Source organism: Bdellovibrio bacteriovorus, from assembly GCF_041888015.1.
Classification (GTDB): Bacteria; Bdellovibrionota; Bdellovibrionia; order Bdellovibrionales; family Bdellovibrionaceae; genus Bdellovibrio.
In genome coordinates, this window is record NZ_CP168968.1 from 113428 (window position 1) to 171098 (window position 57671).

The 57671-nt window shown below is 48.8% G+C and carries 54 protein-coding genes and 1 other RNA gene (2 of these 55 only partly in view); 33 read left to right on the top strand and 22 right to left on the bottom strand.

Annotated features, from left to right (window positions below; genetic code table 11):
* The 4 genes in view from ACES2G_RS00605 to mltG are tightly spaced (at most 2 nt apart) and all read left to right on the top strand, a layout consistent with a single transcriptional unit that may run on beyond the window.
* On the top strand, positions 1-1090 hold the 3' portion of the coding sequence (locus ACES2G_RS00605; protein WP_374001003.1) for a M20 family metallopeptidase. 257 nt of this gene lie to the left of the window's left edge; 1090 of the gene's 1347 nt are visible here — the last part of the coding sequence; its start codon lies off the left edge, out of view; it ends in the stop codon at positions 1088-1090.
* On the top strand, positions 1087-2115 hold the full coding sequence (locus ACES2G_RS00610) for an arginine N-succinyltransferase (protein WP_347357837.1): 1029 nt from the start codon (positions 1087-1089) through the stop codon (positions 2113-2115). Before ACES2G_RS00605 ends, ACES2G_RS00610 begins: the two co-directional genes overlap by 4 nt.
* Before the next feature lie 2 nt (positions 2116-2117).
* A complete protein-coding gene (locus ACES2G_RS00615; protein ID WP_347357836.1) occupies positions 2118-3635 on the top strand; it encodes a succinylglutamate-semialdehyde dehydrogenase in 1518 nt (505 codons plus the stop codon).
* A complete protein-coding gene (mltG, locus tag ACES2G_RS00620; protein WP_347357835.1) occupies positions 3635-4717 on the top strand; it encodes an endolytic transglycosylase MltG in 1083 nt (360 codons plus the stop codon). The genes ACES2G_RS00615 and mltG overlap by 1 nt, the downstream gene beginning before the upstream one ends.
* Here the strand turns inward: mltG and ACES2G_RS00625 are convergent.
* Positions 4714-5211: a hypothetical protein gene (locus ACES2G_RS00625; RefSeq protein ID WP_347357834.1), complete on the bottom strand. Its 498-nt coding sequence runs from the start codon at positions 5209-5211 to the stop codon at positions 4714-4716. The genes mltG and ACES2G_RS00625 overlap by 4 nt on opposite strands.
* 84 nt (positions 5212-5295) lie before the next feature.
* Between ACES2G_RS00625 and lysC the strand changes: the two genes are divergently transcribed.
* From lysC to ACES2G_RS00660, 7 genes are all read left to right on the top strand, one after another.
* Complete coding sequence (lysC, locus tag ACES2G_RS00630) at positions 5296-6678, top strand: lysine-sensitive aspartokinase 3 (protein ID WP_347357833.1); 1383 nt, start codon at positions 5296-5298, stop codon at positions 6676-6678.
* A 5-nt stretch (positions 6679-6683) separates the two neighbouring features.
* Positions 6684-6974 (top strand): nitroreductase family protein, encoded by a 291-nt coding sequence (locus tag ACES2G_RS00635; RefSeq protein ID WP_374001004.1) that lies wholly within the window; start codon positions 6684-6686, stop codon positions 6972-6974.
* Between the two features lie 7 nt (positions 6975-6981).
* Positions 6982-7287 (top strand): nitroreductase family protein, encoded by a 306-nt coding sequence (locus ACES2G_RS00640; RefSeq protein WP_374001005.1) that lies wholly within the window; start codon positions 6982-6984, stop codon positions 7285-7287.
* Between the two features lie 163 nt (positions 7288-7450).
* Positions 7451-8464 (top strand): tRNA dihydrouridine synthase DusB, encoded by a 1014-nt coding sequence (gene dusB, locus ACES2G_RS00645; protein WP_374001006.1) that lies wholly within the window; start codon positions 7451-7453, stop codon positions 8462-8464.
* A 56-nt stretch (positions 8465-8520) separates the two neighbouring features.
* Positions 8521-10335, top strand: coding sequence for a translational GTPase TypA (gene typA / locus ACES2G_RS00650; RefSeq protein ID WP_374001007.1), 1815 nt, complete (start codon positions 8521-8523; stop codon positions 10333-10335).
* Positions 10335-11261 (top strand): ABC transporter ATP-binding protein, encoded by a 927-nt coding sequence (locus tag ACES2G_RS00655; RefSeq protein WP_347357829.1) that lies wholly within the window; start codon positions 10335-10337, stop codon positions 11259-11261. Before typA ends, ACES2G_RS00655 begins: the two co-directional genes overlap by 1 nt.
* Positions 11261-12049: an ABC transporter permease gene (locus ACES2G_RS00660; RefSeq protein WP_347357828.1), complete on the top strand. Its 789-nt coding sequence runs from the start codon at positions 11261-11263 to the stop codon at positions 12047-12049. Before ACES2G_RS00655 ends, ACES2G_RS00660 begins: the two co-directional genes overlap by 1 nt.
* Before the next feature lie 2 nt (positions 12050-12051).
* Here ACES2G_RS00660 and ACES2G_RS00665 read toward each other — a convergent pair whose 3' ends face one another.
* From ACES2G_RS00665 to ACES2G_RS00680, 4 genes are read right to left on the bottom strand one after another with little or no spacing between them, the layout of a single operon-like run.
* Positions 12052-12459, bottom strand: a complete 408-nt coding sequence (locus ACES2G_RS00665; protein ID WP_347357827.1) for a DUF523 domain-containing protein — start codon at positions 12457-12459, stop codon at positions 12052-12054.
* Positions 12456-13289 (bottom strand): monofunctional biosynthetic peptidoglycan transglycosylase, encoded by an 834-nt coding sequence (gene mtgA, locus ACES2G_RS00670; protein WP_347357826.1) that lies wholly within the window; start codon positions 13287-13289, stop codon positions 12456-12458. Before mtgA ends, ACES2G_RS00665 begins: the two co-directional genes overlap by 4 nt.
* Positions 13290-13296: 7 nt before the next feature.
* Positions 13297-14289, bottom strand: a complete 993-nt coding sequence (locus ACES2G_RS00675; RefSeq protein ID WP_374001009.1) for an SDR family oxidoreductase — start codon at positions 14287-14289, stop codon at positions 13297-13299.
* On the bottom strand, positions 14286-14867 hold the full coding sequence (locus ACES2G_RS00680; RefSeq protein WP_374001010.1) for a phosphatase PAP2 family protein: 582 nt from the start codon (positions 14865-14867) through the stop codon (positions 14286-14288). Before ACES2G_RS00680 ends, ACES2G_RS00675 begins: the two co-directional genes overlap by 4 nt.
* Positions 14868-14926: 59 nt before the next feature.
* On the opposite strand from ACES2G_RS00680, the gene ACES2G_RS00685 reads away from it, so the two are divergent.
* Both ACES2G_RS00685 and ACES2G_RS00690 read left to right on the top strand, forming a co-directional pair.
* Positions 14927-15715, top strand: a complete 789-nt coding sequence (locus ACES2G_RS00685; protein WP_347357823.1) for a flagellar motor protein — start codon at positions 14927-14929, stop codon at positions 15713-15715.
* Positions 15716-15727: 12 nt separating this feature from the next.
* Positions 15728-16480: a flagellar motor protein MotB gene (locus ACES2G_RS00690; RefSeq protein WP_347357822.1), complete on the top strand. Its 753-nt coding sequence runs from the start codon at positions 15728-15730 to the stop codon at positions 16478-16480.
* Positions 16481-16541: 61 nt separating this feature from the next.
* On the opposite strand, the gene ACES2G_RS00695 is transcribed toward ACES2G_RS00690, so the two are convergent.
* The 4 genes from ACES2G_RS00695 to ACES2G_RS00710 all read right to left on the bottom strand — a co-directional run bounded on the left by ACES2G_RS00695 (position 16542) and on the right by ACES2G_RS00710 (position 22509).
* Positions 16542-17240 (bottom strand): hypothetical protein, encoded by a 699-nt coding sequence (locus tag ACES2G_RS00695; RefSeq protein ID WP_347357821.1) that lies wholly within the window; start codon positions 17238-17240, stop codon positions 16542-16544.
* 120 nt (positions 17241-17360) lie between these two features.
* A complete protein-coding gene (locus tag ACES2G_RS00700) occupies positions 17361-20117 on the bottom strand; it encodes a hypothetical protein (RefSeq protein ID WP_347357820.1) in 2757 nt (918 codons plus the stop codon).
* A gap of 125 nt (positions 20118-20242) precedes the next feature.
* A complete protein-coding gene (locus ACES2G_RS00705; RefSeq protein ID WP_374001011.1) occupies positions 20243-22045 on the bottom strand; it encodes a DUF4105 domain-containing protein in 1803 nt (600 codons plus the stop codon).
* On the bottom strand, positions 22030-22509 hold the full coding sequence (locus ACES2G_RS00710) for a DUF3015 family protein (protein ID WP_374001013.1): 480 nt from the start codon (positions 22507-22509) through the stop codon (positions 22030-22032). The genes ACES2G_RS00705 and ACES2G_RS00710 overlap by 16 nt, the downstream gene beginning before the upstream one ends.
* 106 nt (positions 22510-22615) lie before the next feature.
* On the opposite strand from ACES2G_RS00710, the gene ACES2G_RS00715 reads away from it, so the two are divergent.
* Both ACES2G_RS00715 and ACES2G_RS00720 read left to right on the top strand, forming a co-directional pair.
* Positions 22616-22966 (top strand): thioredoxin family protein, encoded by a 351-nt coding sequence (locus tag ACES2G_RS00715; protein ID WP_374001014.1) that lies wholly within the window; start codon positions 22616-22618, stop codon positions 22964-22966.
* Between the two features lie 58 nt (positions 22967-23024).
* Positions 23025-23483: a DUF4430 domain-containing protein gene (locus tag ACES2G_RS00720; RefSeq protein WP_374001015.1), complete on the top strand. Its 459-nt coding sequence runs from the start codon at positions 23025-23027 to the stop codon at positions 23481-23483.
* Positions 23484-23570: 87 nt separating this feature from the next.
* Here the strand turns inward: ACES2G_RS00720 and ACES2G_RS00725 are convergent, their stop codons facing one another.
* From ACES2G_RS00725 to ACES2G_RS00755, 7 genes are all read right to left on the bottom strand, one after another.
* On the bottom strand, positions 23571-24206 hold the full coding sequence (locus ACES2G_RS00725; protein ID WP_262554869.1) for a peptidylprolyl isomerase: 636 nt from the start codon (positions 24204-24206) through the stop codon (positions 23571-23573).
* A gap of 34 nt (positions 24207-24240) precedes the next feature.
* Complete coding sequence (locus ACES2G_RS00730) at positions 24241-26541, bottom strand: glutamine-synthetase adenylyltransferase (protein ID WP_374001016.1); 2301 nt, start codon at positions 26539-26541, stop codon at positions 24241-24243.
* Positions 26534-27916 carry a translocation protein TolB gene (locus ACES2G_RS00735; protein WP_374001018.1) on the bottom strand — a complete coding sequence of 461 codons (1383 nt, stop codon included), beginning with the start codon at positions 27914-27916 and terminating at the stop codon, positions 26534-26536. The genes ACES2G_RS00730 and ACES2G_RS00735 overlap by 8 nt, the downstream gene beginning before the upstream one ends.
* Before the next feature lie 13 nt (positions 27917-27929).
* Positions 27930-28781, bottom strand: coding sequence for a TonB family protein (locus tag ACES2G_RS00740; protein ID WP_374001020.1), 852 nt, complete (start codon positions 28779-28781; stop codon positions 27930-27932).
* On the bottom strand, positions 28778-29194 hold the full coding sequence (locus ACES2G_RS00745) for a biopolymer transporter ExbD (RefSeq protein ID WP_262554838.1): 417 nt from the start codon (positions 29192-29194) through the stop codon (positions 28778-28780). Before ACES2G_RS00745 ends, ACES2G_RS00740 begins: the two co-directional genes overlap by 4 nt.
* Before the next feature lie 3 nt (positions 29195-29197).
* Complete coding sequence (gene tolQ / locus ACES2G_RS00750) at positions 29198-29938, bottom strand: protein TolQ (protein WP_347359293.1); 741 nt, start codon at positions 29936-29938, stop codon at positions 29198-29200.
* 69 nt (positions 29939-30007) lie between these two features.
* Positions 30008-30874, bottom strand: a complete 867-nt coding sequence (locus tag ACES2G_RS00755; RefSeq protein WP_347359292.1) for a hypothetical protein — start codon at positions 30872-30874, stop codon at positions 30008-30010.
* Between the two features lie 173 nt (positions 30875-31047).
* On the opposite strand from ACES2G_RS00755, the gene ACES2G_RS00760 reads away from it, so the two are divergent.
* From ACES2G_RS00760 to ACES2G_RS00785, 6 genes are all read left to right on the top strand, one after another.
* A complete protein-coding gene (locus ACES2G_RS00760; RefSeq protein ID WP_347359291.1) occupies positions 31048-31503 on the top strand; it encodes an Rrf2 family transcriptional regulator in 456 nt (151 codons plus the stop codon).
* Entirely contained in the window at positions 31496-32953 is a 1458-nt protein-coding gene (sufB, locus tag ACES2G_RS00765; RefSeq protein WP_347359290.1) for a Fe-S cluster assembly protein SufB, read from the top strand. The genes ACES2G_RS00760 and sufB overlap by 8 nt, the downstream gene beginning before the upstream one ends.
* A 69-nt stretch (positions 32954-33022) precedes the next feature.
* Positions 33023-33775 (top strand): Fe-S cluster assembly ATPase SufC, encoded by a 753-nt coding sequence (gene sufC / locus ACES2G_RS00770; protein ID WP_347359289.1) that lies wholly within the window; start codon positions 33023-33025, stop codon positions 33773-33775.
* 21 nt (positions 33776-33796) lie between these two features.
* Complete coding sequence (sufD, locus tag ACES2G_RS00775; RefSeq protein ID WP_347359288.1) at positions 33797-35053, top strand: Fe-S cluster assembly protein SufD; 1257 nt, start codon at positions 33797-33799, stop codon at positions 35051-35053.
* Positions 35054-35058: 5 nt separating this feature from the next.
* A complete protein-coding gene (locus ACES2G_RS00780) occupies positions 35059-36288 on the top strand; it encodes an aminotransferase class V-fold PLP-dependent enzyme (protein WP_374001021.1) in 1230 nt (409 codons plus the stop codon).
* Positions 36285-36845 carry a NifU family protein gene (locus ACES2G_RS00785; RefSeq protein WP_374001022.1) on the top strand — a complete coding sequence of 187 codons (561 nt, stop codon included), beginning with the start codon at positions 36285-36287 and terminating at the stop codon, positions 36843-36845. The genes ACES2G_RS00780 and ACES2G_RS00785 overlap by 4 nt, the downstream gene beginning before the upstream one ends.
* A gap of 28 nt (positions 36846-36873) precedes the next feature.
* Here the strand turns inward: ACES2G_RS00785 and ACES2G_RS00790 are convergent, their stop codons facing one another.
* The 3 genes from ACES2G_RS00790 to ssrS all read right to left on the bottom strand — a co-directional run bounded on the left by ACES2G_RS00790 (position 36874) and on the right by ssrS (position 39683).
* Positions 36874-37434, bottom strand: coding sequence for a hypothetical protein (locus ACES2G_RS00790; protein WP_374001023.1), 561 nt, complete (start codon positions 37432-37434; stop codon positions 36874-36876).
* A complete protein-coding gene (locus ACES2G_RS00795; protein WP_374001024.1) occupies positions 37416-39386 on the bottom strand; it encodes a hypothetical protein in 1971 nt (656 codons plus the stop codon). Before ACES2G_RS00795 ends, ACES2G_RS00790 begins: the two co-directional genes overlap by 19 nt.
* A gap of 118 nt (positions 39387-39504) precedes the next feature.
* Positions 39505-39683, bottom strand: a non-coding RNA gene (gene ssrS, locus ACES2G_RS00800) — 6S RNA.
* Positions 39684-39824: 141 nt separating this feature from the next.
* On the opposite strand from ssrS, the gene ACES2G_RS00805 reads away from it, so the two are divergent.
* The 7 genes from ACES2G_RS00805 to ACES2G_RS00835 all read left to right on the top strand — a co-directional run bounded on the left by ACES2G_RS00805 (position 39825) and on the right by ACES2G_RS00835 (position 45665).
* Positions 39825-39983: a hypothetical protein gene (locus ACES2G_RS00805; protein WP_347358010.1), complete on the top strand. Its 159-nt coding sequence runs from the start codon at positions 39825-39827 to the stop codon at positions 39981-39983.
* Positions 39984-40057: 74 nt separating this feature from the next.
* The gene (gene xseA / locus ACES2G_RS00810; RefSeq protein WP_347358011.1) at positions 40058-41464 is read left to right on the top strand and encodes an exodeoxyribonuclease VII large subunit; all 1407 of its coding nucleotides are present in this window, start codon (positions 40058-40060) and stop codon (positions 41462-41464) included.
* The gene (locus tag ACES2G_RS00815; protein WP_262554824.1) at positions 41465-41689 is read left to right on the top strand and encodes an exodeoxyribonuclease VII small subunit; all 225 of its coding nucleotides are present in this window, start codon (positions 41465-41467) and stop codon (positions 41687-41689) included.
* Between the two features lie 2 nt (positions 41690-41691).
* Positions 41692-42561 carry a polyprenyl synthetase family protein gene (locus tag ACES2G_RS00820; protein ID WP_347358012.1) on the top strand — a complete coding sequence of 290 codons (870 nt, stop codon included), beginning with the start codon at positions 41692-41694 and terminating at the stop codon, positions 42559-42561.
* Between the two features lie 4 nt (positions 42562-42565).
* Entirely contained in the window at positions 42566-43342 is a 777-nt protein-coding gene (locus ACES2G_RS00825) for a TlyA family RNA methyltransferase (RefSeq protein ID WP_347358013.1), read from the top strand.
* The gene (locus ACES2G_RS00830) at positions 43326-44333 is read left to right on the top strand and encodes a patatin-like phospholipase family protein (RefSeq protein WP_374001025.1); all 1008 of its coding nucleotides are present in this window, start codon (positions 43326-43328) and stop codon (positions 44331-44333) included. Before ACES2G_RS00825 ends, ACES2G_RS00830 begins: the two co-directional genes overlap by 17 nt.
* 9 nt (positions 44334-44342) lie before the next feature.
* Positions 44343-45665 carry an aminopeptidase P family protein gene (locus ACES2G_RS00835; RefSeq protein ID WP_347358015.1) on the top strand — a complete coding sequence of 441 codons (1323 nt, stop codon included), beginning with the start codon at positions 44343-44345 and terminating at the stop codon, positions 45663-45665.
* A 34-nt stretch (positions 45666-45699) separates the two neighbouring features.
* Here the strand turns inward: ACES2G_RS00835 and ACES2G_RS00840 are convergent, their stop codons facing one another.
* Both ACES2G_RS00840 and ACES2G_RS00845 read right to left on the bottom strand, forming a co-directional pair.
* On the bottom strand, positions 45700-47052 hold the full coding sequence (locus tag ACES2G_RS00840; RefSeq protein ID WP_374001026.1) for a PAS domain-containing protein: 1353 nt from the start codon (positions 47050-47052) through the stop codon (positions 45700-45702).
* Positions 47053-47157: 105 nt separating this feature from the next.
* Positions 47158-47901, bottom strand: a complete 744-nt coding sequence (locus ACES2G_RS00845) for an HAD-IB family phosphatase (protein WP_347358017.1) — start codon at positions 47899-47901, stop codon at positions 47158-47160.
* Positions 47902-47952: 51 nt separating this feature from the next.
* Between ACES2G_RS00845 and ACES2G_RS00850 the strand changes: the two genes are divergently transcribed.
* Both ACES2G_RS00850 and ACES2G_RS00855 read left to right on the top strand, forming a co-directional pair.
* Positions 47953-48408, top strand: coding sequence for a hypothetical protein (locus ACES2G_RS00850; protein ID WP_347358018.1), 456 nt, complete (start codon positions 47953-47955; stop codon positions 48406-48408).
* Between the two features lie 4 nt (positions 48409-48412).
* Entirely contained in the window at positions 48413-50047 is a 1635-nt protein-coding gene (locus tag ACES2G_RS00855) for a glycerol-3-phosphate dehydrogenase/oxidase (RefSeq protein ID WP_347358019.1), read from the top strand.
* A 3-nt stretch (positions 50048-50050) separates the two neighbouring features.
* On the opposite strand, the gene ACES2G_RS00860 is transcribed toward ACES2G_RS00855, so the two are convergent.
* Entirely contained in the window at positions 50051-54910 is a 4860-nt protein-coding gene (locus tag ACES2G_RS00860; protein ID WP_374001028.1) for a hemagglutinin, read from the bottom strand.
* 192 nt (positions 54911-55102) lie between these two features.
* Here ACES2G_RS00860 and ACES2G_RS00865 point away from each other — a divergent pair, with 192 nt between their 5' ends.
* From ACES2G_RS00865 to ACES2G_RS00875, 3 genes are all read left to right on the top strand, one after another.
* Positions 55103-56143: a hypothetical protein gene (locus tag ACES2G_RS00865; RefSeq protein WP_347358021.1), complete on the top strand. Its 1041-nt coding sequence runs from the start codon at positions 55103-55105 to the stop codon at positions 56141-56143.
* Positions 56144-56244: 101 nt separating this feature from the next.
* On the top strand, positions 56245-57288 hold the full coding sequence (locus ACES2G_RS00870) for a rod shape-determining protein (RefSeq protein WP_015089392.1): 1044 nt from the start codon (positions 56245-56247) through the stop codon (positions 57286-57288).
* Between the two features lie 98 nt (positions 57289-57386).
* Positions 57387-57671, top strand: the 5' portion of a protein-coding gene (locus ACES2G_RS00875; RefSeq protein WP_374001029.1) for a hypothetical protein. It continues 195 nt past the right edge of the window; 285 of the gene's 480 nt are visible here — the first part of the coding sequence; the start codon lies at positions 57387-57389; its stop codon lies beyond the right edge, outside the window.

Consider the following 57671-nt stretch of genomic DNA (forward strand, 5'->3'; position numbering starts at 1 on the left):
TACGGGGGCAAATCCATTTGATGCTCATATCATTGATGGAAAAATCTATGGTTTGGGCGCTGCCGATGTGAAGCTGGATTTTCTGTGCAAGCTAGAGGCTTTGGCTTCATTTGGCAGAAATCGTACTTGGCGCCTGCCGCCGGTTCTGGTCGGAACTTTTGGTGAAGAATCCGGAATGCAGGGTGCGCTGAAGTTGATTCGCAAAAACAAGATATCTGCGAAGATGGCCTTGATTGGTGAGCCCAGCGATCTGCGGGTGATCAACGCGGCCAAGGGTTTTGCCAGTGTGGAAATCCATGTGCCTTTCTCGGATGAAGAAATGCGCTATCGCGAGGAACACAACTTGCGCGAAAGTACTTCGACGCAGTCAAAAATTTTCCGTGGTAAGGCGGCTCACTCTTCGATGCCTCATCTGGGGGAAAGTGCCATTGCCAAGATGTTTGAATATCTGATGATGTTGCCGGATTCGGTGAATGTCATGGAAATGGACGGGGGAATCAACTTCAACACGGTTCCAAGTCATGCCTTCCTGGAAATAGACATGGTGACGCCGATCTTGGAGCCCATTTCGCGCAAGATTGCCAACATCTACCGGGCCGTCAAGGCGCTGGAGCTGGAGTTTTTGGACTACAAGGATGATGATTTCTATCCAAGTACTCCGACTTTGAACATCGGTCTGATTCGCACCAACGAAACGGACATTCAGATTTCTGGAACATGCCGTATTCCACCGGTGATTACGCACGAAATCTATGAAGGCTGGATGAATCGCCTGCGTGAGGTGTGTGAAGCCAACGGGGCGACCTTCCGTGTGAATGATTATAAAAAGCCTTTCCGTACTGAAGTGAACTCCATCTTGGCAAAAGGCTGCCTGGATGAGCTGCGCGACATGGGGCTGGATGACAAACCTATCACTCAGGCTTCGACGAATGAAGCCAGCATCTTTACTCGAGTGGGGATTGAGTGCATCTGTTTTGGTCCGGGCCGACGGGAAGGAAATGTGCACACACCTCAAGAGCATGTCGCGATTGAGGATCTGCATAAGGCTATTGAATTTTACAAACGAGTCATCGAAAGGTTCTGTCTATGAGTTTTATAGTGCGACCGGTACGACACGATGATTTGAGTCAACTGGTGGACCTGGCAAAGCAGTTCAATCTTTTGAACCTGCCGGGTGATAAGAAAGTAATTGGTGAAAAGATTGATCGCAGCGAGCAGTCTTTCGCCGGCAAGTTGACCAAAACACAGTCCGAGTATCTGTTTGTTCTGGAAGACGTGGAAGAAAAGCTGGTTGTTGGAAGCTCTTTGGTTCTGGCAAAGCACGGGAACGACGAAGTTCCTCATAGCTATTTCAAAATTTTTAAACGTGATCATTTTTCCCAGGATTTGGGAGTGGGCTTTATTCATCAAGTTTTGCGCTTTCAGCTGGATTTCGACGGTCCAACAGAAATCGGAGGACTTCTTGTTGATAAGACCTATCGCCGTCGTCCGGAAAAGCTGGGTAAACAAATCAGCCTGGCGCGTTTCCTGTACATGGGACTTTATCCGGAACGTTTTGAGGATCGAGTTCTCTGCGAGCTGACGCCACCTCTGACAGATGAAGGGCGCAGTGAATTCTGGGAGGCTTTGGGTCGCCGATTCACCGGCCTTCCTTACCAGGAAGCAGACCTTTTGAGTCAGTCGCACAAAGAGTTTATCGAAAGCCTGTTCCCACAGGATGATATTTATCTGTGCCTTTTGGATGCCAAAGCCCGTCTGGTGTTGGGCCGCGTGGGTGAAGCCACGAAACCGGCTCAGCATCTTTTGGAAAGCATCGGCTTTAGCTATCTTGATGAGGTGGATCCTTTTGATGGCGGTCCTCACTATGGCGCAAATGTGTCGCAGATATTGCCGATCACGCAAGGTCGTCGTCTGAAGGTCGCAGAATTTAAAGATGCGGCTTATAAAGAGCAGGGCTTGGTTGCAACAACCAGCGAAGACTTCCGCGCTTCGTTGGCATCAGCGGATATTCGTGGCCACGAAGTGGCTTTGGCTCCGAAAGTACGTCAGCTTCTGAGTGTGGAGCTGGGTGAAGAAGTTTATATGTCTCCGTTTAATTACAATAGAGGAAAATAGAAATGAGCACCACCATCTTTCCAATCAATTACAAAGGTGACTTTATCAACGGACGCTTTGTTCCGGTAACCAAGGGCGATGGGGAATTCAAAGACATCAGTCCGGCGGATTTGAATGACACTGTAATGACAGTGCAGTTTAAGCACGATCATGTCGACGAGGCCTGTGTGGCTGCGAAGAAAGCTTACATGCCTTGGTCCCTGTTGACGGTGGACGAGCGTCGCAGCTATCTGCTTCGTCTTAAAGAAATGTATGACACCCATGCCGAACAGATGGCACAAATCATTTCCCGCGACACAGGAAAGCCCACTTGGGAGGCTTTGACTGAAGCCAAGGCGTTGGGTGCTAAAATCGACATTACGCTGAATCAGTCCCTGAACCTGGTGGCCGAAGAGCGCATTCCCAATGCTCTTCCGCAGGTAGAAGGTGTGATTCGTTATCGTTCTCGCGGTGTGATGGCGGTTGTAGGTCCTTTCAACTTCCCGGCGCACTTGCCAAATGGTCATATCATCCCGGCGCTGATTGCGGGGAATACGATTGTGTTCAAGCCATCTGAACAAACCCCGGCCGTGGGTCAGTTCATGGCCGAAATGTTTGAAAAAGCTCAGTTCCCACCAGGTGTTTTCAATCTGGTTCAGGGTGATGGCGCTGCGGGCGGCCGTTTGGTGGCAAGTGAGCATGTGGATGGTGTTCTATTCACCGGTTCTTATGAAGTGGGTTTGAAAATCAAACAAGAGACTTTGACTCACTACTGGAAAATTCTGGCTTTGGAAATGGGTGGTAAGAACGCCACTGTCGTTTGGGATGATGCGGATATGGATAAGGCGATCTATGAAAGCCTTGTGGGTTCGTACATGACAGCCGGCCAGCGCTGCTCTTGCACCAGCCGTATTATTTTGCACCCAAAAATCGCTGATGAATTTACGGAAAGATTCTATCAGGCTGCAAAAAAACTGACGATTGGTCATTGGACAGAAAACATGTTCATGGGCCCATTGATCAATGCGGCCGCTGTGGAAAAATACATCCGCTTCCAGGAAATCGCCAACCGCGAAAACTGTGAAAGCCTGATGCGCGGTAAAGCACTAGATCTGAAGCATAAGGGTTACTATGTGACCCCGTCGATTCACCTGGTGAACAAGTTTGATCCAAATAGCGTGTATCAAAAAAGTGAAATCTTTGGCCCGAACGTGGCAATCTATCAAAGTGATAACTTTGATGAGACCATGAACATCGTGAATTCATCGGGCTATGGCCTGGTGATGGCGCTGTTCTCTAAAAACAAAGAGCTTTATGAGCAAGCTTTGCACAAAGCGCGCGTGGGTCTTTTGAACTGGAATCGCACGACCAATGGCTCCAGCTCTCGCTTGCCGTTTGGTGGTATGGGTAAATCCGGCAATGATCGTCCGTCAGCACATTTTGCAATCCAGTATTGCACAGTGCCTGTGGCGAGCCTTGAGGATGCAACTCCATTTGATCCGACAAAAATCTTGCCGGGCATGAACTTGGATATGAAGTAATGAAAAAGACGATTTTGGTTTTGGTTCTGGCGGTGGTGATTCTGCTGGCCTCTGTTGGTGGTGGCGTGGCGTTTTTGGCCTATGAGTTTTCGCGCTCCCGTCCCAGCGAAACGGCAATGGATGTGGTTTACGAAGTCACGCCCGGTAAAGGTTTTGCCACAATTGCCAAAGAGCTGGAGGAAAAAGGTCTTGTCAAAAATGCGACCTTCTTCAACCTGTATGCCCGCTTTAAGGGCGAGCGTTCTAAAATCAAAGTCGGCGAGTATCTGCTTCGCACCAACATGGTTCCGTCTGAAGTTCTGGAGGCCATCACATCAGGTAAAAGTATTGCTCGCAGTTTCACCGTCAGCGAAGGCTTGAGCACCTATGAGATCGCGGACCTGTATGAAAAGCAGGGCTTTGGCACGTCAGCGGACTTCATGCGCCTGACTCGTGATCCTCAGTTGATTCAGTCTTTATTGGGAGAAAAGGTGGACAGTCTGGAAGGTTATCTGTTCCCGGAAACCTATATGCTGACCAAGTACACGGACACCAAGGCTTTGATCTCAAACATGGTGAAAAGATTCCTGTATGTGTACAACGAAGTTCTTCCGCAGGCGGAAGTGAAGTTCTTAACCCGCCATCAGGTTGTGACTTTGGCCAGTATCATTGAAAAAGAAACGGGTGCTCCGGAAGAGCGTCCGCTGATTTCTTCAGTCTTCCACAATCGCATGACTAAGAAAATGCGATTGCAGACAGACCCAACGGTTATTTACGGAAAAGCTGAAAAGCTGGGTAGGATTGTTATCAATATCACGCGCGAAGATCTTTTGACGCCGACTCGTTATAATACCTACGTGATTCCGGGTTTGCCGCCGGGGCCGATCGCCAATCCAGGCCGGGAAGCGTTGCTCGCGGCCGTGAAGCCTCAGGAAAGCCAGTATTTGTTCTTTGTCAGTCAGAATGATGGGACGCATGTGTTCTCTGAAGACTACAAAGGTCATCAAAGAGCGGTTCAGAAGTTCCAATTGGACCGCAAAGCCCGTGAAGGCAAGTCATGGCGTGACCTGCAAAAGCGTCCGCCGACTCCGGATAAAAACTAAGGTTCAAAATTCGCTGGAGCAGAAACTCGATCGAAAGTGCGGGTTTCTGGGTTGAAGCGGAAGATATTCAAGCGAGGCACCATCTGTTCATCATAGGTTGGTGCCACAATTTCCAAAGTTCCGTCCTTATCGACATCGGTCAAAGCCAGATTCGTGGCATTTCCCTGAACCAAAACAAAGCCATCGCGGGTTTCATAAAGCGGAAGCTTGCCTAAAAGGGTCAGTCCGCCTTGTTCTTCGGATTGATAGACTTCCAGAGAAAGTGCGCTGCCACTTTGAATTTTTAGAATAACAACTTTAGGTCCATCCTTACCCAGGGTGCCATCGACTTTGGCCACAATCTTGCGATTGGTACTGATAAAGGCATCCTTCACCTTACTGCGCAGAGAAGGGACGACGGCCACCACGGTCAGTGCCATGGCAATCAGGGCCAGGGCTCCCATAAGCAGGATTTCTTTTTTCTTAAATGCAGAATCAGAGGCCATCGAAGTCATAAAAAAAGTCTGCCATAAAAGTCGTTGAATGAAAAACCCTAACCGCATTAGGATATTCCCTGGCCCAAGGGCCAAGGAGTGAATGTGGCAAAGCTTGTAGTTTCCAAGTTTGGTGGCACCTCTATGGGAGATGCCGACTGTATGCTTCGCAGTGCGGAGGTCAGCTTCCGCCAAGGATCAAGTCTGGTGGTGGTCTCTGCGACATCCGGAACGACAAATGATCTGATCGCCCTGGGAAAGACCGCTGAAACACAAAGCTGGCCGGAAGCTGAAAAGATTCTGGCGAAGATTCAGGAACGACATCTTAAAGTCGCCGGGGATCTTCATTTGCCGGAAGACTCGGTGAAACTGCTGAAGACTTTATTCGAAGAAATGAGCTCGTTGGCAAAAGGCGTTCATCTTTTAAAAGATTGCTCTGTCAAAGCCCTGGACACACTGGTCAGTTTGGGCGAGCGCATGTCTTCACTGCTATTCACTGAAGCGATGTCGCAGGTTTTGAAAAAACATAAGTCCGACAAATCAGCCCAGCTTCTGGATGTGCGTACGGTTCTGCGTACCGACGATTCTTTTGGAAAAGCAAAGCCGCTGACTCAGGATGTGGCGGCTTTGGCGCAAAAAAACCTTTCCTTCCTGCGTGAGGGAAAAAAAGTGGTCTGCACGCAGGGCTATATCGGGATGACGGAAGAGGGAAATACCACAACGCTGGGACGCGGAGGTAGTGACTATTCCGCCGCGATTCTGGCCGAGGGTGTTTCCGCAGATACTCTGGAAATCTGGACGGATGTAGCCGGGATTGCGACCACGGACCCGCGCCTGTGTCCCAAAGCCCAGCCCATCAGTGAAATTTCCTTCAAAGAAGCTTCCGAGCTTGCAACCTTCGGTGCAAAAATTCTGCACCCCGCGACGTTGCTTCCGGCAATTCGTAAAAACATTCCGGTCTTTGTGGGTTCCAGTTTCGACGCCGAAGCGCGCGGCACCTGGGTACGCAAGGATGTCGAGGATCATCCGCTGATCCGCGCGATGGCACTCAGAAAAAAGCAGGTGTTGGTGACTCTTTCCACTCCGGAAATGTTATATGCTCACGGTTTCCTGTTCCAGATCTTTAAAATTTTCAATGATCACAAAGTCAGTATTGATGCGATCACGACTTCGGAGATTTCTGTCAGTGTGACCTTGGACGATTCCACTTTGCTGAATAAAAAGCTGATCGCTGATCTTTCCCAGATTGCCGATGTTCAGGTGGAAGAAAATCTGGCGTTGATTTCTTTGATCGGAAACAACATCAACCACACCGCAGGGTTGGGTGAAAAGATCTTCAAGGCCATTTCAGACATCAACGTGCGCATGATCTGCCTTGGTGCCAGCAAGCATAACTTCTGCTTCCTGGTTTCTGACGAGCAAGGGCCAGAGGCAATTCGTCGCCTGCATTCTTGCTTTATTGAAGCGGGCAGCGAGGAGCTGGCGTGACGGGTATGGATAAAGAATCATTCTACAAACTGTTGGAATCACGAACTTCGATTCGTAAATACAAGCCTGATGCTGTTCCGAAAGAAGTGATCGAAAGAATTTTGGCGGCGGGAATGCAGGCTCCGTCCGGCAAGAATCGTCAGAACTGGCGCTTCTTTGTGGTGACAGGGAAAAAGCGTGAAGAATACCTGCAGTATTCGCAAAAATCCTGGCTGGGCATCAAAGATATTCTGCAGCAGCGATTGAAGCCGTCGCTTTATCAGTTCACAGAAAGATTTTTTTTATACTTTGGGTGATGCGCCGGTGATTGTGTTCGCATATTCCCACAACGATTCCGAAGAACGCTATCACACGAGTATCGGCTCTGTGTATATGGCTGTGGAAAACATGAATCTGGCTTGTCTGGTGGAAGGTTTAGGGTCCTGCACGATGGGGGCTCCGCTGGAAATCAAAGAAGACGTGGATAGATTCCTTGGTGTGGATCAGCTTCCAGAATACCAAAAAGGAGAGCTGGAGCTTCTTTGTGCCATGGTCTGCGGCTATCCCGATCATCAGCCGCCGAAAGCCCCCCCGCCAAACTGCGGGTCGTGTGACTTGGCTTTAGTTTAGACCAAGCCAAGTGATATCAGATAGTTACATCACAATGTAAGCTGGCCTCCCAATTCTATTCCGGGGAGGCTTTGTAAAAGGGTAAGGAAAACCTATAAGTTAGCGATTTCTTTTATTTATTCTCTATCTATTGCCGGACGGATTTGATATACCGCTCGGACCTATGAATCCAGTTGAAGCCTTAAAGACAAATCCATTTGTCCTGGCCCCTATGGCCGGGATCACGGATCACGCTTTCCGCACCTTTATCAAAAAACTTGATGCCAGTGTTGTCGTCACTGAATTGGTCAGCGCCAGTGGTATTGAGTATAAATCTGAACGCACGATGAAGCTGATGAGTTTCGACGAATCTCAGCGTCCGATCGGGATTCAGCTTTTTGGTGAAGAGCCCGAGATTGTGGCTCGCGCCGCTCAGGTGGCGGAAGCCGATGGGTGTGACTTTGTTGATTTGAATTTTGGCTGTCCGGTTCCCAAGGTCGTTAAGAAGGGTGCAGGCTCTGCAATTCTGAAAGACCCGGCGGCAGTTCAAAAGATGGTATCGACTGTAAAGGCGGCTATCAAAGTTCCGCTCACGATCAAAATTCGCACGGGTTGGGATGCCAATTCCCGCAACGCGATCGAGATCTGTAACATCGCCTACAACGAAGGCGTTTCTTGGGTGGCGATTCATGGGCGCACGCGGGCTCAGGCTTATACTGGACTTGCGGACTGGGATTTTATTGCTGACGTCAAAGCCAATACCAAGATTCCCATTCTTGGAAACGGAGACATTCTCACTCCTCGTCAGGCCAACTTGAGACTGCAGCAGTCCGGTTGTGACGGGGTGATGATCGGGCGAGGATGCCTAAAAAATCCATTTATCTTTATGGATGCCCTGTCCTTGTGGCGAGGCGAGGCGATTAAAGACGTTAAGAGAGATTACGTGAGTTTGTTCCAAGGTCTTCAAAAAGAGATCGTGGCGCATTGTGATGAGCACATTACGGGGATCCAACTCAGAAAGTTTGCAGCTTGGTTCTCAACAGGTTATGCTGGAGCCGCACAGTTCAGAAAGAATCTTTTCCAATCCAAAAGCAATGACGAGATCATGGCACTAGCGAATGAGTTTTTCGCTGGGATCGGCAATGTAGAGCAAGAAGACACCAGCGAAGAAGAATTCCTGATGGGTGGACACGGTTAGGTTTTAGTTTAGATTTAAATGTTTTGTTTTTAAGAGTTTCATAACGAAGGGTAAATATGATTCAAGATCCAAAGAAAATTAGAAATATCGCTATCATCGCACACGTCGACCACGGAAAGACAACCCTGGTTGATCAGTTGATCAAAAAAGCAGGTACTTTCCGTGACAACGAACACGTTGAAGAACGTCTTATGGACTCCATGGATCTTGAGAAAGAGCGCGGTATCACGATCGCGGCGAAGAATGCTTCGTTCATGTACAAAGATATTAAAGTTAATATCGTAGATACACCGGGACATAGTGACTTCGGTGGTGAGGTTGAGCGTATCTTGAACATGGTGGATGGTTGTATCCTTCTTTGTGATGCTTCCGAAGGTCCGTTGCCACAGACTCGTTTCGTTCTGAAAAAAGCTCTTGAGGGCGGCAAAAAAGTTATCGTTTGTATCAACAAGATCGACCGTTCAGATGCTCGTATTCAGGAAGTTCACAATGAGTTGTTCGATTTGTTCATCGACTTGGATGCAACTGAAGAACAATGTGATTTCCATACGATCTACGCTGTAGCCCGTGAAGGTATGGCGACTTTGGATCCAGCTGTTAACACTGGCTCTTTGGAAGTTCTTTACGATGCTATCGTGAACTTGATTCCTCCTCCAGTGATCGAGGAAAATGCTCCACTTCAAGTTATGGTTTCCAACATCTCTTACAATGATTACGTAGGTCGTTTGGCGATCGGTCGTATGAGAGCGGGAACTATCAAAGTGGGTGACGAGGTTCTTTGTGTTCAGGCAAATGCCCAGAAGAAAGTAAAAGTCTCTGCATTGTTCCAGTACAAAGTAAACTCCCAGGTTCCGGCTCAAGAAGTGGGCGCAGGGGACATGGTTGTTATCGCGGGTATGGAAGATTTCACTATCGGTGATACCATCACGTCTGTTTTGGATCCTCGTCCTCTTCCGCGTATTCGCGTTGAAGAGCCGACAGTGGGCATGGTTTTCTCTGTCAATAACGGTCCCTTCGCCGGTCTTGATGGTAAGAACGTAACATCCCGTAAGATCATTGACCGTCTTGAGAGAGAACTGTTGTACAACGTGGCTATCCGCGTGGAAAAAACAGACTCTACAGATGCGTTCAAAGTTATCGGTCGTGGTGAGCTTCAGTTGGGCGTTTTGATTGAACAGATGCGCCGTGAAAACTTCGAGCTTCTGGTTTCCAAACCGACGGTTGTCTTCAAAGAAGAAAACCACAAGAAAATGGAACCAATGGAGATTGCGGTTATCGATATCGAAGATGCTTACGTGGGTGCCGTGACTGAAAAGTTGGGTAAACGTAAAGGTGTCATGACGAACATGGTTCAAAAAGGATCTGGTCGTACACGTCTTGAGTTCCGTATTCCTTCTCGTGGTTTGATCGGTTACCGTTCTGAGTTCCTGACAGACACGCGTGGTACTGGCTTGTTGAATACTCAATTCGACGGTTGGGACGACTATCGTGGTGAGATTGAACACCGTATGAATGGTGCCATGATTTCTGACCGCAAAGGTATGGCGACATCCTACGCGATCTGGAATTTGCAAGAGCGCGGTATCATGATGGTTGAGCACGGTGACGATGTGTACGAAGGCATGATCGTTGGTGAACACGCCAAGGAGAATGATCTAGAAGTAAACATCACTCGTGAGAAAAAATTGACGAACGTACGTGCTTCGGGTTCTGATGAAGCTATCCGTCTAGTTCCAGTGAAGAAGTTCACTTTGGAAAGAGCGATGGAATGGATTAAGGATTCTGAGTTGATCGAAGTCACTCCGAAGAACATCCGTCTTCGTTTGCGTGAACTGGACCCGCACAAACGTGCAAAAGCAGCGAAGGAATAATGAGTACGAACGTCGCCATTGAAATAAAAGATCTGACGAAAAAATACGACGACAAGGTCGCCGTGGACGGAATCAATCTGGAAATTTACAAAGGCGAATGTTTCGGACTTCTTGGTCCAAACGGGGCTGGCAAATCAACTACGATGAAGATGATGTATTGCTCAGCCCTGGTTACAAGCGGGGAACTTTACGTTCTCGGCCTTAACGTTAAGAAAAATTATCGCGAGATCAAATCTCGCATAGGGGTCGTCCCGCAAGAGGACGGCCTTGATCCTGACTTCACAGTTCTTGAAAATCTTCGGGTTTACGCCAGCTTCCACAATATCCCTTCTGCTGAGGCCGATCTTCGGGCCCAGGCATTGCTGCGTCTGATGAAGCTGGAAGAATACCAGGACCGCTCTGTAGAAACGCTGAGCGGAGGCATGAAGCGCCGTCTGGCTATTGCCCGCGGCCTGATTAATTCTCCGGAAGTGGTTTTCCTGGACGAGCCAACCACAGGACTGGATCCGCAGGCGCGCATCTGGATCTGGGATTTCTTTAAGCATTTAAAATCCGAAAAAAGCACTCTGGTGCTGACCACTCACTATATGGAAGAAGCCGAGCAGATGTGTGATCGTGTTGCGATCATTGATGACGGCCGTATTCTGACGGTAGGGAAACCTCGGGATCTGATTCGTGAACTGATCGGCAAAGAGGTGGTGGAGTTCGACACCAATCCGGTGGATCTGAATTACTACCTGGGCCGTCTGCGTGCGGAAGGCTTCTCTTATCAGGTGATCAAGGACACGGTGTCTGTTCTGGTGAAAGAAAACCAGGAAGGCCGCCGCGTGGTGGACCTGATTGCCAGTGATAAGATTTATATACGCAAACCGACCCTGAATGATGTGTTCCTGAAATTAGCGGGTCATCAGTTGAGGGATGAGTAATGAAATTCAAAGATTACTTCTCGATCCCGAAGATGAACGATGGGGCTTTGAAAGTCTGGTCCCGCAATTTCCTTTATTTTAAAAAGACCTGGTTGGTATCCCTGTTCTGGATTGTTCTGGAGCCGGTGATCTATTTGGGAGCGATTGGTTTTGGACTTGGAGCTTTCGTCAACAATATGGGCGGAATGTCTTATATCGAGTTCTTCTTCCCGGCGTTACTTTCTTCGACAGCCATGATGGTGGCTTTCTTTGAGGGAACTTACGGAAACTACACCAAGCTGACTCATCAGAAGACCTACGCGACGATCATGCTAACTCGTGTGGGACCAGAAGAAATCGTTGGTGGCGAGCTTTTGTGGGCTGCCAGCAAAGGCTTCTTCGGCGTTATGGGTGTGACGATTGTGGCAATGTTCTTCGGCCTGGTGGATTCTTATCGCATCCTGCTGGTATTGCCGGTGTTGTTCCTGTTAAGCGCATTGTTCTCGTGCATCGGGATGATCTTTACTTCCTTTGCCAGAAACTATGATTCTTTCATCTATTCCACGTCAGGTTTGATTGTTCCGATGAGCCTTCTAAGTGGAACTTATTTTCCGTTAGAACAGTTGCCGATGGGTCTTCGTTATATTGCGTATCTGTTCCCGCTGACTCATGCGGTGGCAGCCGTGCGGGGGATTTTGCATCAAGGGCCGATTCTTTGGATCGGTGTGCATATTCTGGTGCTGTTGATTGCAACCTGGATCTGCATGAACATTTCATTCTTTAGAATTCGCAAGAAACTTTTGAAATAATCTTAATCAATCACGGTGACTTTGATTCCGTTCTTCTTCAGAAGTTCGGCAAAGACACCGTCGCCGTCCTTCTGATTTCCGGAAAATGTACCATCATAGATCTTGCCGCATCCACACATAGGGGACTTTGATTTAAGCAAAGCCTCAGTGGCTCCGGCCAGCTTGGCGATTCTTAAAGCCTCTTCCGCACCACGCTGATATTCCGCCGTCACGTCAATGCCCTTGTTGGTCAGGACCTTGTCGCCGATGCGTTCTGCTGGTGGGCGAGGGGTCGGAAGACCACCGAGCTGTTCGGGGCAGACGGGAATGGCGTCACCCTTTTGAACCATCTCTTCAATGGACGAGCGCGTTTGCGCCTTGCAGTCATAGCGACAGTGAACTCCGGATAGGCAGGCAGAGACAATCTTCATTCGCTCTCCTCTCCCAGATCCATCTGTTCCTGGGATTCCATGTTTTCCAGCTCCTGCAGGGTTGGGACTTCTTCGCCTTCGCTGAAGATTTCTTCCGGCGGTGGTTCTGGTTGGAAGAAGTAGGCGACCTGAGCTATAGCGATGTTGTATTCCTCTTCCGAGATGCGGTGATAGCGATACAGGTCTTCAACAATACGGCCCAGTCTTTTTCGCGCAAAGGGTGTCAGCTCCTTGCGATAGTAAGACATGGAGTACTTCACCGGGTTGGGCAGAACCATGGCCAGGAAAGAAGATTCAACGATGCTCAGTTCGGCAGGGGATTTCTTGAAATAATATTTCGCAGCGGCCTTGACGCCATAGATGTCTTTACCGAATTCGACGACATTCAGGTATCGTTCCAGAATTTCTTTTTTGCTCAGCGTGTGTTCAATGCGGTCTGTGATGATGGCTTCAAGACCCTTGCGAATGAAGGTGCGATCTTTTGTCAGGAACATGTTCTTGGCAAGTTGTTGAGTGATGGTGGATCCACCACGCTTAAAGACGCCGGTTTCCCAGCCTTCTTTGGCATTCTTTTCAATTGCGTCCCAATCAAAGCCTTTGTGATTATAGAAGTTGGAATCTTCAGTCAGGATGATGGTCTTTGCCAAAATAGGAGCGATCTGTTTAAGCGGAACATAGTTCTTGGAGCCCGGGCACAGCTCTACCTGATACATGCGTGTAACCAGACAACCCTTGATTTCACTTTGACTGGGCAGCCATGTCCAAAGGGCCGCCACTGCCAAAGCCATCAGGCAAAATACTCCAAGAAAGAAAAATAAAACCTGTTTCATGCGCCCTTTATTTACGAACTAATCCGTGATCTTTCATCCACTGAACTGAATTGTGAATGGCTTCCCGGGCCGGTCGGGGTTTGAAATCCAGCTCGCGTTGAGCTTTGCCGGAATCAAACCAGTGATACATCGTGGCCGTATAAGCATTTTCACGACTGAGCGGACCTTTGAAGCCCATCTTCTCCATCAAGTCGCCAATGGCGCCAACCGTGTGAAGAAGCTGACCGGGAAGCTGATGCTGAGGCGGTTTTACTCCAGCCTCTTGCGCGATCATAGCGAAAAGGTCTTTGATAAGAATATTTTCACCCGCCAGGATGTAGCGCTCGCCGGTACGTCCCTTTTTCCAGGCGCTCAGGATACCCGCCACCACATCTTCGGCTGCGACCACATTGACGCCACCTGAGGTGTAGAATTTCAAACGTCCTTGCGCCACCTTGATTTGCATTTTGCGACTGCCTTTTTTGGCGTCACCACGACCATAGATCGTGGACGGATTCAGAATGACAGCATCAATTTCATTCTTCTTGCAGGCTTCGCGAACCAAAATTTCAGCCTGATGTTTAGTTTGGAAATAGCCCAAATCCAGGTCCGCAATATTATACGACGACTCTTCGTTGAGAATTTGATCTTGAGTATATCCGGCACCGATGGCCACCACCGAGGAAAGATAGACCAAACGGCGCACATGGTGTTCACGGCAGACGGCAATCACATTGGCTGTGCCTTCCACATTGACCTTTTCCATCTGGGCTCGCTGGGACTTTTTATAGGCGATGACTCCCGCCAGATGAAAGACGGTGTCCATGCCTTTTACGGCTTCCAGCAAAGAATGAATATCTGTCACATCTCCGTGGATGTACTTGCAGTTGACGCCTTCCAGTTCAGACAAATCACTTTTGGCGCGAACCAGGGCATAGACATCGTGGCCTTCTGCGACCAGAGCGCGAGTGACCCAGCTTCCCAGAAATCCATTGGCTCCGGTGACTAATACTTTTTTCATGTCGTGGCAGTTCCTTCAGAGTTGATGCGTGCAAGGATGAGTTTGCAAAGACGGGCGAACAAAAGACCAAAGATCATTCCCAAAAGGGCCCCGCAGATCACGTCTGTGGGAAAGTGAACCCCATTGTAAACGCGGCTGTAGGCGATCACTGTGGCCAGAGTATAAAGTGGAACGGTCGCCGGGGGAAAAATGGCGGACGTAAAGCTCGCGAAGCTATACATGTTGGTCGCGTGATTGGAGACAAAACTGTAACCTCCAAAGGGAGCGCGGACCTGAACATCCAGATTCTGCGTGTTCGCAGGCCGGGGACGCTGAACGGTTTTTTTAAAGGCCCAATTGCCCACGCCATCAGATGCGGAAACGGACAGAAGAGCAAAAAAGAAAATGATCAAACCTTTTTTCCAGCCCCGGCGCCACATAAAGATGGCAAGGATTATTGGGACCAAAATAAACTTAAAGAACGGTGTCTTGTGAAGGTCTGTGATGAACGGAAAAAACTGATCCGCCCATGCGGCTGTCCAGTGTGAATTCACCAATACAAAAAGGCTCTTATCGAGAGAAAGAATATAATCGAGCATCAGAGTGAATGTACCCTAATTTTTCGCCCGCAGAAAGTCTAGGTCTTCGTGAGGTCCAAGTGTCAGACGTGATCCCCTGTGGCACACTTCTGTCTATGGACAAAGCAACATGGTTAGGACTTCTAGTTGGTTTTGGTGGGATCTTGCTCGGAAACCTTCTGGAAGGGGGGCACGTCAGTTCGCTGATGCAGCTCACAGCATTTATTATCGTTTTGGCAGGGACCATCGGAGCCGTGATGGTTTCAAGTTCCGAAAAAGATCTTAAGACAGGTTTGCAGCTCGCAAAAACAGCCTTTCGAGAAGAAGACAGTCAGATCAAATCGCGTTTGAATGAGATCGTTGATTGTGCCCGTTTCGTTAAAAAAGAGTCTTTGTTGGCTTTGGAATCCAGACTCAATACGATTCAAGATCCTATGCTCAAGGGAATCCTCAGAAATGTCGTGGATGGGGTGGATACCCAGACAATTCGCGATATCTTCGAAACACAAATCGAAACCGAAGAAGAAGAGCTTCTGGGCGGAGCCAAGATCTGGATGGATGCCGGTGGCTTTGCGCCGACAATTGGGATCATTGGTGCGGTTTTGGGATTGATCCATGTGATGGGCAACTTGACCGACACCAGTAAACTCGGTGCGGGGATTGCGGTGGCGTTCGTGGCAACAGTGTATGGTGTGAGTTCGGCCAATCTTTTATTCCTGCCAATGGGAAACAAGCTGAAGCGTCGTGTGCAGTCTGTGACTCGCGAAAAAATGATGGTGCTTGAAGGAGGACTTCTTGTCGGGAGCGGCATGAATCCGGTTGTCCTGGAGCAAAAGCTGTACGCTTATCTTGAAAGCAATCAGAAGTAGGATCTTACCTTCATGGCAAAGAAGCATAAAAAGCATCAAGAGCATGAGAATCACGAGAGATGGCTGGTCTCGTATGCCGATTTTATCACGCTGCTCTTTGCCTTTTTTGTAGTGATGTATGCGACCTCCACGTCCAACGAGGAAAAACAAAAAGAGTTCGAGGATTCCATCAAGCTCAACCTTCATTTGGTGGGACGGGGTAGTTCTGATGGTGCTTCCCCTGACAGCATCGGCTCCTTAATGGCAGAGTTGGAAATGCCGGTCGGGAATTTCCCGAAAAAAGGCGGTCCTCGCGAAGCGGAAGACTATGTGGAAAGGTCTCTGGAAAAGTCCATGGACAAGGACCAGAAGAAGAAAGCCATCCAGGATGTCTATCACGATGCCGTGGGTGTGCGTATTGCCCTGGCGGCATCAACCTTCTTTCCGGAAGGGTCTGCCAAGTTGAAGATGTCGGCTTTGGATTCTTTGGATAAAGTGGCGGATGTTCTTAAAACGCATCAGAAACGAATTATTGTGGAAGGTCATACGGATGATATTCCTATTGCAGACACCAACTTTCCATCCAACTGGGAACTGGCGGGGGGGCGTGCTTCGGCCGTGGTCCGCTATCTGGTGAAATATCACAAGATGGACCCGAAACGTTTTGTATCCTTGTCTTATGGCGATCAAAAACCGGTTGTTCCCAATGACACCGATGAACATCGGGCGATGAACCGCCGGATTGAGATTTTCATCGTTACGGACAATTCCAAGGTGGATATCTAAAAAAGAAAAAAGCCAAGGGCACGACCTTGGCTTTTCGAAGAAAGTAATTTCGTTTTCTAATCTACACGCACTCTTTAAGTTTGCGAACCACTTCAAGAGCTTTGGCTTTGTCCACGCCTTTGACTTCCATGATCGCCTGTACGAAGGCTTCTTCAGAAGTTCCTTTTTGAGCGGACTCCACGATCTCATCATGACGCTTCAGGATCTGAGTGTAAGAATCTCTTTCCGATTTTGAGAAGCGAGTCAGGATAGAGTCTGTCAAAGTCTCAAGGCGTGTCAACGCCGCTGAAGTTTCTGTCAACTCTGGAGCTGACAGTTCCTTAGCTGTTTTGCGCGCGCCCGTCAGATGAGAGTTGGACATGAAGGTGGCAGAAGCTGTTGCCGCCGCATCGATAGACTGACCTTCTGCAGAGTCCCTTTTGCTGATCTCAGTAGCCATCTTTTTGGCTGCAACGATTGTTGCCAGGTTATCCAAACGCTGTGCTGATTTTGCCGGATCAGCTTTAAGAGCCAGCGCCAGGCTGTTGTTTTTTCCTGAGGAAAGGTTCAGCTCATTGATGATGCTGTCTTGAGCAGATTTAAGCTTTTGTGCATCCAAGCCCTTGGCTGTTCTGGTTTTCCCAAAAGCCGCCTCTTTAACTTGTTTAGCATATTCAACCAACACTTCACGCGGGGCTTTTGCCGCAGGTGCCGCGTGGGCGAAAGAAACAGACATGCTTGTAACCAAGACTGCCATTCCGATGATAAATGCCTTTTTCATGCTCTCTCTCCTGTGTATACACACTGTACAGGCTGCTCCGTTTTTGGGTTCTCTCGTCCCTGGGCTGCAACCTGTTTAATTTAATTGTTTCAACAATCTATAATTCAAGGGCCGTACCAATTAAGGTGCGGTCGGCAGTGCCATTCCTCTCAATTGAGAAAGTTTGGACTGCACCTCATTATTGAACTTCTGTTGTTCCATATTGAGACGCTTGATATTGCGAATCTTATCCCAGCTCACAGCGTTGGCCATAGACCCGTACATCATCACTTCAGAAGCCAAGGACTGCAGATGCTCCAAAGCTTGAACCGCAATGTCACGTTGTTGTTTGTTCAGTTGAACAACGGCGCCCTCTGCAGCGTCGCCCACGCCCAGTAAAGTCGCCACGGAGGCCAGCGCAGTTTGAATATTCGTTACTTGTTCTTCCAGTTGATAGTTTTCCAGAGGTGATTGAACCACCTCGCGACCATCAATTTTTTTGATCTCGATCTTCTTCAGCAAATTGTTCATCACGATGAACTGTGCCTCGACCGCACGCAATGCTGGGTGGCTTGGAGCTGTCGTGATCAGGGATTCGAAGTCCAGATTGAACTTGGCAGATGGCTGTAGCAGCTCCTGCAATAGGGCCAGATATGTGCGCTCTTCCTGGAAGACCGCATTCATGATGCCGTTGGAAATGGGGCCACGGTTGAAGCTGCTGCGTTTCAGGTTGAAGATCTTGCGAACCATATTGATCACGATTTCATCATAGCTTTTCGCAAACTCATTGAAGGCGGCCTGCATCTGAGATTCTGTTGTTTTGTTCCACCATTGAGGGAAATTGGTTTCAGCAGCAGTGCCCACGACGTTGGGACGAGCCTCGCGAACCAGGTACTCTACAAAGCCTTTATACTGTTTGCCGCTGGCCGCACGAACAGGGTGACCATAGATGCGAGATGCGGTTGTCCCCTGCGTGATGCCGAAGCACTCATCGAATTCATCGTTGGCATCAGCCAGACGAGGCGGCAGGAAGATGGACGGGAAGCCTGTGTGAGCACCCGCGATCTTAGGAGTCTTAATCGCCTTTTCGCCAGCTTCAACGTCGGGTCCGCAAACCATCTGCATAACCAGGAAGTCGGTGATTTTCGGAGTGGCAAAGATGCCCACACGGCGATAGTAGTTGGTGCCTTTCAGATTCTCACCTTCGCTGGAGCGTTCAAACGCCAAGCCAAAGCCACGGCCTTTTTCAAGAATCGGCTCTGGTGTTCCCATCAGGTTGCGGATTTCCGCCAGCAGATGATAGTAGCCATAAGGACTTGCCGTGCTCATGGCAGCAATACGCATTTCATCATTCAACGCCTGCAAGGATTTGCCGATCTTGTCACGGTCGCCGGAAGAAAGGCCCGCCAAAATATCATTCACGGTTTTCTTCTGACGTGCCGGGAAATATTTCAGCTTGTCAGCTTTGACCAGAGCTTCTGCTTTGATAGCCGCTTCTGCAATGGTATCCATTTGCATGCCTTCGACAAACTTAGGATGCGTCAGATACAAGTCTTCACGGCCCTCCGCCATATCCAGAGGTGTCACGCCGTTCAGAGGAGAATCCATCAGCAGGGGCTTTACCGCTGACTGATCGAAGCGAGCATTGCGGACTTCATTCACAAAGGCACTGTAGAAGGAATAGCTGCTGTTAAACATGCTGGTCATTTGTTTAAGGGCTTCTGACCAGTTATGGTGAGCCTCATAAACCTCAGACATATTGATCATGCGCCAGTCCATCATCTTCTGGTGGAAGTGCTTCATTCCCTTGCTCAGGTCCTCGCTGGAACTGTTCCATTTGGCCGATTTCAAAGTGTTGACCTGGGTGACCATGTCTTTATTCATGTCATGGAAGTCAGCCCCGTCGAACAGGTTCTTCCAGGCAAAGGTGACGTGGCGGTTGAACCACATGTCCAAGGCGACGAAAGCCGAAATCTGCAGGCCTTTTACCAGAAGAAGACGAAGACCTTTTACTTGCATAGAACCCGGAGCCAACCAAAGAGCGATATCAACACCAGTGACACGCAAAACCACTTTCGTGATCAAGGCCTGGCCCAAAGCAGCCGCGCCGGAAGAAATCAACATGGATGCGATACCCGGTGCGTATTCCCAGATTTTCTTTTTAACAACCAGATATTCGTAAGCCTTGCTGCAGGGATCTTCATCAATATTGGCCTTTTCAGCATCGCTGATTTTGCCGCCCATCATGGATTTTGCGCAGGCTTTGACATTCGGATCAGCAATCACAGAAGACAAATATGTCTGAAGGAAAGCACCCACGGTCATCCCCAAGTAGGGGATCATGTGGTGAAACTTCGGATTCTTGATATACATGGACAGAAGGTTGGAGGTCAGCCCCTGGGAATACATGAAGACGAAGAAGCCAAATACACCCATCGGAGAAAGTTGATGCTGAATGTGCTGTTGCATGGCTACGGGGTTTTGCGAATAGTTCGTGATAAGTTGACCGGCGACAACAGCACCCATGGCCATAAAGAACATGGCAGATTCTGTCGGAAGGTTTCTAACCGTATGGGACAAAGACGCTTTGGAAGCATTCTTGATGCGGATCATTTCATCCATCATCATCTTATTCATCGACTTCGGAGAGAATTTGCGCAGATGCGTTTCCTCACCAAATGGAATTTCCATGGCAAGTTTCTTGGTGTTCTTGTCATAGACCTGGGCTTTTTTGGATTCTTTATCCACATGCAGTGTGTAGCCCATAGGCTCAAGGAAATCGCGATATTGTGAAAGCTGTGCTTTTTCCTTTTCTGACCAGTCAACGGCATGAGCCACAGGTGCAAGCACCATATTGATTGTCGCAATTGCAGTCAGGATTTTAGAAAACCACTTCATAGCGTCTCCTTGAGGTGAAAATACCTCAAGCTCCTAAGAAGCAAGCTTTGGACCCTTCTATATCAATTAAATGGCATGCCGCTTGTATCAAAGCGCGACGAGGTCGTAACTGGGCACCGCTCTGTCTAAAAGATGACAGAGGCCTTAATCAGCGGAATTCGGTCGTAAAGTTCTGTCTCAAAACGATACTCGATATTTTCTGAGTTCCAAGAGATACCGAATCCGCCAACTCCCAGGGTTCTTCCGGTGCGAAGATTTTGAAGCACTTTCGCAGAAATCACAGAACGCAGACCCGAAGATCCCTTGCTCATCAGCAAAGTCTCGATGCCCAGATGGGGTTCTGGAATGTCGGACAGGTTGAGGTTTTCATTTACAAGAAGCAGACTTCCGCGAGTGAAGCTTTTTACCGGGAGGTCTTTAGAGAGTCCCACCCCCCAATGCAGGTAAGGATTGAATTTGGGCTCAGTTCCCAGATCAAACCGCCAGGTCAGCGGCATTTCAAATTCACTGACCGGGGGCGAGTTGAAGATTTTCAATAAAGTCACTTTGTGCAGATCCAGACGATCATCTTCGGTTTCATACCGAATCTCCATACCCAGAACTTCCAAATGGGAAAAAGGAGAAAGCCCGCTGTCATCAGAAAGAAGATCATGAAAGGCCCGTCGGTATTTGAAGGCAACAAAGGCTCTTTCATCCTGACTGCCTACAGAGAAATAATAGGCTTGGGAGTCTGGACCGAGCAGGGGGGACTTTGATTTTTCAAGGGTTAGGGGTTCTGTGATATTTCCCAATTGAGCTCTTTGTACCGAAAGCTGGTATTTCAGATCCTTGTATTCTTTCTGATCGCGATATTCTTTGACGGCAAGATAGCTGAGGGCGGCCTCCAGGGACGACGCTTGAGAGCGAGGGGGCAGATCTTTAAGTTCTGAACTGTGGCCCGTTTCCACAATCTGACGAACGGTCTGTCGTTCTTCTGAGTTCAGATTTTTATAATGAGCCTGCCAGTAAGCCTGTAACGAGGGGCGGGAGCGTTCACCTTCCAGCAGCCATTGGTCACGTAGCACTTTCAAGGTGTCTAGCGGAATAGTGGCATCCCAGAAAGAGGACGTCAGATCGCGCTCTGGCACCGCCACCTCTAAAAGTTCCAGAATTTGCTGAGAACAGTTGTCGCTCAGGAAATAGTAGGGAGAATAGCTGCCTTCAAGTTCCAGAAGGTGACTGATCAAAAAATCAACCTGAGAAGGCAAGAGCTTCAGTTTGTATTCCCAAAGACTGCGGCCTTCCAGATTCGTGTATTCACGAATTTTTTGATAGTACGGCAGCATGGAATAAGCACCGGGGTAAAATCCAAAAAGTCCTTTCAGGGCAAACAGGGCACCGCTGTCCTTGCCGGTCAAAGCAGCGTAGTTGATGCCATAATCCAAAAGCTCGCGTTCTTTGGTGTTTTTCGGATTGTGAGCGCGCAGAAAAGTATGGCCGAAGCTGGAGCCCGCGCTATTGAGATCGCTGGAGGCAAAGACAATATAAAGCTCTTCGGCCCCTAGCACTTCTTTCCAACCATCCTGTTCGCGACAGGAGACGAGATCCACTTCAGCGATTTGCAATCGCTTTTTGAGCCACTGCATTCGCGCCAGATAACGACACTGCGGATGTTTGGGGGTCTTGGCAGAACTAAAAAGAGATTGAATGGTTTGCAGCAGTTCTTCGCGGGGGTTGTGGGAGCCCAGAGGGGACAGGAAGAAGTTTCCTTCGATGGCCGAGTGGTAACGACCCCAGGACTTGCGATAGTGCCCTAGGCGCAGCCACTGAGGATCTTCCCACAGATTCAGTGAGATCGCCTGTTGAACGTAAGATTCGGTGCGTTCAGAGGAAAAGCCCCACGTGGTGAGTGGGGCTAAGAACAAAAGGACAATTAAGAACCATGGCACAGTTGTGCAAGTTCCTTTTGACCAGCCAATTCGCTGTTCAGGTTTTGAACCATGTCAGCAGCAGAAGTGTTCGCGGCAGGAAGGATGCGGGAATAGGAAGTTTGCGCAAAGGAACTAAAAGCTTTTTGCGAAGTTTCGTTCTGACAACCCTTCATTTGTGCCAATGTCGCCAGCTTTTCGCCGTGGCCTTGCGCCATTTCGCGGGAAAGTTCTTCTTGATTCACTTCAACGAAGTATTGAACTTCTTTGTCAGCCATAACCAGACCGCGGGAAGAACAACCGGAAGTTCCGGAAGTGATACCCAATGGCTGAGTGAACAAGAATGAGTTCGTGGTCATTGCCAGAAGCTGCAAACCTTTGGAGTTTTTCTGAATGATCATGCTGCCAAGACCGCAACCGGCATCACCCGCAGCGAAAGCTTGGGAACCAGCGAGCATAAGAAGAGAAACGATAATTTTTTTCATGAAGCCTCCCGTTGTTTTTATTAAATCGTTGCCTATTTACAAAAGAACATCAAAGCTTTTACTTGATCGCAGGCAATCATGGACCTACGTCGTTAAGAGGAATTGTATGGCAGTTATCGAAGTTACAAAGTCGAATATTCAGGACATTGTTGAAAAAAATAATATGATCATTTTGGATTTTTGGGCGACGTGGTGCGCGCCTTGCCGTCGCTTTGCTCCTATTTTCGAGTCCGTTGCGGCCAAGCATCCCGATGTGATTTTTGGCAAGATCGATACCGAAGCGGAAGTGGAGTTGGCCGATAAGTTTCAGATTAAATCCATCCCAACGCTGATGATTATCAAGGAAAGCGACATCATTTTCAGCCAACCGGGTGCCTTGCCGGAAGAGATCTTTGAACAGATCGTCGTGAAGGCCAAAGAAATCGATATGGAAGAAGTTCGTAAAGAAAATTCCTAAAAGGTACGGCCTTACATTTGGTAGTGCATCTGCATCAATAATGGGATAGACGAGAGCCATGAAACACATGGCTTTTTCTTTATTGCTGCTCTTCTCTTTGAACGCTCAAGCCGTTTCCTGGAAAATCTTCGGGGCTTGTGAAAACAAACCTGTCCATGAGGGTGCCTACGAGGCGGATCTGCAAAAATCCGTGGGCACTATCAGCCTTGAGATCTTTGATCTTAATAAAATCCCCTATGTCGGCTCAGAAGAGGGGTTGAACTCGGTCCTGAACAGCCCCATCGGGTTGGACAGCATTGAAGTGGTGTCAGACACCGAGATGCGTGTGTATGGCTGGTGTTATCTTGTGAACGGCAAGCAGCCCATGGAAATGCCTCACAAAATTCAATTCCAGAGCCAGAGCGACAAGTTGATCTGGTTCTATGCGTATTCCACCAATAAGAACAACCAGTGGGAGGACTATTGTTCTCCGGCTTACTGGATTCAGGCGGAACAATTCTGCGGGAAGAAGCCTTAGGGCTGATGTTTTTTTTAGATAAAGCGATGAAATAAAAAAAGCCCGGTGGAAACACCGGGCTTTTTAGCTTTAACTTTTAAATTCGGATTACTTTTGGATTGTCAGTGTTTTGATAACAATCGGTTCAGCCGGACGATCCATAGCTCCAGTTTTGGAGTTTTCGATGGATTTAACAACGTCCATACCTTCAACAACTTCACCGAATACAGTGTGACGGCCATCCAACCAAGGAGTTGGAACAGTTGTTACGAAGAACTGAGATCCGTTAGTGTTTGGACCCGCGTTCGCCATAGAAAGGATGCCTGGTTTGTCGTGTTTTGGAGCGCCAGCCGGGAACTCATCTTCAAAACGGTAGCCTGGGCCACCAGTACCAGTTCCAAGTGGGCAACCACCTTGAATCATGAAATCTTTGATCACGCGGTGGAAAGTAAGACCGTTATAGAAAGGCTTTTTTACTTTTTCGCCAGTTTTAGGATCAGTCCACTCTTTAGTGCCTTCAGCCAAACCTACGAAGTTTTCCACTGTCTTAGGAGCTTTGTCGTTAAATAGCTTAACTTTGAAAGTTCCTTTGTTTGTCTCAAATACTGCGATCATGTCTTTTCCCTTCTTCGTAGTCTTTGCCTTGGAATCGGTCTTGGCATCTGCACGGAAGCTGAAAGCTGCCAGCAAAAATGCAAAAAGGTAGATCCAAAATACCTTTTTAACATCGATATTCTTCGACATTTTGTCTCCTGACTTTTGTCCAACCCCTTCACTATTAGTGAGGCTGCCGGCGAGGGTCAAGTTCCTTCAAAATGGTGATATTCTCAGACAGGAGCCCTTGAGCTTCTTGCAAAAGCTGAGACGGGTTCGTTTGGAGCGCTAAGGCAAGAGCGTGAAAGGACTCATGATTTAGCTTCAGTTCTGAGAGCGACTCTGACGCAACCAGCTGGAGCATCTGTTCGATCTGGCGCAGTCGGTCATAATTTCGCGCCAGAAGGCTTCCCTGAGAGCCCATCGACATCAGAAAGCTCTCTGTAGCAGTGGAAGCGGGCACTTGTTTATTGTGCAGAAGATGCGTCTGCGAGGCCAACTCAAGGTCCACCAAGCCACCTTCGCTGTACTTAAGATTCAGGTCAGAGCTGGCTGAAATCAACTGCTGACGAATGCGTTCCAGCTCGAACAGTTCCTCAAGTGAAAGACCACGCTGAACGAAATCATGGAAGCCGGTCGAGTTGGTATCAACCCACCGAGCTTTCAAGTAAGCCTGTCTTTCCCAAGCCGCTGCTTCGGATTGCAGATAACTGCGCAGATCCTCTTCGTGAATGATCAAAGGGCCGGCCTTTCCCGACGGGCGCAAACGCATATCAATGGAATAGATATTCCCACCGCGATGATTCTCGGTCAGGCGGGTGATAAATCGTTTAGCCAGTTTGAAATCATTTTCGCCAGGCTCGTGATTCAGAACAAAAATAAAATCCAGATCACTGCGGAAACCCAATTCGCGACCACCCCACTTTCCCAAAGCCAGAATGCGAAGATCTGAAGGGAAGTCCTTTTTAAGAGCTGTCAGCAGTGTATTGACGATGGCATCTGCGGTGGAGGTCAGGTTCTGGGTCAGTTGCGCCAGATTTTTTTCGCGCAGATATTCACTTCCGTTGATGACCTCAGAAAGAAGCTTTTTTTCTGCCAGCTCTTCCAGTAAAGAACCCAAATCATCCGAGTGGGTGTTTTGTGAACGATAGACGAAGCTATCCAGCAGTTCGGGCCGGTTGCACAGAATTCGTGAAAGATAAGGGGAGTGGCCGAACAACCACCCCAATTCCTGCATCAGATTTTTTTCCCGAAGCAGCAGGCTGAAAAAACTCGCCTTGGCGCGAGTGCCACGGATGAAGTCTTTCAACAATAAAAGACCTCGGCGCAAGTCGCCTTTTTGCTCTTTCAAGGTGTCAAAGAAGGCGGCCAGAAAGGCCTTTCTGGAAAGCTCATCGCGCCCCTTGTTCCGGGACAAAACTTCTTGTCCTAAAATCTCATTCCAAAGTTCTTGAAGGTCTTCATCCGGAAGGCCTGCGTCTTTCAGGTCATCTTCCAGGGAACTTTCCTTGGGGGCTTCACCCAGAAGACTTTTCACAATGGAGTCACAACGAAGCATATCAAAACGCAGGGTTGTCAAAGCTGCTGAGACAAAATCAGGATGGTTGTCGTCAGTCTTAAGCAAATGAGTCTGTTCGTCGTTTTGGGCCTGAACGTAGTTTTCCAGGCGGCGCAAATTCCAGTAATGATTTCGCAAAAACTGCGACTCTTCCTTCGGGAGAAGTTCTTTCATCTCCAGCAACAACAGGGCTTCTGCTGTGCCACGGACCTGCAGGCTGGTGTCGCGACCACCGTGGATGACTTGCAGGGCGTGAGTGAACAGCTCAACATCGCGGATTCCGCCGACACCTAACTTCAAGTCGATGATGTCGTTCTGCGATCGCCCCCAGTAATGGCCTTGAATCTTTGAACGTAAAGTCTTCAGATCCTCCAGCAAAGTGAAATCCAGATGCTTGCGAAAGGAGAACCTTTGCGCAAAGGTCAGAACCTCCTGTTGCAGGGACCCATCCCCAGCCAGGGCGCGCAGACGCACAAAGGCCAGTCGTTCCCAGGTTTCACCATAATTTCCGTAATAGTCCTTGAATTGATCCAGAGTTGGAATCAAAGGCCCCTGTTTGCCGCCGGGACGAAGATCAAAATCCACGCGAAAGACAAAGCCCAAAGCGGTTCTTTCCGAAAGAATTTTTTGAAAACGCCTTAAACCCGGCAGAGCGTTAACAGAGTCATCCTGACTGACAATCAGAAGATCCACGTCGGAACTGAGATTCAGCTCGGACGACCCCAGCTTCCCCAAGGCAAATAAGGCGACTTTTTGATCCTGAAAACATGCAGAAAAAGCATGGCGAAGAAGAAGGTCTGAAGCTTCGCTCCACTGATGACATATCTGATCGGGTGGAAGCGAGTTGTCTTTGGCGGCCAGAGCGTAACGAGACCAGATCTCGTTGCGCTCTTGTCTTAGCTGATCTTCAAGGGATGTGTTAGTCAATGTTACGTGACCACTTCGGTTTGAAGTAGTTGTAGTTGTCGTTGGTCACGCGACGCTCTTCTGTCCCATCCACTGTCGAGATATAGATCTGATTTTTTCCAGTGCGGTTGGATGTGTACATCACAAAGCGGCCATCTGGAGAGAATGACGGGTCTTCGTTGCTTGCCATTTTGCCATTTGGCTTTTTCGCAGAAGTCAGGCGAATCATTCCTGTGCCATCGGCGTTCATCACAAAGATATCGAAGTTGTTGTCGCTCTGGCCTGCAAAGGCAATTTTCTTTCCATCTGGAGACCAGGACGGAGACGAGTTGAACACGCCCGCAAAGGTAATGCGCTTTAGTCCCGAGCCATCCCCATTTGCTGTGTAAATCATGGGGCGTCCAGCGCGGTCTGAAGAAAACGCCAACTGGCCGGAGTTAGAAACATTCGGCTCAACATTCAGGGCGCCGGAAGGACCGTTGGTGATCTTACCCACCAAAGTTCCATCCAAAGTCATTTTATAGATGTCCGGACTGGTGCCCTGGGAAATTGTCAGATAGATATTGCGACCATCCGGAGAAAAAGACGCCCCGGAGTTGATACCCTGACGGTAGGAGATTAAAGATCTTTTCCCGGTTGTCAGATCCAGCAACAGCATGTCCGCATTTCTGAATTTCGCTCCAACACGTTTTACATAAGATGTGTAGGCGATCTTTTTACCATCTGGAGACCATGCCGGAGAGATCGCGATACTGCGGTGACGGGAAACCTGTTCACTGTTGGCGCCATCCCAGTCCATCACAAAGATTTCTTTGCTTTGGCCGCCAGCGCGGTCACTGGAAACCACCACGCGAGAAAGGAATGGACCTTCTTCGCCCGTCAGGGCTTTCAGAACATCGTTAGAGAACGTGTGTGCAATACGACGAGCGCTGGAAACCGGGCCTTTGTATTTCTTCCCCAGAACCAAAGCGGCGCGAGGAACATGGTAGGTGTAAGTTTCCAAAGTCACTTCGTTGCCTACAACAGAGTAGCCGGCGCGAATCAGGAAGTCGGCACCAATGGAAGACCAGCTTTGGAACTTAAAGCCATTTGGCAAACCTGGAGCTGGCATCAGTCCGGTCTTTGCCGTGTCTTCCAGAAAGGCACTTTGGTTGATGAACTGGAAATAAGAAGAAACGCTCAGGTCATTGGTGATCGTATTAAAGATCTCAATACCAACACCTTGATTGCGGGAGGCCGTGGAAGGAGACCCGGAATATTGCAGGGGAGGAAAAGCCGTTAAGCTCTTTTTGGTGCGCGCTTCACCCATTTTGATATAGATGCCATTGGATTGGGCGTGAGAGATAAGGGGTGACAGGCCTAAAATCAGAATCAAGGCCAAAATCTGCTTCATCATGATGTCCTCCTAGTTATTCCGGGAACCCAATCAGGATTCCATCCACAGAGAATACGGCGATCAATTTTTCCGGTGGAGCCGGGAAAGGCGCCGAACGATCAATGGTTGCTATTACTTCTTCATCGTAGCTGGGATTGCCACTGGATTTAACAATTTTTCTGTCCAGAATATTGCCGCGTGAATCAATATACAGACGCACTTGCGCCTTGTAGTCGCGTTTTGCCAGCCACTCTGGAATTGTCCAGTTCTGTTTGATATGACGGTCTAAATCCGAAACGTAACTATCGTTTTGAAGTTTGGCGATTCCGGTTAAAGAGCTGCCAGGTGACACGACATTACCCCTGATCGGAGCGCTGCCAGTGTCGGATTTTCCAGTTCCGGCATTCGTTGCGGTTTTCTTTTTTTCTTCCGCAACGTCTTCTTTGATCTTTTCCAGGGCTGCCATGGCTTTGAGTTTATCCAGGGCGTTTTGCTGTTTCGCCTTCACCTTTTCCAGATTAACGCCATCTTCTTTCGGTTTGGCCGGAGGAAGTTTTACGGGCTCTGGTTTTGGTTCGGACTTTTTCTCGGCCACTTTTTCAGGTGGTTTTTCCGCAGGCTTTTCTTTTAATTCCTCTTTGGCGGGAAGAGCGGGCTTTGGATTTTCCTTGGCCGGAGCCGCGAGATCTTTGGGTGGGGTTTTATCAGGAAGCCCGACCATGTCCACGCGAACCGCTTGAGTGAAATCAATGGTCTCTGGTGTAAAGAACACAGTCTTCAGTGTGAAGATGGAGATAACAAGTGCGTGCAGGGCAAAGGAGATCCCTATGCCGCGGGTTACTTGTTCATCGTTATTCTGCTGTTCGTGTTCTTCTATGTAATTCACTGGTCTTTTGGTTGTGTGATCAAGCCAATGTTAAAGATCCCGGCAGCACGCACTTCGGCCATAGCTTCCGCGACGAAGCCATAATCCACCTTGCGGTCAGCCTGGATGTAAACCTGTTTATTCTTTTTATGTTCGAAAATCGCTTTTAGTTTTGGACGAAGTTCATTCATGGCGATCTTTTGTTTGGCGATGGTCATTCGTTGATCTGAATTGATCACCAAAACAAAAGGCTCTTCATTCACCTCAACACCGGAAGAGGAGGTCTTTGGCAGATCCACCTCGATCCCTTGTTGCATTAAAGGAGTCGTTACCATGAACATGATCAGCAAAACCAGCATCACGTCCACAAGGGGCGTAATATTGATTTCACTTAATGTCGCCCGGCTTTTTCCGCCGCCGCCACTCATTCCCATGACTTAGTTTCCTTGAAAGAAGTTACGCTTAACAATATTCAGGAAGTCTGCGCTGAAGTTATTCAGGGCAATTTCCTGCTTGCGGATTTTGGAGATAAAGTTGTTGTAAAGAACAACTGCCGGAATCGCCGTGGCCAATCCGATCGCTGTCGCAATCAGGGCTTCAGAAATGCCCGGGGCGACAACGGCCAAGCTGGCAGTCCCAGTTTGACCGATCTTGTGGAAAGATCCCATGATCCCCCAAACCGTGCCAAACAAACCAATGAAAGGACCTGTGGATCCCGTGGTTGCTAAAACCGTCAGGCGGGACTCAATTTTAGAGATTTCGCTTTCCGTGGCTTTATTCAAAACACGCTCGAGGTTGTCGATGCCGGAAAGAATCGGTTTGTCGCCTTCTGTTTTGGACAGAAGCGGGGACTCAGAGATCTTTTTCATTTCCAGGTAAGCGGCTTTGAACACGCGAGCAATGGAAGAGTCTTTATATTGATCGATGTCTTCAAAAAGCGTGTCCAAAGAATTTACTTTCCAGAACTTGCTCATGAAAAGCTCATCAGACTGTTTCATGTTTTTGAATGTCATGAATTTGGAATAGCCAATAGCCCAGCAGAAGATGGACATTACGATCAACATCAAAAGAGTCAGTTGAACGACGGGGCTGGCTTGCGCAATTGCATCGATGGAGCTGGTGTTCACCGAAACAGAGGGTGCGGCTTGCGCCACGTTGACAAAAGTAAGAGCGGACATATCTGGACCTCCGGCTGATCGAAAAAAGCTGTCAGTAAAAAGATATGCCCAAATGCAATTGGGATCAACCTATTGAGCAGGACCTTGGTTGAGGAGGTTGAGCAATTCTGGAAGATTCTCTGTGATCAGGCCGTCAGCCTTATAGCGACTCGCCTCAGCAAACTGTTCGGCTGTTTGAATGGGACCCAGGAAAATTCTTTTGTTGCGACGGCGCATCTCCACAATGATGTTTTCATTGAAGGCCGGTCTTTTCATCAGTGTGAAAGGAGCGACGAAAACGTCTCCTTTAAACTGTGTGGAAGACAGAATATAAAGAGAATCAAAAGTGAGCATTCTCATAATATCCGGAGTGCTGGTTCCGTACACCCATTCCGGCTTCAGCTCTTTCACGGAGGTCATCACCACCAAAGCTTCACTTTGAATCATGGTGCGTGATTTGGCGGACAGTCCGTCGATGGCCTCGACCACCGCTGAATGTACGTCATGCACGTTATCAACAATGTTCAAAACAAAGCGCGTTTGCGGGAACTGCTCGTAGTATTCTTTCAACGCTGGAGTTGTTTTATAAAACTCGTTGATCTGCTCCCAAGGGTATTCTGACAATTTGCTGCCAGTCATGATGGGCGTGTTGGGATTGGCCTTTTGCTCGGCCTCTTTCATTTTCAGGAACTCAACATCGCGGGAGGGTGGCAAAATGAAAGGAACCTTGTCGAGGGAAAGGCGCACGTCAGCCCAGATGACCACATCCGACTTCAGTTTGATGGCCTCTTGAACCTTGTCCAGGGTGTCGGCTTTGACGATGACAATCGGAGCGGGGCCAGAAAAGAAGGCGTGTTCGTAAAGAGGGTAGTTCTGAGCATCGCCCCAAATACGGGCCATCAAAAGAAGAACACCAAGAACTAGAAAGCTGCATACGGTAATGAAAAGGATTCTCATAGGACCTTCGTATAGCACCCTAAGACTTTGAAATCAGCACATTTTTTCAAAACCAGATGAAAGATTCCTGTCAGGATCTTAAATACGCTAAAATTAGGCGTATTTCACCTTGTTTTTCAATTGGCTTTCTATTAGATAGAAGGCCATACAGTGTCCGCAGAAGGAAGCTTTTTATGAATAAAATCAACCGCAAGCTTGAATACGCTTTGATGGCTTTAAAGTATATGAGCCAAAAGATGCCCGGTGAGCTGACCACAGCCAAGGAAGTGTCTGATGCTTTTCATACTCCGTTTGATGCGACAGCTCGTGTGATGCAGCAAATGGCCCAGAAGAGCGGCATTTTGCGCGCCGAATACGGAGCCAACGGCGGATATCAGATCACCAAAGATCTGGCGAAAGTTTCCATTCATGATCTTGTGGAAGTGATTGAAGGTCCGACGGCTTTGGTGAAGTGCCTTCATAAAGAGGCACCTTGTGAGATTCAAGGAACCTGCAACATTGTATCCCCGATCACAGATTTGAATCACAGACTTACGGAATTCTATAAGAGCCTGAGCCTGAAAGAACTATTGGTAGGAAGAGTGGCTATGCCAGCAAAAAAATCCACAGAGGTGGTGGCTCATGGATAACAATAAAAATTCCAACAACCCTCTAGAGAGTTATGAATACAAATACGGTTTTACAACCGATATTGAAACAGATCAGGTTGCGCTTGGTCTGAACGAAGACATCATCCGTTTGATTTCTTCCAAAAAGAACGAACCTGAATGGATGCTTGAGTACCGCTTGAAAGCCTATCGTCACTGGTTGACGATGGTAGAACCAACGTGGGCGCATGTGTCTTACCCGCCTGTGGATTTTCAGGCGATTCGTTATTATTCGGCACCGAAGAAAGCCAAAGATGATTCTGAAAAGCCGAAATCTTTGGATGATCTGGATCCGGAATTGATCAAGACCTTTGAAAAGCTGGGCATCCCTTTGACAGAGCAAAAGCGTATTTCTGGCATTGCCGTGGATGTGGTTTTTGACTCCGTTTCTGTGGGCACAACCCACACCGAAGTTTTGGATGAAGCGGGAGTCATCTTCTGCTCTATCTCCGAAGCGATTCATAAGCATCCCGAGCTGGTGAAAAAGTATCTGGGCTCGGTGGTTCCTCATACGGACAACTACTATGCGGCTTTGAATGCGGCGGTCTTCACGGATGGCTCTTTCTGTTACATCCCGAAAGGGGTTCGTTGCCCGATTGATCTTTCGACTTACTTCCGTATCAACGCGAAAGACACCGGTCAGTTTGAAAGAACACTGTTGGTTTGTGATGAAGGTGGTTATGTGAATTACCTTGAGGGCTGCACAGCACCTCAACGGGATGAAAATCAGCTTCACGCGGCAGTTGTTGAGCTGGTGGCGCTGGACAATGCGGAAATCAAATACTCCACAGTTCAAAACTGGTACACCGGCGACAAAGAAGGTCGTGGTGGTATCTATAACTTTGTAACCAAACGTGGGAAAGCTTTGGGTAAGTACTCCAAGATCTCCTGGACTCAGGTGGAATCTGGTTCTGCGATCACTTGGAAGTATCCAAGCTGCATCCTGCAGGGTGAAGGCTCTGAAGGGGCGTTCTACTCTGTGGCTTTGACTCATGATCTGATGCAAGCAGACACCGGAACAAAGATGATCCACATTGGTAAGAACACTAAGAGCACGATCATCTCCAAGGGGATTTCCACAGACAAGTCTTCCAACGCCTATCGCGGTCTGGTGAAGATTATGCCGTCTGCAGAAAATGCGCGTAACTATTCCCAGTGTGATTCCATGCTGGTGGGTGATCAAAGCAGCGCGCACACCTATCCGTATATTGAAGTAAAAAACAAAACAGCGACGATTGAACACGAAGCGACGACTTCACGAATCAGCGAAGATCAGATCTTCTATCTTCAGTCCCGCGGTCTGGATATGGAAAAGACCATTTCAATGCTGGTGAACGGCTTCTGTAAGGAAGTCTTCAAAGAACTTCCTCTGGAGTTCTCTGTCGAAGCAGTGAAATTGATCGAAATGAAATTAGAAAATTCTGTCGGCTAGTTGCGCTGGGCGCACAGAGTGCAGCCGCCCAAGGGCGGCGAAACTGAAGTAGTAAAAAAGGTAAAGAAAATGTTAGAAATTAAAAACCTCCACGCTCGAGTTGAAGAAAAAGAAATCCTAAAAGGTCTGAACCTGACTGTGAAAGCAGGCGAAGTGCATGCGATCATGGGGCCGAATGGTTCTGGTAAATCCACACTTTCCAAAGTGTTGGCAGGGCACCCGGCTTACGAAGTGACTTCAGGCGAAGTGAAATACGAAGTGAACTTCCAAATGGCCAACTTGCTGGATTTGGCACCGGATGAAAGAGCCAAAGAAGGCATCTTCCTGGCTTTCCAGTATCCAATTGAAGTACCGGGTGTTTCCAACTTCACATTCCTGCACACGGCCTTCAACTCTGTTTTGGCTCATCAGGGTTCTGAGCCCATGCCTGAAGGGGAGTTCCGTGAATTCCTTTATCAGAAAATGAAACTTGTCAGCATGAAGCCTGAATATCTGGATCGTCCGGTGAACACAGGCTTCTCTGGCGGTGAGAAAAAGAAAAATGAGATTTTGCAGATGGCGGTTTTGTCTCCGCGTTTGGCTTTGCTTGATGAAACAGATTCCGGTCTGGATATCGACGCCCTTCGCGTGGTTTCTGATGGGGTGAACAAGCTTCGTCGCAAGGACAATGCGATTGTGTTGGTGACGCACTATCAAAGACTTTTGGATTATATCAAGCCGGACTTTGTTCACGTTCTTGTGAATGGGAAAATCATCGAAACGGGCGACAGCTCTTTGGCTTTGAAACTGGAAGAAAAAGGTTACGACTGGTTGATTAACTAGTCGACGGTAGGAATAAAAACTATGAACTTACTATCAACTTACGACAGATTTAGTCAGGCACATCCGGCGAAAGGGGCCTTGGCCACCTTCCGTCAGGCGGGTTATGACTATGCTCTGAACAAGGGTTTGCCTACACGTAAAGACGAAGACTGGCACTACACCAGCGTGAAAGCGATCAGTGAAGGCGCCTTTGCTTCAGCGACAAGCTCTTTTGAGCCCAGCCATGAAACTCTGCTTCAGATCAAAGCGCGCCTGAATCCTGATTTTACCAATGTGGTTTTCTTCAATGGTATTTTGAATAAGACATTGTCGGCAGAACTTCCAACTGGAGTGGTGCTGAATGAGACCCATCAGTACCCTGATCAGTTTGACGATGCCTTTGATGCGTTGAACGGCGCTTATTTGACCAAGGCCCTGGAAGTTTCCGTAGCGAAAGAAACGTCTGTGGAAAAGCCTGTGAATTTCGTCTTCTTCACCTCCAATGAAGGCGGGGCCAACCTGATGGTTCACCCGCGCGTGAGTTTGGAAGTGGGGGCAAGATCCTCTGTGAAGGTTCTTGAAAGTCACTACGGTCTTCAGGATGCAATTTATTTTGTGAACTCCGTTTTCGATTTGCATCTTGCAGACAGTGCGAAGGTCACCTATGTGCGTGTGCAGGCGGAAAGTGAAAAAGCTTTCAACATCGGTCGCACGCGCATTGTGGTTGAGAAGAACGCGAATCTGGAAAGTCTGGCCTTGGCGACAGGGGCGGCTTTGTCCCGTCATTCCCTGGATGTCGTGCTGAATGGACATGGATCCAATTCCGAAATTTTGGGCGTTTACGCTGTTCGTGGTTCTCAGCATGTGGATAACACATCTTTGATTGATCACCATGTGGGCGAGTGCAATACCAATCAACTGTACAAAGGTATTTTGGATGGCGAATCCAAAGCCGTCTTCTGCGGCAAGGTGCTGATTGAAAAAGGCGCACAGAAAGCCAACTCCGCTCAGTTGAACAACAACCTGCTTTTGAGCACCAAAGCCGAAGCTGACAGCAAGCCTTGTCTTGAGATCTATGCTGACGACGTGAAGGCGGCGCACGGATCGACCGTGGGTCAGTTAAATCGCGAGGAGCTTTTCTATTTGCAGTCCCGTGCGATTGCGAAAGAAAAAGCGATTCCAATGTTAAGTTATGGTTTCCTTTCTGAAGTGATTTATAAAATTTCCGACGAGAACATCCAGACTTGGTTGTCTCGCCATTTGGATGAGGCGTTCAGTCACCTCAGCCTGAATCGGTAAGTGTTATGGGCAATTTAGAAGAGTTATTTTCAAATGTTCGCAGCCAGTTTCCTGCTTTGACCCAGATGGTTCATGGCAAGAAGTTGGTTTATCTGGACAGCGGGGCAACAACCTTGAAGCCCCAGTCCGTGATTGATCGTATTTCTCATTTTTATTCTTATGAGACCTCCAATGTGCACCGTGGAGCGCATTACCTTGGTGATGTGGCGACGGGGCATTTTGAGGCTGCTCGCCAGAAGGTGGCGCAGTTCATCGGTGCTGCTCAGTCCGAAGAGATCATCTTCGTGCGTGGAACCACCGAAGGTGTGAACTTGGTTGCCAATTCCTGGGGCTTGACGAACCTGAAGGCTGGGGACGAAATTCTGATCACTGTGATGGAACATCACGGGAACATCGTGCCTTGGCAGATGGTGGCGGAAAAAGTCGGTGCCAAAGTTGTCGCGGCCGACATTCACGACAATGGAGAGCTGAACCTTGAAGATTTCAAGAGCAAGCTTTCTTCCAAGACAAAGATGGTTGCTTTCACAGCATCCTCCAACGTGCTGGGTACAAACACAGATGTGAAGCTTTTGACTCGTCTGGCGCATGAAGTGGGTGCAAAGGTTTTGGTGGATGGGGCGCAGATCGTGTCTCAGCTTCCGGTGAACGTTCAGGATATGGACTGTGACTTCTTTGTGTTCTCAGCTCACAAGCTGTTTGGTCCCTTCGGCTTCGGTGCTGTTTATGGCAAAAAAGATATTTTGGATCAGATGCCTCCGTATCAAGGTGGCGGCAGCATGATTTCCAAGGTCACTATTGAAAAAACCACTTTCAATGATGTTCCCATTCGCTTTGAAGCGGGAACACCGCATGTGGAAGGGGCCGTGGGTTTGCATTCCGCTTTGGATTTCGTGGAAAAGATCGGTCTGGACAAGATCCATGCTTATGAAATGGAAATTCTGAAGTCTGCAACTGAAAGACTGCTGGCGATTCCAGATGTGAAAATTTTCGGAACAGCCGCGAATAAAGGGGCCATCCTGTCGTTTAATCTGAAGGGCGCTCATCATTCCGATGTGGCTCAGATTCTGGATCAGGAAGGTGTTGCAGTTCGTGCTGGTCACCACTGTACTCAGCCTTTGATGGCTCGTTTGGGTGTCCCAGGCACGGTTCGCGCTTCGTTCTCAGTGTATAATAATCATGAAGATATTGATGCTTTAGTAAAAGCCGTGGTGAAGGCCCGGGAGATGTTGTTATGAGCACCCAAGATGTACTCATCCGTATTCAAGCTACTCCAAACCCCAACGCATGGAAATTTGTGTTGGACCGTGCTGTCCTGACTGAAGGCAAGGCGACTTATGCCGATGCGAAAGAAGCCGATCAAAGCCTGTTGGCGTCGGCTTTGTTCCAAGTCGAGGGTGTTCGTCAGGTGCACTTCTTCCAGAACGTGATCACGATCACACACAACTTCGATGCGGACCCGGAAGAGATTCAAAAGAATGTCTGCTCGGTGATCCAAACAAGGATGCCAGCTCATAATCCTAATCAGACTCAGATGGACGAAAAGAAATTGCGTCGTGCAAGTCTATCGCCAGAAGTGCAGCAGATTGAAGAAATCCTGGATCACACAGTCCGTCCGGGCCTGCAGGGTGATGGTGGGGACTTGGATGTGGTGAAGTATGAAGACAATAAGCTTTATGTCTTCTATCAAGGTGCCTGCGGTACCTGCCCAAGTGCTACATCCGGAACTTTGATGGCTATTGAAGGGATCTTGCGAGATCAATTCAATCCGACGATCGAAGTGATTCCGCTGTAATGGAAAAAGGACCCAAGCGGGTCCTTTTTTATTTTCTGCGACGCTTGAAGGTTTCAGTTCCCAGCTGGGCTTCGGCAGATCGTCTTAGCTCTGGGGCTCCGGATTCCAGGGTGTCTTCGGAGCGACTGACAATCACCGCTGAATTTCCGAAGACCTCGTTGCCAGCCTGGGCTTTCACCCCCAAAGAAATCATCTTTTGCTTTTCTTTTGAGAAGCCGACAACAGTCAGCTTCAGCTCCACAACCTGCCCGGATTTTACATTGGGTAAAGAGTCCGCCACCTCGCCATCTACGACAGAGACGCCTTCCGGTAAACTCCAAGAATAGTTGAAGTCACTTTGCAGATCCTGGTTCACCAGAATGCGGGCGACCAGATTCACTTCATCATCACCGTCGTCAGGGATCTCATTCTCGGTCTTGAGTTCCACATGGAAGGTGGCCAGATGTTTTCCGATGGGAAGAGGCTTCCAGGAAGGCTTTGTGGCGGCAGCGGGGCTGCGCTCTTCAGAGTTGCCAGAAAAAGAATAGAGAGAGGCTCCCAGAGCCACTAGCATAAAAGCGGTCGAGAAAATTATCTTTCGGCTCCGCATAGGGCGACTCCATTTCTTGTCAGCGTGTAAGTGGCTGGTGCATTCATCTGATAGCTGTCTTTGTTGTAGGCGTTGATTTTCACGTTGATGATATAGTAGCCCGCCGCCAAACCGCTGAGTGAAACCGTTTCTGTTGTATTGGTTCCGGAGCGGCTTTGTTTGACGATATAGGGGGACGAGTAGCCCGCGTACCAGTGGGCATCTTCAAAATAGACATAGTCTTTTTTGTAAAGAATCAGATCCAGATTCAGTTTGCTGCTGGTGAAGCTCATGGCAATGTTGCCGCCGCTGCCGTCATAGTAGAACAGATAGAAGTCGTTGTTCACCTGCTGGTGGGATCGCACAAGGCCTCCCAGACTGGCTTCAGGCGTTCCCACCGTGAATGTTGCCGGGCAGCTTCCGCCTGTTGCAGAAACATAGTAGGCATAGTCTTGCGTGGTCTTGGTTTGTTTTTCTTCCGCCAGGATGTTGTTCCACTTGGTATTAGAGGCGATATTGCTGGCAAGCAGATAGTTAAACAACCCCACATTGGGAACCGGGTATTTGCTGGTGTTCACCAAACTGGCGGCAACAGGATTTTTGTTGTTCTTTCTGTGGCCATTGGTGTCTTCACCTGCGAAGGTCTTCCAGATATCGACGAAGCCGATCCCCGCGCCGGTTTTGGAGGTGTCGGTGGAGTCATATTCGGCGGCGACCTCGCGGGTGGCTTTGTAAAGACTGCGAGATACGGAGACTTCGCGGAAGGTTCCGGTTCCGGCGAGGTCATTGTTGGTTCTGTCCATGGAGGCTTTTTCGCCATTGTCCCAAAGATTGAATGAAATGCTGATGCCTGATTTAGGGTTGCCTTTATACCCGTAGGTATCAACGTAGTAGTGATAGCGAACCTCATCAGGAACGCGGCTTTCACTTGTGCCAAGACTTGCAGCATCGGCTCCTGTAAGGACGGCGGCCTGCAGATAGTTGGCCCAACCTTCACTCCAGGCCAAGCGGGCATCGATCACAAAGTTTCCGTTGTGTGAGCCTCCTGGGGATGCCGAGTTGCCATAAACATCCTCGAGGAAGTGACCGTATTCATGCAGAATGACAGAATCGTCAAAGTGATCGGTGTCGGAGGATTTTACGTCACCGTTGACTCCACCCAAAATAAAGAGCTTGCGATCGCCGGGAGAATAAAAAGACAGCGGCGAACTGGAGCCGAAATAGGAGTAAGGATTGAATCCGGCTTTCCAGTAAACCGTGACTTTGTCGGCGACCCACCATTTGTTGGGATCTGTGGAAGGGATGCCGCTTTCCAAGATATTTTTATTGATGTTGCGACGGATGTACTCGTTCGCTAGCAGGATGTTGTACATGATATTGAAGGCGCCGCCTTCAATGCCCGGATAAAGATTTTCGTCGGCTTCTGCAATGACCGGAGTCGAGGTCAGATTCTTCGTGCCATTTGTAATATCAGTGGCTGTAACAGTGAAGCTGCGTGCCGCGAAGTGCGGAGTATTGGCATAGAGGTCACTGAGAACACTGATATTCAGATAGGCATTCTGTGCGCGAGAGAACACTTTCAAAGTGTAAGTGCCTTCGGCTTTGGGAATTTTGAAAACAGCCAGGCCATCTGTGGTGGTTTCGCCCTGTTGAATACGCGTACCAGCGGCATCATAAATGTGGAACTCCGCAAAGGCGATGGGCATTCCTTCGTTCACAACAGCCGTCAGGCCGTTTGTGCTGGCGCCGGGACTAAAATTCAGGCCACGATAACGGAAGATCGCAGGGGCGGTCACGGTCACGGCCTGTGCGCTGTCAATTTCAGTAGCTTTGCCATAATAAGGTGGTTCATTGGAAGCGGGGTCCGATGACGCAGAATCGTCGCGGCCCTCAAAGCCACTGCCATTGCCACAACCAGAAAGAAATATACAACAACCGCCTAGAATAGCGGCCAACGTCCGGCTCAAAATCATAAGGAACTTATCGGACTTACGGGGCAGAGCCTGAACGATAAGAGCCCTGATTTCTCAGAGTAAATTATTAAGAAAGTGGAGAAGTTTTTTGCAGGACTGTCTTGATTTGAGACAAATAAAAAAAGGCTCGAAGGCCACTCTGAAAAAGTAAACCTGTTTTAGCTAAGGTGGGTGACCATGATAACAACTTTAGGCTTCTCAGTACGAGCTGAGCTTGCTCACCATTGTCAGGGACAGTTCCCAAAAATATGCTTGTAAGGTTTATTTTCGATGAGCTTTACGCCGTCGAACCCTTCTGAAGACTATTCTAGCAGGTCTTTTAAAGTCGTCAATCAAACCGGACTCTTACTTTCTGGCAAAGCTACCGATAAATTGCTTATGACGCCAGAAAAGCTCGATTTTATTTTTCCATTTGTGGTTTTTTTCTATGGACTCCTGATGGTTGTTGTGTTGGAGAACCCCGTCCTGGCAAGGATCGGGCAAGAGCGCCTGGGGCAGGCCTACGCCAATATCACAAAGCATAAATCCCTGGCGTGGATCTGCTTTTTTGTCGGCGGACTGTGGTCCGTTCAGAATGTTTGGTACTCATCTCTTTAGACCTTGCGGGACTCTCCATGTATTGACTCCCGAAGTATTGACACTGGCAGAGGAGGGCATTAGCCTCTGCTCCCATGTCGGACACTCCCAATCAAGCTTTTCGCAAAACAGATATTTCCGCCCAAACCAGTATGGGTGCTGCGGATTTATTGACGAAAAGTAATGAACCTTCCGTGCTCTCTGTCGAACAGCTGAATATCTATGTAAAGCAACTTCTGGAAGGTCAGATCGGGACGGTGTGGGTGAAGGGGGAGATTTCCAACTTCAAGGCTCATACATCGGGCCATTTCTATTTCAGTCTTAAAGATTCCAAATCCCAGATTACGGCCGTGATGTTCCGTGGCCACAATGCACGTTTGAAGTTCAAACCGACGGACGGCATGGAAGTGATCGTGCGTGGTCGCATCACTGTGTATGAGCCTCGCGGAAATTACCAGCTGATGTGCGAGATGATGGAGCCGGTGGGTGCAGGGGCTTTGCAAAAAGCTTTCGAGCAGCTCAAAATGAAGCTGAAGTCTGAAGGACTTTTTGAAGCCACCAAGAAAAGACCCATCCCGACATTCCCTCGCCACATTGCGATTGTGACGTCCCCGACCGGGGCAGCCATCCGCGATATTTTAAATGTTCTATCTCGTCGTGCGAAATCAATCCAGGTCACGGTAGTGCCGACGATTGTGCAAGGTGAGGCCGCAGCACCACAGATTTGTGAAGCCTTCAAAAAGGCCACGGCTCTTCCCGGTGTGGATGTGGTGATTGTCGGTCGTGGTGGCGGTTCGATTGAAGACATGTGGTGTTTCAACGATGAAAAGCTTGCGCGTTTGATTGCAGCCAGCCCGATTCCGGTGATCTCGGCTGTGGGCCACGAAATTGATTTTACTATTGCTGACTTTGTTGCAGATCTGCGAGCACCGACACCTTCGGCGGCGGCAGAGCTGGTGGCGAAAAGTTCTGGAGAGCTGGCCAATAAGGTGGTTTCTTTGGAGCGCATGCTGAAGCTGTCTTTTGAAAAGAAGATGAAGTATCTGCGTGAAAAGATGACGGGCCTTTCCAAGCGCCTGGTGGATCCACAGCGCCGTCTGCAGGATCTGGAGCTTCGCAATGATGATCTTTTGAATCGTCTGGAATTTGCGATGAACCGTCGCCTGGCGGAACGCCATCACAAGGTGGAGCTTCTGACTGAAAAGCTGGGAAGTCCGCAAGACCTGATCAGCGAAAAGAAGAAAGATCTGGAATATCTGAAAGCACGCACGGAAAAGGCATTGCTGTTTTCTATCGAGCGTAAGAAAGCCCGCATGGGCAAAGTGATGGGAATGCTCGACAGTCTGAGTCCACTTAAAGTGGTGGAAAGAGGCTACTCCATCGTGACTAAGGAAAATATTGTTATTAAATCGTCTGACCAGGTGAAAAAGGGTGACCTTTTGGATATCCGTCTGGCGCAGGGCTCACTGACCGCTGTTGTTGACAGCGTGAAAGGGGAATAAATGGATTTCGAGAAAAAACTGGGACGTCTGGAAGAGATCGTTCAGAAAATGGAAAAAGGCGACCTGGCCTTGGAAGAATCACTGAAACTTTTTGAAGAAGGCGTAAAGCTTTCCCGCGAGTGTCATCAGCGTTTGAATGAAGCTGAATCCAAAGTGAAGCTTCTGATGTCTGTGGGCGCTGATGGTCAGCCGGTGACGTCTGATTTCACTCCTGAGGAGAACTAACTTTGGATTTGGCAATTCAGATTGAACAAGAAATTGCGGCACGCACAGAGGCTGTAAATCAGTTTGTGGAAAAGTACCTGTCTGAAATGGAGCTTCCTCAAGGAGCGGCCATCGCTGAATTGCGCAAGTCCATGCTTTACTCCGCCACCAATGGTGGCAAACGTTTCCGTCCTGTTTTGTCTTTGTTGGTGGGCGAACTTTTTGGTTCCAGCAAAGAAAAAATTCTTCCGTTCGCAGCCGCGGTGGAACTGATTCATACCTATTCTTTGATTCATGATGATCTGCCATGCATGGATAACGATGACATGCGCCGAGGCAAGCCGACCAATCACAAGGTTTTTGGTGAGGACTTTGCCTTGTTGGCCGGGGATGCTCTTTTGACAGAGGCCTTTATGTTGATCGCTGAAGGTTATGGCGACAACAGCTTCCTGGTGGCGCAACTAAGTCGTCTCTTGTCTTCTGCGGCGGGAATTCGCGGCATGGTCGGCGGGCAGGCCATTGATCTGCGTGCTGGCGACAAACAAATGTCCTTGGAAGAACTCACTCATCTGCACCGTCTGAAAACAGGTGCTTTGATTCGTGTCTCTGTGGAAGGGGCTGCCGTGATTGCAGGAGCCAAACCAACGGACATCGAAAGTTTGAAGAAATTCGGAGAAGGTTTGGGATTGGCCTTCCAAGTGGCTGACGATGTTTTGGATCATGGTGAAAAAGGACAGGATTTGCGCAGCTTCACGGGTATTTTGGGTCTGGAAGGAACCAAAGCCTATCTGCAAGAGATCAGTACTTCCACGTTGGCGGAACTTCGTAAGGTGTCTGCCGATGCGCCGATGTTGGAATTCCTTATTAGCTTCAATCAAAATCGTCAGGTGTAGTCTTATGTCAGAAAAAGTGCGCTTGGATCTTTATCTTGTCGAAAAGGGTCTGGCGCAGTCGCGCACTCATGCGCAGGAACTGATCGAAGCAGGCCAGGTCTATCTTTCTGAACAATCTCAAAAAAAGATATTAAAGAAGTCCAGCTATGCGGTGACAGCCGCACAAGAGGGGCTGATTGCAGTGGAAGCCGGGCCAGCCAATCGTTTTGTTTCCCGTGGGGGACTGAAACTGGAAGGTGCGTTGGCACATGTTCGGAAATCTCCTGAAGGCTTGAAGGTGCTGGATGTGGGAATTTCTACGGGCGGTTTCACAGACTGTTTGTTGCAGCAAGGGGCCTTGCAAGTGCTGGGCGTTGATGTAGGGCATGGTCAGGTGCATTCGCAGCTTTTGAAGGATTCTCGATTACAGGTGATTGAAGGAATCAATGCCCGCAATCTTTCCAAGGATGAACAAGTTCAAAAAGCCACTCCGCCAGAAAAGTTTGATCTGGTGGTGATGGACGTTTCGTTTATTTCAATCTCTTTAATTGTGCCGGAGCTGGCAGGCTTTCTTAAGACCGAAGGCTGTCTTTTAAGTCTGGTGAAGCCCCAATTTGAGGTCGGCGTTGACGGCCTTTCAAAGGGGGGTATAGTCAAAGATGTTTCTTTGTATGCAGAGGTCGAGACCAGAATAAAAACTCTTTGTTCTGAAAATGGATTTAGGGTTCTCGACTACTTCCCATCTCCGATTCAGGGAAAGGACGGAAATAATGAGTTCTTCATTTATGCAAAAAAAATCTAGCTGGCTGGTTTTGTGTCTCTTTCTTGCAAGCTGTCAAAGTATCAAAACCCGCGATGATATTCGCAAGGGCACAACGCCGTCCACCCCCCACACTCGTCCGGGTACTTCACCGCAGCAGCAGCGCCCTCAAGAGCGCGAAAATATTGGAACGCCTCCGCCTATCGAATCTGATGAAGAAGAAGTGACAGAGATGACTCCGCCGCCTCCTCCGGCGCCGGTGATTCCGACAATGCCGAAGATCGGTGTGATTCTTGGCGGCGGTGGCGCAAAAACATATGCTCATATTGGATTCCTGCATGAACTGCAAAGGGCCAAGGTTCCGGTGTATGCGATCGGCGGGGTGGAGTTTGCATCCCCGATGGCGGCCTTATATGCGAATAAGGAACTGGCGAACGACGTTGAATGGCAGATGTTCAAGCTGAAAGACGAAGAGGTTTTGAAGAAGTCTTTGTTGGGTGGCGTGAACAAGAATAACGACGTGACGGTGCTTAAGGATTTCGTAAGCGTGGCGTTCAATCGCGCCAAGGTCGAGGACTTTAAAGTTCCGTTTGCGTGTCCGTCTTATAATTTGAAGAAGAATCAGGTTTACCTGATGAACCGGGGAAGCATCGACCAATTGATGTATCTGTGCATGGCATACCCACCGTTCTTTAAACCTTATCAGAACAGCGTTGCGGGTATTCGTGACATCACCTCTTTGGCGAACTATTTGCGCCAAAAAGGGGCCAATTACATCGTGCTAGTCAATGTTCTGCAGGCACCGGGGGGAGCGAAGCCATTCACGCTGGATGCCCAGGCAACTGACAACGTATTATGGAGTGAAGTGGCGGGACTGTATAATAAGCCTTTACCGGGAGTTGATACGGTCATTTCACTTGATACGTCCAGTTATGGTATTATGGATTTTGAGAAACGTCGTGAGATCATGAACAAAGGCGCGGACTCCGCGGCGAAGCAGTTGAAAAGTCTCACGCGTAAATGGGGTCTTTAGGAGATATTTATGAGCAGAAAACCCACGTATGACATGAACATTTTTTCTGAGAGAAGAAAAAAAGCCGGAGAGCAGATCCCTGGAGCTGCTTTGGTGGTGACTTCTCATCCAGAGTATATTCGTAACCATGATTGCCATTTCCCTTATCGACAGGATTCCAACCTTTTCTATCTGACGGGTTGGGAAGAGCCGGAATCTGTTTTGGTATATCGTCCGGGATTGAATCCTGAAACGGTGATGTTCGTACGTCGCCGCGATGTAGAGAGAGAAACCTGGGATGGTTTCCGCTATGGACCGGAAGGCTGCGAGCGCGAGTTCAAAGTGGATAAAGCGTACCCCATTGATGAGTTCAGCAAAGTGGCGCCACAGCTTTTAAAAGAAGTGGACCGTGTTTATTACCGCCAATACAAGAATCCAGAGATGGATCACAAGATGCAGGACGTTCTTGAAAGCGTAAAGGCGTTGCAAGGCCGCATGGGGAATGGTCTTTTGACGATTCACGATGCCGACACGTTGCTGGGTGAAATGCGTTTGGTGAAATCCGAGTACGAGCTGACTCAGCTTCGTGAGGCTTGTGAGATTTCTGCTCAGGCCCACTTGGCGGCGATGCGCTTTACTCGTCCGGGTGTAACTGAACGTCAGGTTCAAGGGGTGCTTGCGCATAACTTCTACATGAGAGGTTCTGCACGCGAAGGGTACAACTATATCGTGGCTTCCGGGAATGCGGCGACCACGTTGCACTATAATTTCAACGATCAGGTCTGTCAGGACGGCGATCTTCTTTTGATCGACGCTGGGGCGGAGTTTAATTACTACACTGGCGATATCACGCGCACTTATCCGGTGAATGGAAAGTTCACGGATGAACAGGCCCGTGTCTATGAAGGTGTTTTGAAAGTTCAAAAGCAGATCTGTGACTTTGTGAAGCCGGGTATTGTCTTCAAAGAATTGCATGATATGGGAACGTCGCTTTTGATGGATGTCATGCTGGATCTGGGTCTTCTGTCCGGTCGCAAGGATGATTTGATCCAGGCGCTGGCACAAAAGAAGTATTATCCACATGGCATCGGGCACTGGTTGGGCATGGATGTGCATGATGCGGGCCTTTACTTCAAAAAAGGCGAGCCTCGTCCGATCGAAGCCAACATGTGCTTCACTATCGAGCCAGGTATTTACATCCCTGCAGACGACGCATCAGCTCCTCAGAAATACCGTGGTATCGGTATTCGTATTGAGGACAATCTGCGTGTGACATCCTCAGGTTCAGAGAACATGACCTCATCGGTTCCGAAAGAAATTGCGGACATTGAAAAGGTTGTTGGTAAGGCCTAAATTGAAAAAGCCCTCTTGAAGAAGAGGGCTTTTTTTATGCAGTAATAGCGCGATCGACTTTGCGCAGGCTTTGCGAGATCGCCGACAGTTGCTCTCTCAATTCATTGGAGCGGCCCAGGCCCCATTTGCTTTCACCTTCTATCGAGCGCAGGATCTTTTTAAAGCTTTCTGTCAGATCCTCCATGTCCCCTAAAAGGGCGTCCAGCGATGAGGACAGCTCCTTCACCCATGACATTTCAATTTTTCCAACGACACAAATGACATCCATTCCGGCAGTCACTTTGGACAGCATACTGATAGAGCGGATCAGGGATTTATTTTCTTTGGTCAGATCTTTGGCTGTACTAAGTACGGTTGCGAAGTTTGAGGAAATCAATTGCTTCAGCAGCTCACAGTTTTGTATCAACTGTTGTTCCTGCTCGTCGCTGATGGAGCTGTGTTCATTGTCCCGGGTCAGGGTTTCCTCAATAAGATGATTCATCATTTCAATCTGGAAGCGGGAAATACCAATAGCCAGATACATCGCAGAGGCCGCTTGATTGAAAGAGGCGAATGTCTTTTCAAAATCCAGAGAATTGCTAAGGATATCGGCGGCAAGCTTTTCCAGATTATTTGAAACGACTCCCAATGGTTTTCCGGCCTCGCCCAGCTTCGCTGCCGAAATCGTCAAGTTCGTCGTGACCATCTGCACTTCCCGGCAGATTTCGTCAATTTCATGAGATTTGGTTTTTAAAGCGTGTGTTCGTTCATTTAATTGGTCGGCGATGCGAAAGGCATTGCGGGCAGTATCTGTACAGGACCGGGAAGCCAAAAGAAGTCCTTCCAGAAGTCCACTTTTGGTGGCGATAGATGGTGTCAGATTTTCTTCTGCCAGAGTGAGCAGATGATCCCGAGATTTCATTTCTGCCAGAAGGGCCTGATTCATGAATTCTTCATAGGAGGAAAACCCTTTTTCGTGCAGAGCTTGTAGCAGGTCCGCGGTGACGTCCTCCATAGAGGTTCCAGCTTGCTCTTTCATCAGGATGTCGGCGTAAACCGTTTGGATTTCGCAAAGCAGGGCGGTGCTGGGTTTTAAACGGATGGATAGGTAGCCGTCCCCCATGGGAAAGGCCATGGCAAAAACCCAATAGAAGCGTCCACTTTTACTGAGGTTTTTTACATAGGCGCAAATGGGGCGGTTTTCCTTAAGGAAATCCCAAAAAACCTTAAAGACACATCGAGGCATATCGGGGTGGCGGATGATGTTGTGAGGGCGGCGCCAAATCTCTTTTTCCTGATATTCAGCGACTCTGAGGAAGACCTTGTTGCCGGTTTGAATCAGTCCCTTGAAGTCGGTTTTGGAAAAGAAAAGTTCGTTTAATAGAAAGTCGGCTTCAACATTTAGCACCAGTGCCTCCTTACAAAGGCTAGTGCAAGAAGTTAAAGCCCATCAATAAATATGAGATTTATACGCAATTATCCACCGACAGTGGGGTCAGTCTTAGAACCTTTGTTAGATGAATCTGTGGGAAAGCCACGCAAACTTTTCTGCGTTCTCTTGTAGTTCTTTTTCCGTTTTAAAGAGCTTGTCATCTCGTGAAGCGGCGCTGACCGCAAGGCTGAGATGTGTGGCAGCTTGAAGTAACTGGAAGTCACCCATGGTATTTCCAGAAGCGAAGAAAGGTTTTTTGCCCGCAGTTCTTTCCAAAAGGGCATCCACTTTTCCTTGGCGATAGGTGATAAGGCCTTTTTGTTTTTCGGTGATCACGCCGCCTTCAATGAGGGTTTCAATTCCGATGACATCTTCTTTCTTCAGGCCCAGCATTTCCGCGCCGGGTTCAACGGCCCATTTGACAGAGGCTGTGACAACATAAATGCGCACCCCTTTGGACAAGAACAGATCAATCAATTTTTTTTGTTCTGTGAAAACGGGAAGAGGGAAATGTCCTTTGACGGCTTCGATAGCCCAGCTGTGAATCTGCTCTAGCTTTTGCCCCTGACAAATCTGAGCTAGCCAAAGGTAAGCTTTGGCCGGGTCTTCGGCCTTCATGGACTGATAGTGTTCCCAGGGTTCTGAGGGAAGGTTTACCAACTGATTGTCGATTTGGTGATGGAAGAAAGTTTCACCCAAATCGGTATCCCACAGAGTTCCATCCGCATCAAAAGCAGCCACAGGTGCAGAATCTTCTTTCAGAACGAGGTCCAGTGTCGTATTTATGCGCTTCCAAGTGTCGGTGGAATAATCTTTGTATTTCATAGGCTCTTAGTATGAAATATTAAATGAAAAATGACAAGGAGACCTGAGGGCATGAGCCTTTATTGTCGAGTGATTCAGTCAGAAGATTTGCAGCAAATTTTGGATCTGGAAAATAAGAAACTTGCCGAAACTTATCCAGATGAAATGGAAAGAATGATGGCCGGCTGGAATTCGAAGTTCCGCGTCGAAGCCCTGAATCATTATATCGCGTTAGGCTGGAGCTTTCTGGCGCTGGAGCAGGACACCGGCAAACTGATGGGATACTTCATTGCTCAGCCCTTGTTGTTTTTGGATGGGCAGACGCAGACTCTTTGGGTGGAGCATGTTCAGTACACCTCTTTGCAGGCTCGTGATGAGTTGTGTGAACTGGCTTATAAGCTGGGAAGAGAAAAGCATCTGCAACGGGTTTACTTCCCAAATGAAAACGGAGTGCCCAATTCGGTAAAGGCCTTCAAGCCGGAGTCCTGGCAGCCAGGCACTCTTACTGTGAAGACGACAAAAGGATAAAGCTATGAAAAATTTCTCCTTCGCAAATCGAATCCAGAATATCAATAAAATGAAATCACAGGAATTTGATCTGGTCATTATCGGAGGAGGAATCAACGGAGCTGGCGTGGCACGCGATGCTTCCGCTCGCGGCATGAAGGTGGCTTTGATTGAGGCCCGGGATTTTGCGTCAGGGACTTCCTCAAAATCCAGCAAATTGATTCATGGTGGAATTCGTTATCTTGAAAACATGGAGTTTAAGCTTGTCTTTGAGGCCTTGAACGAACGCACGCGTTTGTTTGAAATGGCACCGCATTTGGTTCACCCTTTGCGTTTCATGATTCCTCTTTATGAGGAAAGCCGGGTGGGCATGTTTAAAATGGGAATGGGCATGTGGCTGTATGATGCACTTTCCTTATTTCAAGCTCCGGAAATTCACGAAAGACTGAATGCTAAAGATTCAATGGCGCGAATGCCCGCGATGCGCTATCAGCATCTTTTGGGTTCTTATATCTATTCTGACGCCTATATGGATGATGATCGTTTGGTTCATGAGACGTTGCGCTCTGCAAATGAAAATGGTGCTTTGTGTGCCAACTATGTGAAGGCGACGGGTGTCCAGTATGGCTCTAACGGGAAAATAGAATCGGTCTTGTGCGAAGACCAGCACTCTAACGAGAAATTTTCGATTAAAGCCCGGCACATTGTTAGCAGTGTGGGGCCATGGACGGATGATCTTGGAGACAAAATCTTCAAGGATTGGAAGCATATTCTGCGCCCGACCAAGGGTATTCACCTGACATTGCCCAAAAACCGTCTGCCGCTAAGTAGTGCCGTTGTTATGGCGGCTGAAAAAAGCGATCGTATTGTCTTTGGTATTCCTCGTCATGAAATGATCATCATTGGTACAACTGATACCGACTTTAAAGAGTCTCCTGAGAATGTTTCAACGACTCCGGAAGATGTGAAATACCTGTTGTCCGTTACGGACTATTACTTCCCTGGAGCCAATCTGACCGCTCACGATATTATCGCGAGCTATGCGGGAGTACGCCCTCTGGTGAATGATGGTTCTTCCAGCGAGGGAAAAACCAGCCGTGAGCACACCATCATCAACGATGACCGAGGTGTCACCTTTGTGGCCGGCGGTAAGTACACGACATATCGACTGATGTGTGAGCAGACTGTCGATGCGGCATTGCAATCGTTCTCGTTTGAAGAGCGTGTTGCTTGGAGTAAGTCAGATACAACGAAGCCGTTAAATCCATATACCAGTGTCGATGCTTTCCAGCAGGCTAAAGTTCAGACCGACGTGTGGTCTAAAGAGACAGGGCGTTCATTGGAGGAAATGCAACTTCTGGCGGAACGTTATGGCATGGAAGGGGAGGAAATCCTTAATAAGTATTCCTCGGACATTACTTACTGGCAGCTGGAGGCCGCGCAGGCGATTGATTCCACGATGTGTCTGCATATGCGTGATTTCTATGCTCGTCGTGTGCCGCTGTTCCTGGCGGACCGCAATCACGGCGTGAAACACATGGACGAGATCGGACAGATCTTCCAGGAAAAACTGGGTTGGAACGACAGCCGCCTGAAAGATGAAAAGCACATGCTGACTGAATATATGGCTCGTGAAGTGGAATGGAAGAAGCACTTCTGAATTTTAAGGTAAGAAGTATTCGGAAATAGCCGGAAGTCCGTTTTGCATGGCCATGAAGACCAATCGTTTTGGTTTTGGTCCCGAGGCGGGCTTAATCAGAACACGACGTCCCTGACAGGAAATCGAATTCGCCGGGAAAGGCAGCTCGTTCGTTGTATAGTGAACTCCTTCAGCCAGCGGCCATACGGCCGTGTTGGACAAATCCCCGATATTGTGAATAGTGACTTTGTAGAGCTTTTTGTCGTTGCCGCCGCAGTAGTAAAGCGCACCCGCATTGTCATAGACAAAACTGGATGGTTGTTGCGGTAAGGTCAGCAAGGTCTTTACGTTGCCTGAATACAGGACATGCAGATTTGCCGTAATCAGTGACGCATGAGTGTTGGGTTTATACAGCCAGCCTCCCAAAGGATCAAAATAAGTGGGTGTTCCGGTGCGATGAGGCCCTGTTGGTCCCAACGAACAGTTTGTCGCCACGCCATCGGGGCAGTCGTCCAAGTCCGAATCCACGCCGATACGCCCACCAATATAAGACGTTGTTGCCGGAGTCACCAGGCGCAAGGTGGAGTTGTTGTGAGCGGTTCCGTTCCAGTACATGAAGTTCACCAGGAAGTTCCCGGCTTTGTAAGCCATGACTGATGGAGCGTATCCGGACATAAGTAAATCACCATACGCGATATTGGATTGAGTATAGGCGGGGGTGCCGCCTTCTCCGTTCATAAGTTGTTCCCATAGGCCCGTGGCGCGATTCAGACGGCAGAGGCTGTGATAGTGGGTGTAAGTGCTTGGCGGGGTGACAAGCACTTCATTGTGGGCGCAGTTCATATAGATGTCACCATTGGTAGGATTGGTGGCAAAAGCGTTTGGCTCCGCCCAGTTTCCAAGCTTAATACCCTGAGCGTTGGCAGCCACAGCAAAGTTCACATCTGTATTAGTACCATTACCTGCAATCAGACGAACTTCCGGAGAGGCGCCCGGGGCCACTTCACGCAGTTTGTTCTGTTGATGATCCAGCAAGAGAACATTGTCGCCCACGCCGTGATCAATATAGAAAAGTGAAGCCATGCGCATATCAAATCCGGTGCCGCCATCTCCGGCATCTTTTCTTTGGCCGAACAGAGTATAGACTTTTCCAGCGACCACCGTCTTGATAATGCCACGGGTAGAGAAGAACATGCGACCGTAGCGGTCAACAAAGACGTCATCCAAAGCCACAGGACAGGAGGTCGCATCGGTGCCATCCGCGCACTCACCCGCAGCCCCCGTTCCCAGAACACGCAACCAGCTGCCGTCGTCCTGCAGTTGGTTCACACTGTTATCTGTGTAACGATTGGCGCGATAGACCCGGCCGTCCATTGAATGCACGTCATAGTACACAAGTGAAGCATTGGTGAAGGGTTGTGCTGGGAACACACCATTGCCGACGAAGGTTGTTGTATCAAGTTCCGTCAAGGGGCCATAGGAATTGCCCGGAACGGAATAAACGGCCTGCACGTAAGCTTTCAGCAGAGCACTGGTGGTTGGATCATAGCGCAGACTGAAGAAGGAATAGGTGTTGGAGTTTAGATCCCACGCAGGCTGTCCGGTAACGCCGGTTCCAGAGAAACGAATCGTCTCGACACGAGGAACTGCCAATGAGCCTTTGTAAAGGCGGATGCGTCCGCCGTTGTTAGGGGCGGCTCCGGGTTTGTCAGAAATAAAATACAAATCTCCATTGGGCATCGGAATAAAGGGAGAGCGCTTGCGAATGGACCAGGTTTCATCAAATGTTGGAAGCTGTGTCAGGTTGATTTTTAAATCGCGTGGGTCTGCCACGGTGTCGGCAGTGTCCGTTCCCAGATTTCCGGCAGGGTCGGCCCCAATCAACGTTTCGATGATCATCGGTGTGACGTTCGTATCAATTCGTCGGATCATATAGCGGTCATAGACCAGAATGCGGTTCTGATAGTCTAAAGCGGTGCGCAGGATGGCTTTGGCGCGGGCCTGTTCAACGGGGACGCCATCTCCAAAGGAATCCTCGCCCTCTTTGGTCAGACGCAGAAGAACTTTGGAGTTATTTGTTTTTGGATCGATATAGATAATTCCGAAGGAAGAATCATTGAAGAAGATCTTACCATCCGTTGCCACCAGCAGGGTGCCGGGAGCAGTGTCGTTGCCGACACTGGTGCTAAAGACCGTGCTTTTGGCATTGCCATTATGTCCAGAGTCTTGATTTCCCGCCAGCAGATTATACGCACCGCTATTGAGTGGTGGGCTGGTGACTTGTGACGTCTGACCTTTGTTGTCGGTTACGCGAATCTGTAATTTGAAGAAGACGTCGTTAGCAACGATGGAGTTCCAAAGATAGCAGCCTGTGCGCGGGGCAGAGTACGAACATGCCGTAGAGTTGCTGGAGTTGTTCGACAGGGTATTCGTAATCAAAGTGAAGGGCTGACCATCTTCAGCATAGTACAGCTCTACCGTCGCGATAGTGCCATTGTCGCTGGCTTGCCAACTGATGTAAACCGGAGCCCCATTGGCAAAATTCATATCGAAAGTATTTGGAGGGTTTGCCGGTGTTGTTGAATTTACCGTCAGGAACTTCGTCACCTCGGGCGGTGGATCATTGATATAGTTGACGGTGTTGTAGTCCTTTTTGAGTGTGACGGTGTTGGTGCTGATATTGCCCCCGACGTCCATTACCCAAGCATAGATATTGTAAGTCCCAAAGTTAATTCCGAGGAAATAGTCAAAATCCACAAGATCCAGTGCTGGAAGCTCGTCCAATCCCGGCTTAGGAGCTTTGACGCTGACCCAGCAGCTGTCAGAGGCATTGGGCGCACTGTTGCTGACCTTAAGACAGAATTTTGTGATGGCAGTTTCTGCATCTGTAGCCTTCAGGCTGACGGTCACATAAGAGCGAACAGTGTCATCCGGATCAAGTTGGCTATTGATTTTCATTTCGCCCGTGGTGATCACGGGTTTGATGGTATCCAGAATAACATCAAAAGCATTGCTGGTTCCTGTTCCTGTCAGACCATGGGAGTCTGTCAGCCGGGCGCGCACGATGACTCCGGTGTTGTATGCATTCGGTGTCCAGTTCACGGTGAAGGATTTGTTGTTCATCGGTCCAGCAAGGCCCAGGGCTCTGCTGGTGGCAACATTCCAAGTGGTTCCGCCATCGGTGGAATAATCCAGATAAAGGGTGGCAGCGGCAGAAACAGTGGCTTCTGTGACATAGACGATAAAGGGATAGCTGACGTTGATTGCCAGTGTCGGCACAGGGTCCAGAGTCAGGATAGGGGCTTTGCTGTCATAGGTGATAGTGACAACGGTTGCTGTTGAAATATTTCCGGCTTCATCATGCGCATAGAAACGCACATTTCGCAGACCTTGTTGGTCTCCATTGGCGCTCAGATCAAAGTTGTAGTGCTGGGCTGCAGTTGAGCAAGGTATCCATCCAGCGTCTGCCAGTGTTGGCGGAGAATTTATTTCTTTCAACATCAGGAAGGTCGCATCACTGCAATCATTGGCTGTGAATTTTGCAAGGGGGTCATTGGTCACCGAAGCTGTGTTGAGTGTGATAGAGGGAGCGACAATGATATTATCGCGGATCAAGTTCCAGGCGGCATGATTTGTGGTGTTGCCGGCGGCATCTGTGGATGACAGAAGCAACGCCTTGTTGCCGTCGACCGCCGACAAAGTCAGATTCAAAGAGAAGCTGCGCGCAACCGAACACGTGGTGTTGGCGGGGGACGGCGTGAAGTTTCCAGTAGCGGTGATGGCAGCTCCGGCTTCGCAAGATCCCGTCACTGTCACGGCGGACTTATGTTTACTGTTATCGGCTGGCGATAAGATGGCCAGTGCTGGAGGGGCGGTATCCAGAATGACAATACCGGACTCGATCATACCCTCTTCGGGTTGCCAGTTCCCGGCCTGATCACCGGCGATCAGGCAAAGACGATATTCACCGTCGCCGTTAAAGGTGATCGTGGCATTCGTTCCGGCAGCCACAGGTGTGGTGCCCATCAAGGCAGCCCACTGCCCTGAACAGTCGGTGTCTTTAACAACGATATAGCGATACTCGGTGGCTCCATCGGATGGCAAGGTCACGACAATGGTACGATTGGAATTATCATTGGAAAGAGCGGGGCCCAAAGCCCCCAAGGTGATGGGGAGCAGAGGTGCCAGCGTGTCTTTATTAAAGACAGAACTGAGAGAGGTGCCTTTGTTTCCCGCAGCATCTGTCTGCTCCACCTGCAATTGGGTAGCGCCGTCATTTAGCACAGCGGCAGTGAGCTGGCCCGTGAATGAACCGTTGATGCAAGGCCAGGTGGCCAACACGGTTCCTGCCGCAGAAATGCTGACCGGACCATCGTTGCTTTCGCAGAGGCCATCAACAGGCAGTTGCGTGATCAAAGAGTTTCCCACTTCTGTGGGCAGCAGTGTGGAAAAGCTGACAACAGGAGCCAGGATGTCTTTGACCACGGCTGTTTCGTTGGAGGATTTGACTCCATCTTTGGAGGTCACCTCCAGCTTCACTTTGTATTCAGTATCGGGCCACCCTTGAGTGTCGACAGTTAATTCAAAGCTGCCTTTGGAACAGATGGCTGAAAACTTTTTTGCATCTGAATTAGAGAGTGTTGCTGTGATCGGTGCAATCGTGACATCGATGCGCTGGCCTTCGTAAAAGCACTCGCCTTTAAGAGGGTACTGATTCAAAGGTGCTTGAGAGTTGATGATGAATGAATCGAGTTTGTTGCCCTGAGGATCAGTTAAAAACGGCGGGGTCAGGGCATTGAAATCCCAAAGGTGCCCATTGATAGTGCACCCCGTGGAAAAGACCACGAAAAATAGGAGAAGAACCCCAATACCCGTTACGTTCATAAGTACTGAACTTATCGGATCTACGTTTCCTTATATTTAGGCGAGGATCATTCGCGCTCATATTGGGTGTCTCAAAATGTCACTGATGACAAAACTTTAACATCAGGAACGTCTCATTATGGAACCTATGTGCAGAGGGCGTTGGCAGGCTCTTTGATACATCAGGGGTGGTTCCCTGTTTTGGAGGTGCCTATGCGTTTTCACTTACCAATAGTTCTTTCGGCTCTGACCTTGTCGTTGGTCGCTTGCTCCAATGGAGGCGGCGGTGGCGGCGGGGGTGGTGCGACTCCTCCGGTTGTAGTGAATCCGACAAGCCCTACACCACAGGTGCCGGGAGCGACCACTGAGTTCACTTATGAATACCACCAGAATGGCTGCACGACTGGCAAACAGCGCCTGACTTCCAAGGCGGCCTACTGTGATGCTTTGTTGAACGATTCTTTAAATAACAACTGCGCGCGAGAGATGCGTGTGGAGACCTTCAATCGCATGTGCACGAACGGAACCAGTGTGTCACCAACAGGTGGTCTGCAGGGGATGAGTACGGCCCGTTGTGAAGTCAATGGTATGGATCTGCGTGATCGTTCTGTTATCCAGAATATGAATCCGTTCAATCCGCAACGCCGTCAGATCTATCGTGATATGTTCTGGAATGCGAAGTCCGAACATGCTTACGACATTCTGGGCAGCTTGATTGATACCTATGGGCGCGCCCGTTTCGTAATGACTCCGGCACAGACCGAAAAAGCGGCTCAGGGTGAAATCGATCTGTCCCAGCAAAAGGGAGAATATCGCTTCTCTGTTCGTTCTGCTTTGGGTTATCCGATCACTTTGAAAGTCACCAATGAGGAAACAGAGAAAGAAGTTTCTGCCGCATGTATCTCTCATAGCTCGTTCAAGCGGGCTGGGGCGGACTTGCGCCGGGTAAGATGCAGCTTTACCAACAACGAAGTGGGTCGTCGCAGCACTCAGCGTGATGAAGAGATCGTGTGGGACGTAAAGAACACCGTGGAAAAAGAAATCTTCCGTGGTCGCTCTTCAGAAAGAATTCTTCTTCGTCTGAAACCAGCTCAAGGAGGGCAGGAAGAGCGTATTCAAGTTGTGGCTCAGGATCTTGATGTCGATAAAACTATGCAGGCCGAAACGTCTCTGGCGGGTGGCTTGGAGGTTCGTTTCCGTGCGAAGCTTGCGGGTCGTGATATGACCCTCAGTTGTGCGCCCGCGTCAAAATAACTCAAAAAAGCCCTAAATATCTGCATTGACTCCGGTTTTTATAGAACCTAGACTTGAGATGTTTTAGGCCCGATGAATATTTCTCTGAAGTGAGATTCAGCATGAGTTTTTTTGACAAAGTTCAAGACTATTTTTCGAATGATATCGCCATTGACCTCGGCACTGCCAACACCCTTGTTTATGTAAAAGGCCGCGGAATTATCCTTGATGAGCCTTCTGTTGTTGCAGTTCAAAAAAATTACCGTGGAATGCAAAATCGCGTTCTTGCCGTGGGTAAAGAAGCCAAAGACATGTTGGGTCGTACACCTGGCAGCATCGTTGCTATTCGTCCGATCAAAGACGGTGTTATCGCCGACTTCGAAGTCACCCAGTCCATGCTGAAGTACTTCATCGGGAAATCCCTTGGAGAGAAAAAATCCTTCATTCGCCCCCGTATCATCATCTGCGTTCCTTACGGAATCACTCAGGTTGAAAAACGTGCGGTGAAAGAGGCGGCTCAGTCTGCAGGGGCTCGTGAAGTTTATCTGATCGAAGAACCAATGGCAGCGGCGATCGGTGCTGGCCTGCCAATCACTGAGCCCTCTGGCAACATGGTTGTCGATATGGGCGGTGGTACAACGGGTGTCGCGGTTATTTCTTTGGGTGGTATTGTTTACTGCAAATCTATAAAAGTTGCTGGTGATAAGTTTGACGAGGCGATCGTGAACTACGTTCGTCGTCAGTTCAATCTTCTGATCGGTGAAAGAACTGCGGAAAATATCAAAATCCAAATCGGTAACGCTTATCCATTCGAAGAAGAAAAATCTATGGAGATCAAAGGTCGTGACCTTGTAGCCGGTGCTCCTAAGACAATCGAAATCACTTCTTCTCAAGTGAACGATGCTTTGATGGATCCATTGTCTGAAGTTGTCGACGCTGTTCGTACAGCTCTGGAAAAAACTCCGCCGGAATTGGCTTCTGATATCGTTGACAATGGAATTGTTCTGACGGGCGGGGGCGCTTTGCTGGCGAACCTGGACGTGCTTTTGAGAGAGAGAACTGGACTGCCAGTATCCATCGCCGAAGATCCATTGAGCTGCGTGGTTATGGGTTCCGGCAAGGTGCTGGATCAGCTCGACCTTCTAAGACAGTTGACTGTCGACTAATTGCTTTTCATTATTCAGGCCGAGATGCCGCTCTGGCATTTCGGCGTGACTGGACTTTTTTAACAGCCTGTTAGATTGTTTCAAAATTACCTGATAGTATGACTCCGATGACAGAGGCCGACGTACAATCTATCGCTCTATTTTTTTACTTCTCATTGCTTGATGATCAAAAAGCGGTAGAGGCTTCATCTCAAGCTCTAGTCCTTTGTCGAGGACGCAAAAACAGAAATCCTGAACTGAAAAACTCTGTGGCGATCGTGGCGGCCACAAAAACCATTTGGGACAAGTACAAAGTGCGTGTCTCGCGCGGTCGTCCTAACACAACCGTGGAATCAGGCTGGTTGATCCCGGACTCGTTGGATCTGGGCCCTTGGCGCGAATTT

What these genes read in the sequence shown, in the direction of transcription:
- ACES2G_RS00610 (WP_347357837.1), top strand. Translation starts at nt 1,087, where the DNA reads ATGAGTTTTATAGTGCGACCGGTACGACACGATGATTTGAGTCAACTG.
- ACES2G_RS00615 (WP_347357836.1), top strand. Translation starts at nt 2,118, where the DNA reads ATGAGCACCACCATCTTTCCAATCAATTACAAAGGTGACTTTATCAAC.
- mltG (WP_347357835.1), top strand. Translation starts at nt 3,635, where the DNA reads ATGAAAAAGACGATTTTGGTTTTGGTTCTGGCGGTGGTGATTCTGCTG.
- ACES2G_RS00625 (WP_347357834.1), bottom strand. Translation starts at nt 5,211, where the DNA reads ATGACTTCGATGGCCTCTGATTCTGCATTTAAGAAAAAAGAAATCCTG.
- ACES2G_RS00635 (WP_374001004.1), top strand. Translation starts at nt 6,684, where the DNA reads ATGGATAAAGAATCATTCTACAAACTGTTGGAATCACGAACTTCGATT.
- dusB (WP_374001006.1), top strand. Translation starts at nt 7,451, where the DNA reads ATGAATCCAGTTGAAGCCTTAAAGACAAATCCATTTGTCCTGGCCCCT.
- typA (WP_374001007.1), top strand. Translation starts at nt 8,521, where the DNA reads ATGATTCAAGATCCAAAGAAAATTAGAAATATCGCTATCATCGCACAC.
- ACES2G_RS00655 (WP_347357829.1), top strand. Translation starts at nt 10,335, where the DNA reads ATGAGTACGAACGTCGCCATTGAAATAAAAGATCTGACGAAAAAATAC.
- ACES2G_RS00660 (WP_347357828.1), top strand. Translation starts at nt 11,261, where the DNA reads ATGAAATTCAAAGATTACTTCTCGATCCCGAAGATGAACGATGGGGCT.
- ACES2G_RS00665 (WP_347357827.1), bottom strand. Translation starts at nt 12,459, where the DNA reads ATGAAGATTGTCTCTGCCTGCCTATCCGGAGTTCACTGTCGCTATGAC.
- mtgA (WP_347357826.1), bottom strand. Translation starts at nt 13,289, where the DNA reads ATGAAACAGGTTTTATTTTTCTTTCTTGGAGTATTTTGCCTGATGGCT.
- ACES2G_RS00675 (WP_374001009.1), bottom strand. Translation starts at nt 14,289, where the DNA reads ATGAAAAAAGTATTAGTCACCGGAGCCAATGGATTTCTGGGAAGCTGG.
- ACES2G_RS00680 (WP_374001010.1), bottom strand. Translation starts at nt 14,867, where the DNA reads ATGCTCGATTATATTCTTTCTCTCGATAAGAGCCTTTTTGTATTGGTG.
- ACES2G_RS00690 (WP_347357822.1), top strand. Translation starts at nt 15,728, where the DNA reads ATGGCAAAGAAGCATAAAAAGCATCAAGAGCATGAGAATCACGAGAGA.
- ACES2G_RS00695 (WP_347357821.1), bottom strand. Translation starts at nt 17,240, where the DNA reads ATGAAAAAGGCATTTATCATCGGAATGGCAGTCTTGGTTACAAGCATG.
- ACES2G_RS00700 (WP_347357820.1), bottom strand. Translation starts at nt 20,117, where the DNA reads ATGAAGTGGTTTTCTAAAATCCTGACTGCAATTGCGACAATCAATATG.
- ACES2G_RS00710 (WP_374001013.1), bottom strand. Translation starts at nt 22,509, where the DNA reads ATGAAAAAAATTATCGTTTCTCTTCTTATGCTCGCTGGTTCCCAAGCT.
- ACES2G_RS00715 (WP_374001014.1), top strand. Translation starts at nt 22,616, where the DNA reads ATGGCAGTTATCGAAGTTACAAAGTCGAATATTCAGGACATTGTTGAA.
- ACES2G_RS00720 (WP_374001015.1), top strand. Translation starts at nt 23,025, where the DNA reads ATGAAACACATGGCTTTTTCTTTATTGCTGCTCTTCTCTTTGAACGCT.
- ACES2G_RS00725 (WP_262554869.1), bottom strand. Translation starts at nt 24,206, where the DNA reads ATGTCGAAGAATATCGATGTTAAAAAGGTATTTTGGATCTACCTTTTT.
- ACES2G_RS00735 (WP_374001018.1), bottom strand. Translation starts at nt 27,916, where the DNA reads ATGATGAAGCAGATTTTGGCCTTGATTCTGATTTTAGGCCTGTCACCC.
- ACES2G_RS00745 (WP_262554838.1), bottom strand. Translation starts at nt 29,194, where the DNA reads ATGGGAATGAGTGGCGGCGGCGGAAAAAGCCGGGCGACATTAAGTGAA.
- tolQ (WP_347359293.1), bottom strand. Translation starts at nt 29,938, where the DNA reads ATGTCCGCTCTTACTTTTGTCAACGTGGCGCAAGCCGCACCCTCTGTT.
- ACES2G_RS00755 (WP_347359292.1), bottom strand. Translation starts at nt 30,874, where the DNA reads ATGAGAATCCTTTTCATTACCGTATGCAGCTTTCTAGTTCTTGGTGTT.
- ACES2G_RS00760 (WP_347359291.1), top strand. Translation starts at nt 31,048, where the DNA reads ATGAATAAAATCAACCGCAAGCTTGAATACGCTTTGATGGCTTTAAAG.
- sufB (WP_347359290.1), top strand. Translation starts at nt 31,496, where the DNA reads ATGGATAACAATAAAAATTCCAACAACCCTCTAGAGAGTTATGAATAC.
- sufC (WP_347359289.1), top strand. Translation starts at nt 33,023, where the DNA reads ATGTTAGAAATTAAAAACCTCCACGCTCGAGTTGAAGAAAAAGAAATC.
- sufD (WP_347359288.1), top strand. Translation starts at nt 33,797, where the DNA reads ATGAACTTACTATCAACTTACGACAGATTTAGTCAGGCACATCCGGCG.
- ACES2G_RS00780 (WP_374001021.1), top strand. Translation starts at nt 35,059, where the DNA reads ATGGGCAATTTAGAAGAGTTATTTTCAAATGTTCGCAGCCAGTTTCCT.
- ACES2G_RS00785 (WP_374001022.1), top strand. Translation starts at nt 36,285, where the DNA reads ATGAGCACCCAAGATGTACTCATCCGTATTCAAGCTACTCCAAACCCC.
- ACES2G_RS00790 (WP_374001023.1), bottom strand. Translation starts at nt 37,434, where the DNA reads ATGCGGAGCCGAAAGATAATTTTCTCGACCGCTTTTATGCTAGTGGCT.
- ACES2G_RS00795 (WP_374001024.1), bottom strand. Translation starts at nt 39,386, where the DNA reads ATGATTTTGAGCCGGACGTTGGCCGCTATTCTAGGCGGTTGTTGTATA.
- ACES2G_RS00805 (WP_347358010.1), top strand. Translation starts at nt 39,825, where the DNA reads ATGGTTGTTGTGTTGGAGAACCCCGTCCTGGCAAGGATCGGGCAAGAG.
- xseA (WP_347358011.1), top strand. Translation starts at nt 40,058, where the DNA reads ATGTCGGACACTCCCAATCAAGCTTTTCGCAAAACAGATATTTCCGCC.
- ACES2G_RS00815 (WP_262554824.1), top strand. Translation starts at nt 41,465, where the DNA reads ATGGATTTCGAGAAAAAACTGGGACGTCTGGAAGAGATCGTTCAGAAA.
- ACES2G_RS00825 (WP_347358013.1), top strand. Translation starts at nt 42,566, where the DNA reads ATGTCAGAAAAAGTGCGCTTGGATCTTTATCTTGTCGAAAAGGGTCTG.
- ACES2G_RS00830 (WP_374001025.1), top strand. Translation starts at nt 43,326, where the DNA reads ATGCAAAAAAAATCTAGCTGGCTGGTTTTGTGTCTCTTTCTTGCAAGC.
- ACES2G_RS00835 (WP_347358015.1), top strand. Translation starts at nt 44,343, where the DNA reads ATGAGCAGAAAACCCACGTATGACATGAACATTTTTTCTGAGAGAAGA.
- ACES2G_RS00845 (WP_347358017.1), bottom strand. Translation starts at nt 47,901, where the DNA reads ATGAAATACAAAGATTATTCCACCGACACTTGGAAGCGCATAAATACG.
- ACES2G_RS00850 (WP_347358018.1), top strand. Translation starts at nt 47,953, where the DNA reads ATGAGCCTTTATTGTCGAGTGATTCAGTCAGAAGATTTGCAGCAAATT.
- ACES2G_RS00855 (WP_347358019.1), top strand. Translation starts at nt 48,413, where the DNA reads ATGAAAAATTTCTCCTTCGCAAATCGAATCCAGAATATCAATAAAATG.
- ACES2G_RS00860 (WP_374001028.1), bottom strand. Translation starts at nt 54,910, where the DNA reads ATGAACGTAACGGGTATTGGGGTTCTTCTCCTATTTTTCGTGGTCTTT.
- ACES2G_RS00865 (WP_347358021.1), top strand. Translation starts at nt 55,103, where the DNA reads ATGCGTTTTCACTTACCAATAGTTCTTTCGGCTCTGACCTTGTCGTTG.
- ACES2G_RS00870 (WP_015089392.1), top strand. Translation starts at nt 56,245, where the DNA reads ATGAGTTTTTTTGACAAAGTTCAAGACTATTTTTCGAATGATATCGCC.